Source organism: Rhodococcus sp. IEGM 1318, assembly GCF_033142465.1.
Lineage (GTDB): Bacteria > Actinomycetota > Actinomycetes > Mycobacteriales > Mycobacteriaceae > Rhodococcus_F > Rhodococcus_F qingshengii_B.
In genome coordinates this window covers 1-56,586 of the sequence record NZ_JAWLSC010000018.1, presented here as the reverse complement: position 1 = coordinate 56,586, position 56,586 = coordinate 1, and the positions used below count along the sequence as shown (strand labels likewise).

Annotated in this window: 56 protein-coding genes and 7 pseudogenes (1 of these 63 only partly in view); 32 read left to right on the top strand and 31 right to left on the bottom strand. The window is 61.7% G+C overall.

Translation table 11 applies throughout. The annotated features are described in order from the left end of the window. Together R4P65_RS29705 and R4P65_RS29700 are read left to right on the top strand one after the other, a co-directional pair. Positions 1–242, top strand: partial view of a type II toxin-antitoxin system Phd/YefM family antitoxin gene (locus tag R4P65_RS29705; protein ID WP_317829160.1) — the 3' portion only. Its footprint begins 40 nt before the window's first position; only the last 242 of its 282 coding nucleotides appear in the window; its start codon lies beyond the left edge, outside the window; its stop codon occupies positions 240–242. Beyond that, the gene (locus R4P65_RS29700) at positions 239–520 is read left to right on the top strand and encodes a type II toxin-antitoxin system RelE/ParE family toxin (protein WP_317829159.1); all 282 of its coding nucleotides are present in this window, start codon (positions 239–241) and stop codon (positions 518–520) included. The genes R4P65_RS29705 and R4P65_RS29700 overlap by 4 nt, the downstream gene beginning before the upstream one ends. A gap of 55 nt (positions 521–575) precedes the next feature. Here R4P65_RS29700 and R4P65_RS29695 read toward each other — a convergent pair whose 3' ends face one another. Together R4P65_RS29695 and R4P65_RS29690 are read right to left on the bottom strand one after the other, a co-directional pair. Beyond that, positions 576–1,127 carry a hypothetical protein gene (locus R4P65_RS29695; protein WP_317829158.1) on the bottom strand — a complete coding sequence of 184 codons (552 nt, stop codon included), beginning with the start codon at positions 1,125–1,127 and terminating at the stop codon, positions 576–578. Positions 1,128–1,332: 205 nt separating this feature from the next. Beyond that, entirely contained in the window at positions 1,333–1,593 is a 261-nt protein-coding gene (locus R4P65_RS29690; protein WP_317829157.1) for a hypothetical protein, read from the bottom strand. Positions 1,594–1,670: 77 nt separating this feature from the next. On the opposite strand from R4P65_RS29690, the gene R4P65_RS29685 reads away from it, so the two are divergent. The 3 genes from R4P65_RS29685 (at position 1,671) to R4P65_RS29675 (ending at position 5,130) form a co-directional block, all read left to right on the top strand. Further along, on the top strand, positions 1,671–3,215 hold the full coding sequence (locus R4P65_RS29685; protein ID WP_317829176.1) for an ISL3 family transposase: 1,545 nt from the start codon (positions 1,671–1,673) through the stop codon (positions 3,213–3,215). 118 nt (positions 3,216–3,333) lie between these two features. Next, positions 3,334–4,146, top strand: a complete 813-nt coding sequence (locus R4P65_RS29680; RefSeq protein WP_317829156.1) for a hypothetical protein — start codon at positions 3,334–3,336, stop codon at positions 4,144–4,146. 12 nt (positions 4,147–4,158) lie between these two features. Beyond that, entirely contained in the window at positions 4,159–5,130 is a 972-nt protein-coding gene (locus tag R4P65_RS29675) for a site-specific integrase (RefSeq protein WP_317829175.1), read from the top strand. A gap of 203 nt (positions 5,131–5,333) precedes the next feature. Here the strand turns inward: R4P65_RS29675 and R4P65_RS29670 are convergent, their stop codons facing one another. Continuing rightward, complete coding sequence (locus R4P65_RS29670; protein WP_317829155.1) at positions 5,334–5,675, bottom strand: DUF6968 family protein; 342 nt, start codon at positions 5,673–5,675, stop codon at positions 5,334–5,336. A gap of 10 nt (positions 5,676–5,685) precedes the next feature. Beyond that, positions 5,686–5,952, bottom strand: coding sequence for a hypothetical protein (locus R4P65_RS29665; RefSeq protein ID WP_317829154.1), 267 nt, complete (start codon positions 5,950–5,952; stop codon positions 5,686–5,688). A 310-nt stretch (positions 5,953–6,262) separates the two neighbouring features. On the opposite strand from R4P65_RS29665, the gene R4P65_RS33245 reads away from it, so the two are divergent. Beyond that, positions 6,263–6,418, top strand: a complete 156-nt coding sequence (locus tag R4P65_RS33245; RefSeq protein WP_411742600.1) for a hypothetical protein — start codon at positions 6,263–6,265, stop codon at positions 6,416–6,418. A gap of 343 nt (positions 6,419–6,761) precedes the next feature. On the opposite strand, the gene R4P65_RS29655 is transcribed toward R4P65_RS33245, so the two are convergent. Further along, positions 6,762–7,388 carry a Clp protease N-terminal domain-containing protein gene (locus tag R4P65_RS29655; protein WP_317829153.1) on the bottom strand — a complete coding sequence of 209 codons (627 nt, stop codon included), beginning with the start codon at positions 7,386–7,388 and terminating at the stop codon, positions 6,762–6,764. Positions 7,389–7,530: 142 nt separating this feature from the next. On the opposite strand from R4P65_RS29655, the gene R4P65_RS29650 reads away from it, so the two are divergent. Together R4P65_RS29650 and R4P65_RS29645 are read left to right on the top strand one after the other, a co-directional pair. Next, positions 7,531–8,217 carry a hypothetical protein gene (locus tag R4P65_RS29650; protein ID WP_317829152.1) on the top strand — a complete coding sequence of 229 codons (687 nt, stop codon included), beginning with the start codon at positions 7,531–7,533 and terminating at the stop codon, positions 8,215–8,217. Positions 8,218–8,219: 2 nt separating this feature from the next. Then, positions 8,220–8,564, top strand: a complete 345-nt coding sequence (locus tag R4P65_RS29645) for a transcriptional regulator (protein WP_317829151.1) — start codon at positions 8,220–8,222, stop codon at positions 8,562–8,564. Between the two features lie 22 nt (positions 8,565–8,586). Here the strand turns inward: R4P65_RS29645 and R4P65_RS29640 are convergent, their stop codons facing one another. The 4 genes from R4P65_RS29640 to R4P65_RS29625 form a co-directional block, all read right to left on the bottom strand. Then, positions 8,587–8,976, bottom strand: coding sequence for a hypothetical protein (locus tag R4P65_RS29640; RefSeq protein WP_317829150.1), 390 nt, complete (start codon positions 8,974–8,976; stop codon positions 8,587–8,589). Between the two features lie 330 nt (positions 8,977–9,306). Next, entirely contained in the window at positions 9,307–10,821 is a 1,515-nt protein-coding gene (locus R4P65_RS29635; protein WP_317829149.1) for a tyrosine-type recombinase/integrase, read from the bottom strand. A gap of 54 nt (positions 10,822–10,875) precedes the next feature. Continuing rightward, positions 10,876–11,721: a hypothetical protein gene (locus R4P65_RS29630; RefSeq protein ID WP_317829148.1), complete on the bottom strand. Its 846-nt coding sequence runs from the start codon at positions 11,719–11,721 to the stop codon at positions 10,876–10,878. Next, a complete protein-coding gene (locus R4P65_RS29625) occupies positions 11,708–12,913 on the bottom strand; it encodes a tyrosine-type recombinase/integrase (protein WP_317829147.1) in 1,206 nt (401 codons plus the stop codon). The genes R4P65_RS29630 and R4P65_RS29625 overlap by 14 nt, the downstream gene beginning before the upstream one ends. A 235-nt stretch (positions 12,914–13,148) precedes the next feature. On the opposite strand from R4P65_RS29625, the gene R4P65_RS29620 reads away from it, so the two are divergent. Beyond that, positions 13,149–13,460, top strand: a complete 312-nt coding sequence (locus R4P65_RS29620) for a PadR family transcriptional regulator (protein WP_024488189.1) — start codon at positions 13,149–13,151, stop codon at positions 13,458–13,460. A 26-nt stretch (positions 13,461–13,486) separates the two neighbouring features. Here the strand turns inward: R4P65_RS29620 and R4P65_RS29615 are convergent, their stop codons facing one another. Continuing rightward, positions 13,487–14,641, bottom strand: coding sequence for an APC family permease (locus R4P65_RS29615; RefSeq protein ID WP_411742601.1), 1,155 nt, complete (start codon positions 14,639–14,641; stop codon positions 13,487–13,489). Positions 14,642–15,283: 642 nt separating this feature from the next. Between R4P65_RS29615 and R4P65_RS29610 the strand changes: the two are divergent. The 9 genes and pseudogenes from R4P65_RS29610 to R4P65_RS29570 all read left to right on the top strand — a co-directional run. After that, positions 15,284–16,240, top strand: a pseudogene (locus R4P65_RS29610) (heavy metal translocating P-type ATPase); the annotation flags it as partial. A 395-nt stretch (positions 16,241–16,635) separates the two neighbouring features. After that, positions 16,636–18,018 (top strand): MBL fold metallo-hydrolase, encoded by a 1,383-nt coding sequence (locus tag R4P65_RS29605; RefSeq protein WP_317829145.1) that lies wholly within the window; start codon positions 16,636–16,638, stop codon positions 18,016–18,018. Between the two features lie 59 nt (positions 18,019–18,077). Then, the gene (locus tag R4P65_RS29600) at positions 18,078–18,242 is read left to right on the top strand and encodes a hypothetical protein (RefSeq protein ID WP_317829144.1); all 165 of its coding nucleotides are present in this window, start codon (positions 18,078–18,080) and stop codon (positions 18,240–18,242) included. 66 nt (positions 18,243–18,308) lie between these two features. Beyond that, on the top strand, positions 18,309–20,462 hold the full coding sequence (locus tag R4P65_RS29595) for an MMPL family transporter (protein ID WP_317829143.1): 2,154 nt from the start codon (positions 18,309–18,311) through the stop codon (positions 20,460–20,462). A gap of 116 nt (positions 20,463–20,578) precedes the next feature. Beyond that, a complete protein-coding gene (locus R4P65_RS29590) occupies positions 20,579–20,848 on the top strand; it encodes a metal-sensitive transcriptional regulator (RefSeq protein ID WP_317829142.1) in 270 nt (89 codons plus the stop codon). A gap of 52 nt (positions 20,849–20,900) precedes the next feature. After that, positions 20,901–21,128, top strand: a complete 228-nt coding sequence (locus tag R4P65_RS29585; RefSeq protein ID WP_317829141.1) for a DUF2892 domain-containing protein — start codon at positions 20,901–20,903, stop codon at positions 21,126–21,128. Positions 21,129–21,170: 42 nt separating this feature from the next. Further along, positions 21,171–21,572 (top strand): DUF302 domain-containing protein, encoded by a 402-nt coding sequence (locus R4P65_RS29580; RefSeq protein ID WP_317829140.1) that lies wholly within the window; start codon positions 21,171–21,173, stop codon positions 21,570–21,572. Between the two features lie 57 nt (positions 21,573–21,629). Further along, positions 21,630–22,409 (top strand): sulfite exporter TauE/SafE family protein, encoded by a 780-nt coding sequence (locus R4P65_RS29575; protein WP_317829139.1) that lies wholly within the window; start codon positions 21,630–21,632, stop codon positions 22,407–22,409. A gap of 59 nt (positions 22,410–22,468) precedes the next feature. Further along, positions 22,469–23,463: pseudogene (locus R4P65_RS29570) on the top strand (APC family permease); the annotation flags it as partial. A 321-nt stretch (positions 23,464–23,784) separates the two neighbouring features. Here the strand turns inward: R4P65_RS29570 and R4P65_RS29565 are convergent. Next, positions 23,785–24,366, bottom strand: a complete 582-nt coding sequence (locus R4P65_RS29565) for a trehalose corynomycolyl transferase (protein WP_317829138.1) — start codon at positions 24,364–24,366, stop codon at positions 23,785–23,787. A gap of 225 nt (positions 24,367–24,591) precedes the next feature. Between R4P65_RS29565 and R4P65_RS29560 the strand changes: the two are divergent. Together R4P65_RS29560 and R4P65_RS29555 are read left to right on the top strand one after the other, a co-directional pair. Further along, positions 24,592–25,216: pseudogene (locus tag R4P65_RS29560) on the top strand (IS3 family transposase); the annotation flags it as partial. Positions 25,217–27,314: 2,098 nt separating this feature from the next. Then, on the top strand, positions 27,315–27,539 hold the full coding sequence (locus tag R4P65_RS29555; RefSeq protein WP_162793467.1) for a hypothetical protein: 225 nt from the start codon (positions 27,315–27,317) through the stop codon (positions 27,537–27,539). Positions 27,540–27,588: 49 nt separating this feature from the next. On the opposite strand, the gene R4P65_RS29550 is transcribed toward R4P65_RS29555, so the two are convergent. After that, positions 27,589–27,882, bottom strand: coding sequence for a hypothetical protein (locus R4P65_RS29550; RefSeq protein WP_317829137.1), 294 nt, complete (start codon positions 27,880–27,882; stop codon positions 27,589–27,591). Positions 27,883–28,431: 549 nt separating this feature from the next. On the opposite strand from R4P65_RS29550, the gene R4P65_RS29545 reads away from it, so the two are divergent. Continuing rightward, on the top strand, positions 28,432–28,587 hold the full coding sequence (locus R4P65_RS29545) for a hypothetical protein (RefSeq protein WP_195849652.1): 156 nt from the start codon (positions 28,432–28,434) through the stop codon (positions 28,585–28,587). 272 nt (positions 28,588–28,859) lie between these two features. Further along, complete coding sequence (locus tag R4P65_RS29540) at positions 28,860–29,414, top strand: hypothetical protein (protein WP_317829136.1); 555 nt, start codon at positions 28,860–28,862, stop codon at positions 29,412–29,414. A 395-nt stretch (positions 29,415–29,809) separates the two neighbouring features. On the opposite strand, the gene R4P65_RS29535 is transcribed toward R4P65_RS29540, so the two are convergent. From R4P65_RS29535 to R4P65_RS29505, 7 genes are all read right to left on the bottom strand, one after another. Next, positions 29,810–31,153: an acyl-CoA desaturase gene (locus tag R4P65_RS29535; protein ID WP_317829174.1), complete on the bottom strand. Its 1,344-nt coding sequence runs from the start codon at positions 31,151–31,153 to the stop codon at positions 29,810–29,812. 79 nt (positions 31,154–31,232) lie between these two features. Further along, the gene (locus R4P65_RS29530) at positions 31,233–31,388 is read right to left on the bottom strand and encodes a DUF6131 family protein (protein WP_317829135.1); all 156 of its coding nucleotides are present in this window, start codon (positions 31,386–31,388) and stop codon (positions 31,233–31,235) included. Between the two features lie 77 nt (positions 31,389–31,465). Beyond that, positions 31,466–31,591: a hypothetical protein gene (locus tag R4P65_RS29525; RefSeq protein ID WP_317829134.1), complete on the bottom strand. Its 126-nt coding sequence runs from the start codon at positions 31,589–31,591 to the stop codon at positions 31,466–31,468. A gap of 182 nt (positions 31,592–31,773) precedes the next feature. Next, positions 31,774–32,658, bottom strand: coding sequence for an SAM-dependent methyltransferase (locus tag R4P65_RS29520; protein WP_317829133.1), 885 nt, complete (start codon positions 32,656–32,658; stop codon positions 31,774–31,776). Between the two features lie 906 nt (positions 32,659–33,564). Next, positions 33,565–33,996, bottom strand: a complete 432-nt coding sequence (locus R4P65_RS29515; RefSeq protein ID WP_317829132.1) for a PRC-barrel domain-containing protein — start codon at positions 33,994–33,996, stop codon at positions 33,565–33,567. After that, complete coding sequence (locus R4P65_RS29510; protein ID WP_317829131.1) at positions 33,996–34,583, bottom strand: PRC-barrel domain-containing protein; 588 nt, start codon at positions 34,581–34,583, stop codon at positions 33,996–33,998. The genes R4P65_RS29515 and R4P65_RS29510 overlap by 1 nt, the downstream gene beginning before the upstream one ends. Then, entirely contained in the window at positions 34,580–34,741 is a 162-nt protein-coding gene (locus R4P65_RS29505) for a hypothetical protein (RefSeq protein WP_317829130.1), read from the bottom strand. The genes R4P65_RS29510 and R4P65_RS29505 overlap by 4 nt, the downstream gene beginning before the upstream one ends. 232 nt (positions 34,742–34,973) lie before the next feature. Between R4P65_RS29505 and R4P65_RS29500 the strand changes: the two genes are divergently transcribed. Continuing rightward, on the top strand, positions 34,974–35,324 hold the full coding sequence (locus R4P65_RS29500; protein ID WP_317829129.1) for an HPF/RaiA family ribosome-associated protein: 351 nt from the start codon (positions 34,974–34,976) through the stop codon (positions 35,322–35,324). A gap of 355 nt (positions 35,325–35,679) precedes the next feature. Beyond that, positions 35,680–35,859 carry a YegP family protein gene (locus R4P65_RS29495; RefSeq protein WP_113684417.1) on the top strand — a complete coding sequence of 60 codons (180 nt, stop codon included), beginning with the start codon at positions 35,680–35,682 and terminating at the stop codon, positions 35,857–35,859. A 135-nt stretch (positions 35,860–35,994) separates the two neighbouring features. On the opposite strand, the gene R4P65_RS29490 is transcribed toward R4P65_RS29495, so the two are convergent. Both R4P65_RS29490 and R4P65_RS33240 read right to left on the bottom strand, forming a co-directional pair. Then, the gene (locus R4P65_RS29490) at positions 35,995–36,897 is read right to left on the bottom strand and encodes a DUF2254 domain-containing protein (RefSeq protein ID WP_411742599.1); all 903 of its coding nucleotides are present in this window, start codon (positions 36,895–36,897) and stop codon (positions 35,995–35,997) included. Positions 36,898–36,985: 88 nt separating this feature from the next. Next, a pseudogene (locus tag R4P65_RS33240) lies at positions 36,986–37,366 on the bottom strand (DUF2254 family protein); the annotation flags it as partial. 801 nt (positions 37,367–38,167) lie between these two features. Here R4P65_RS33240 and R4P65_RS29485 point away from each other — a divergent pair. Further along, entirely contained in the window at positions 38,168–39,136 is a 969-nt protein-coding gene (locus R4P65_RS29485) for a YihY/virulence factor BrkB family protein (protein WP_317829128.1), read from the top strand. 271 nt (positions 39,137–39,407) lie between these two features. On the opposite strand, the gene R4P65_RS29480 is transcribed toward R4P65_RS29485, so the two are convergent. Beyond that, entirely contained in the window at positions 39,408–40,364 is a 957-nt protein-coding gene (locus tag R4P65_RS29480) for an ROK family protein (RefSeq protein ID WP_317829127.1), read from the bottom strand. Positions 40,365–40,549: 185 nt separating this feature from the next. Here R4P65_RS29480 and R4P65_RS29475 point away from each other — a divergent pair. From R4P65_RS29475 to R4P65_RS29465, 3 genes and pseudogenes are all read left to right on the top strand, one after another. Continuing rightward, positions 40,550–41,248, top strand: a pseudogene (locus tag R4P65_RS29475) (IS6 family transposase). Between the two features lie 468 nt (positions 41,249–41,716). Further along, the gene (locus R4P65_RS29470) at positions 41,717–42,058 is read left to right on the top strand and encodes a hypothetical protein (RefSeq protein ID WP_317829126.1); all 342 of its coding nucleotides are present in this window, start codon (positions 41,717–41,719) and stop codon (positions 42,056–42,058) included. Between the two features lie 187 nt (positions 42,059–42,245). Continuing rightward, entirely contained in the window at positions 42,246–43,334 is a 1,089-nt protein-coding gene (locus tag R4P65_RS29465; RefSeq protein WP_317829125.1) for an IS30 family transposase, read from the top strand. Here R4P65_RS29465 and R4P65_RS29460 read toward each other — a convergent pair. From R4P65_RS29460 to R4P65_RS29420, 9 genes and pseudogenes are all read right to left on the bottom strand, one after another. After that, positions 43,286–43,504: an IS3 family transposase gene (locus R4P65_RS29460; RefSeq protein ID WP_193604703.1), complete on the bottom strand. Its 219-nt coding sequence runs from the start codon at positions 43,502–43,504 to the stop codon at positions 43,286–43,288. The genes R4P65_RS29465 and R4P65_RS29460 overlap by 49 nt on opposite strands. A gap of 82 nt (positions 43,505–43,586) precedes the next feature. Beyond that, positions 43,587–44,279 (bottom strand): annotated as a pseudogene (locus R4P65_RS29455) (transposase); the annotation flags it as partial. 299 nt (positions 44,280–44,578) lie between these two features. Then, positions 44,579–44,866, bottom strand: a complete 288-nt coding sequence (locus R4P65_RS29450) for a hypothetical protein (protein ID WP_317829124.1) — start codon at positions 44,864–44,866, stop codon at positions 44,579–44,581. 183 nt (positions 44,867–45,049) lie between these two features. Continuing rightward, positions 45,050–45,883, bottom strand: coding sequence for a mycofactocin-coupled SDR family oxidoreductase (locus R4P65_RS29445; protein ID WP_317829123.1), 834 nt, complete (start codon positions 45,881–45,883; stop codon positions 45,050–45,052). A gap of 52 nt (positions 45,884–45,935) precedes the next feature. Continuing rightward, positions 45,936–46,784 carry a mycofactocin-coupled SDR family oxidoreductase gene (locus R4P65_RS29440; protein ID WP_317829122.1) on the bottom strand — a complete coding sequence of 283 codons (849 nt, stop codon included), beginning with the start codon at positions 46,782–46,784 and terminating at the stop codon, positions 45,936–45,938. A 22-nt stretch (positions 46,785–46,806) separates the two neighbouring features. Next, positions 46,807–47,820, bottom strand: a complete 1,014-nt coding sequence (locus R4P65_RS29435) for an ABC transporter permease (protein WP_052683274.1) — start codon at positions 47,818–47,820, stop codon at positions 46,807–46,809. Positions 47,821–47,828: 8 nt separating this feature from the next. Next, the gene (locus tag R4P65_RS29430) at positions 47,829–49,358 is read right to left on the bottom strand and encodes a sugar ABC transporter ATP-binding protein (protein WP_317829121.1); all 1,530 of its coding nucleotides are present in this window, start codon (positions 49,356–49,358) and stop codon (positions 47,829–47,831) included. Between the two features lie 2 nt (positions 49,359–49,360). Further along, positions 49,361–50,659 carry a sugar ABC transporter substrate-binding protein gene (locus R4P65_RS29425; RefSeq protein WP_317829120.1) on the bottom strand — a complete coding sequence of 433 codons (1,299 nt, stop codon included), beginning with the start codon at positions 50,657–50,659 and terminating at the stop codon, positions 49,361–49,363. Between the two features lie 57 nt (positions 50,660–50,716). After that, positions 50,717–51,634, bottom strand: coding sequence for an alpha/beta hydrolase (locus R4P65_RS29420; RefSeq protein WP_317829119.1), 918 nt, complete (start codon positions 51,632–51,634; stop codon positions 50,717–50,719). Positions 51,635–51,912: 278 nt separating this feature from the next. Here R4P65_RS29420 and R4P65_RS29415 point away from each other — a divergent pair, with 278 nt between their 5' ends. The 4 genes and pseudogenes from R4P65_RS29415 to R4P65_RS29400 form a co-directional block, all read left to right on the top strand. Next, positions 51,913–53,874: a dehydrogenase E1 component subunit alpha/beta gene (locus R4P65_RS29415; protein ID WP_317829118.1), complete on the top strand. Its 1,962-nt coding sequence runs from the start codon at positions 51,913–51,915 to the stop codon at positions 53,872–53,874. Positions 53,875–53,894: 20 nt separating this feature from the next. Next, positions 53,895–55,490 (top strand): AMP-binding protein, encoded by a 1,596-nt coding sequence (locus R4P65_RS29410; protein ID WP_317829116.1) that lies wholly within the window; start codon positions 53,895–53,897, stop codon positions 55,488–55,490. Further along, on the top strand, positions 55,459–56,220 hold the full coding sequence (locus R4P65_RS29405; RefSeq protein WP_317829115.1) for an XRE family transcriptional regulator: 762 nt from the start codon (positions 55,459–55,461) through the stop codon (positions 56,218–56,220). The genes R4P65_RS29410 and R4P65_RS29405 overlap by 32 nt, the downstream gene beginning before the upstream one ends. Before the next feature lie 71 nt (positions 56,221–56,291). Continuing rightward, positions 56,292–56,486 (top strand): annotated as a pseudogene (locus tag R4P65_RS29400) (hypothetical protein); the annotation flags it as partial. Positions 56,487–56,586 lie beyond the last annotated feature (100 nt).

Sequence of the window (56,586 nt, the reverse complement as noted above, 5' to 3'; positions counted from 1 at the left end):
AACTCTCTCGTCTTGTCGACGAGGCCGAGCGCACGCACGAACGGTTCGAGATCACCCGCAACGGGCATCGTGCCGCCGTGCTGCTCGGCGCCGATGACTATGACGCGTTGCGCGAGACGATCGCCGTGCTGGCTGATGAATCGCTACTGGCCGGGCATCTGGCGGGAGTGGCTGAGGCTCGGGCCGGAGACACTCTCGATGCGGCCGATTTGGCCGCGTTCCTGGGCAAGAGCGAGGAGTGAGCGGCCTGGATGAGCCGTATGTCCTGGCTGTGGCGCGTTCGGCGGCTCGATCGCTCAAAGCGGGCCTGCCCGAGAAGGTTGCGGTAGCGATCTACGAATTCATCACCGGTCCATCGCTCGAGAATCCTCACAGGGTCGGTAAGCGGCTCGATCCGCCGCTTGCGCCGGCGTATTCGGCGCGTCGCGGTACGTATCGGGTGCTGTACTTGATTGACGATGATGCCCGCCGCGTCACGGTCACTGCGATCGCGCACCGCTCCGACGCTTACCGCACCTGAAAGCACGATTCGGTGGCAGTTCAGATCTACCCGATCATGGTGCTGTTCGATGGCATCACTTCTTCTCGATCGTTGCAGTGAGCTTTTGGATCGCGGAAGTGACGCCGGAGAGGTTTCCGGGGGCGTACCGAGCGTTGAGGCGATATTTCTCTAGGTCGATTCGGTAGTTGTAGGGCGTGATGGGGCCGTAGGGACCCTCGGCGGAGATGGTGATGTCGAACTGTTTGGCGGTCTCGGCCTGCATGATGTCGACCGCGGTTCCTAGCACCCATAGCATCCTCCTGCCGGGAGGCAATGACGCAAAGTGTTGTTGGTGTGGGCCGTCGCCTCCGGTTGCATACCAGCTTTCCGGTAGTGGTGGGTCTATGACGGCATGCACGTTTTGGGCGACGGTGGGTCCTTCGTTGTGCAGTACGAGATGAAAGAAGGAGGCGGTTCGGTCGTCGAGGCGGATGTCGAGCCAGATGTATGGCTGAGCAGCGTCTTCGAGTGCACGTTGTTGCAGGATCGTTTGCTGCTGGGCGTGTTTGGCTTGTTTGAGCGCGACCCACATAGAGCCGAGAGGTATTGCTGCAGCGACAATCGCGATGACAGTTTCGGTGTTCATGAGCGGGCTCCCAGTGTGGTTTCCCGGATTTGGTGTGTGCTTCGGGCCGTCACGAGACGTCATCGCAATTGGTAGCTGATTCCTCCAGGAAATCGGGGGATCGGGCCGCGCCGAGGTCGGTGAGGTAGATCGCCAGAGCATCGGCGACTTCGCGCTGGACCTCTTCGGGGGAGCGGTTTTGTGGCGCGAAGGTCTGCCATTGGTCTCAGCTGACCTTGAGTGTTTGCGTTGCGAAGTCTTTCAGAATGCTCTCGCGTCGGAGGCCGAAATCCGTTCCGGTGACGGGGTCGGTGTTGCTGAGTAGAACGCGGGCATCACCGAAGTTGTAGATGACGATGTCGCGGGCCAGGACCCGGGGATCGAGGGAGTTGTCCGAGAGTGTCGGGCGGAGTCGTCCGTATCGTTTCAGCTCGTCTGTCGACGACGGCTTAAGAATGGTTCTGGCCCACTTTCCGTGACGGGGCAACCGGGGGCCGTGTCGTTCCGGCAGGACAGGGATGTGGTGAGTGATGATCGTTCTGGTGTCCTGAGAACTGTTGTGACCTGCGCGTACTTCTTCCGCATCTGGCGAGTATCGACATCGATTCGGTCGATGCGACCGCAGGCGGAGTCCGTATTCGTGCGTCGTCGTTGTCGACTTCGGCGAGCTGCCCAACGTGTGGTGTTTCTTCGAAACGAGTGCACAGTCGGTACGAACGCATGCTCGCCGATACGGCCATCGCTGGGCGGCCGAGTTACGTTGTTTTGCAGGTGCGGCGGTTTCTGTGCTCGAACACCGGCTGTGACCGACGCACATTTGTCGAGCAGATCGACGGGCTAACCAAGGCTTACGCACGGACCACTCCGCTGCTACGCGAAATCCTCGAGAAGATCGCGCTCGCCTTGGCCGGACGAGCCGGATCGAGGTTGGCCTCCACGCTAGGAGTTTCCGTCGGACGCTCTACCTTGTTACGGCTGGTCCGAGCGTTGCCCGACCCTCCAGTCGGTGTGGTGACGGTGCTTGGCATCGACGACTTCGCTCTCCGTCGGCGGCATCGTTACGGCACAGTCTTAGTCGATATGGACACTCACCGACCCGTCGATGTTCTCGCCGACCGGAAAGCCGAAACAGTCACCAAATGGCTCACCGAACATCCGGGAACACAGGTGATCTGCCGTGATCGTGCCGGCGCGTATGCCGAAGCCGCCCGTGTTGGGGCACCAGAGGCGATGGAAGTCGCCGACCGCTGGCACCTATGGCACAACCTTGCCGAGGCAGTGGAGAAAACCGTTGCGGCCCATCACCATTGCCTGAAGAAGGAACCTGAGTTGGAGCCTGAACCTTCGATCGATCGCACCGCGTCGGAGCAACTGAGGATGGCCGCCGAACAGGTACACGCGACTCGTCAGGAGAGTTCGATACTCGCTGTCCGGACGAAGAATCGCTTCGAGGCGGTCACAACTCTCAAGAACGAAGGCATGGGAATCAGAGCGATCGTCCGCCAGCTCGGACTGGCAAGTGAAACCGTCCGCCGTTTCTACTACGCGAGCAGTGTGGACGAGTTGTTGGGGGCACCGCGGGCCGGTCGGCCCAGCCTGCTCGACGAGTTCGCCGAATACCTGCACGAGCGTTTCAACGACGGACACACCTCCGCTTCCTCACTCTACGAAGAACTTCGAGCATTGGGATATCGCGGCAGCTACAGCTCAGTCCGGGATTACCTTCGTCCGTTTCGCAGAATAGGGGCAGCACCACCGTCCACACCGAAAGTGCCGAAGGTGCGGCGGATCACCTCCTGGATGTTGCGTCACCCCGACAACCTCACCGACGATGAGCAGATCGGACTCAAACAGATCCTCGCCAGCTGCCCACACCTCGAAGCAACTGCAGGCCATGTCAAGTCGTTTGCGGAGATGCTCACCGAACGCCTTGGCAAACAATTGAACTCGTGGATGTCGGCCGTTTCGGCAGATGATCTGCCGCACTTGCATCGCTTCGTCCGAGGCCTCGACACCGACCATGCAGCCGTCCGAAACGGGCTGACTCTGCCGTACAGTTCCGGCGCGGTCGAAGGGCACGTGAACCGGATCAAGATGCTCAAACGGTAGATGTATGGGCGCGCTGGATTCGACTTGCTTCGCAAACGAATACTCCTCAGCGGCTGAAACTTTCAAGATTGATCACGGAAAGTGGGCCAGAACCACTTTTCATCCGACGTTGACAATAGTGAACGGCCGCCCGACCTCGAGCAGTGCGCAACTCGCCTGGGCTGCCTTGGTCGACATCGCGGATTTCGGAGGTGTCGCGACGTTCACTGAGGCTATCCGCCGCGGTCAGCGGCCGACTGTTGATCTCGTCGACGGCTACCGCCTTCAGAGTGCCGCCGTGCGAGATGTTTTCGTTCGATACCTCGACGAGCGGCGACCTGCCATGGATTACAACAGTTTCACCAGCCTGGCCGGAGTACTCATCGGGAACTTCTGGGCGGACATCGAACTTCATCACCCGGGAATCGATTCCTTGGACCTGCCCGCTGATGTCGCCGACGCATGGAAACAGCGACTGCGTGTTGTGGTCACCAGCGACGGCGATACCCGCCTGCGGCTGACGAATTTGAGCATCATGGCAACAGTGCGAGCGTTTTACCGCGACATTCAGGAATGGGCGACCGAGGACCCGTCTTGGGTTGAATGGAGCGTCCCTAACCCCATACGTAAGAAGGACATCCAAGGTTTCGCCAAGGCGCGCGCCCGCTCGGTGGCAGTGATCCACCAGCGTATTCGCGAGCGGCTTCCACACTTGCCCACACTCGTCGAGGTCGCCGAAAACCGCCGGACCACCGCAGCGGCATTACTGGCAGCAACGACAGCAGTCCCGATCGGTGCGCAATTCGACCACGAAGGGACAACCTACCGGCGCATGATCGCCAAGTCATTCGCCAAGACGAGTCACCGGCATGAATCTCCACCGGTGCAGGTCGAGCGACTCGACACCGGCGAGATCGTGTACATCGAGAAGGACGAGCATGATGCATTCTGATCCTGGGCTGTCATCGAGACGTTGCGGCACACGGGGGTTCGCATCGAGGAGCTCCTGGAAATCACCCACCTGGGTGTGGTGTCATACAAACTTCCCTCCACTGGTGAGGTCGTCCCGATGCTCCAGATCGTCCCGTCGAAGAGCAACGAAGAACGGCTTTTGTTGGTCAGCCCGGAGCTGGCTCACGTGTTGGCTACTATCATCGCGCGCCTGCGTTCGAACAGCAGCGGTGCAGTGCCGATCACGTCCCGCTACGATCGTTACGAACGAGTGATGAGCCCGCCGCTTCCCCACTTGTTCCAACACCGTCAAGGTTGGAAATGGGCGGTGCCAGGAAATTCAGTGATCCAGAAGTGGCTTACCCAGACTCTCACGGCAACCGGAATTGTCGATGCCGCGGGTAAGCCTCTGCACTGCACACCACACGACTTCCGCAGAATGTTCGCCACCGAATCCGTCGGCAGCGGCCTCCCCGTACACATCGTCTCTAAATTGCTAGGGCACAAACACATCTCGACTACGCAGGTCTACACCGCGGTGTTCGACGAACAACTGGTCCGCGCCTACCGCACATTCCTCGACGCACGCCGCGCCCAGCGGCCCGACGACGAGTACCGCGAACCCACCGACGCCGAGTGGAACGACTTTCAACAGCACTTCGAGCAACGCAAACTCGAACTCGGCACCTGCGGCCGGCCCTACGGAACGCCATGCAAACACGAGCACGCCTGTATCCGGTGCCCAAGCCTGCACATCGATCCGCGCTCGCGTGACAGGCTCGCAGAAATAGCGGCGAACCTACGCGACCGCATCGACGAGGCCCGCGGCAATGGATGGACCGGTGAAGTCGAGGGTCTCACCGTCAGCCTCAATGCCGCCGCGGTCAAAATCGCGAGCCTCGACCGAATACGTAACCGCACCAACACTGCATCTCGGTCGATCACCGACCTCGGAATTCCCGTCGTCGAAGACTCACGCCAATGATCGGACGGAATTCATCCAGAATGTAGGCTGCCAGATCCGCGCAGGTGGCTTGTGCCTTCGCAAGAGTGCGGGCATCGTCTCTCGGACACGAAATTGATGAATCGGGTGGATAATCTCTCGCTATGGTGGCCATGGTTGTGCGTAAACCATGGCCACCATAGCGCGGCAACGATATCGAAGCCGTGCCGATCGTGTCAGTGCCCTTAGAATGCTGTCGGGTAGTTGACGGCGGCCTGCCAGATGTCGCTGCTCGTCGATTCTGTACGAAGCAGCCCTAGATGGGGAGTGTCGACGAAACGGAAGTTCTCGTCTTTTTCCGATTCCACCAGATCGCCGATCGCGGCCAACGCGAAGATCAATGCTTGAAGGGAATCGACTCCTGCGGTGAAGCTTTCGATGTCGCCATCAGCGAGACCGGAGACGCGCCACGGGCAAAACCAGTCCGGTCCGTCAGTGTCCTGTACCGGTTTTCCCAGTTCGAGTGTGATGTCACCTGACTTTCCTGTGAGCGTGCGAGATGCGACCGACTCGGTAAACGGATACATACTTGTTCTCCTATCCTGCGAGACATGCTGCGTACGTTGCGGCTGCTGCGGCGTAGCAGGCAGCACGCGCTGGCGGGAGCGGAACCCACTTGCATTTTCCTGCAACTCTCGCATAGAGCTTGGCGCATGAGGCCGCCGATCCCTTCTGCATAGGCCCAGCAATGCTGCTCTGCTGCACCGGAACGAGCACCGGCGCAGCGCTGGCCGCGCCGGACGCACCAAATGTGATCCCTAGTGCAAGTGCCCCGGCACCGATCGCAATTCCCAGTCTCTTCATGCCCCACGCTTTCGATGTCCGTAAACAAACCAACCAGGCTTGTCGTATTAGTGTCACCTAACGAGACACTTTTCGCTTGATGGATGAAACTTCAACTTAAATCCGAAGGTCTCGAGACGGAGCAGTAGAACCCGGGTTGTTTATTCAATCCAATTGCTTATAGGCGGGATCGACGGTGCGCCCAGACTTGGTCCGGTAAAGAAGTAAGGGATCGCTGTTGATCGTCACAGAAGGGCAATGGGACGGCCCGGATCTGCGGATCTCGTCGCGAGTGTCCGGATATACAGGTCTGTCAGCGGGGAGAGGGCGTGTGACAGGCGTTCGGCTCGACGTCGCGGCCGTCGGCAAAGGATTTCGACAACGCACAGGCAGCCTGGAGATCCGCGACGAGAGCGGGCAGCTTCGCTGGGCGACCGTCGACGACAGCGCCGTCGCAGCGACACCGCCGCTCCGGGCGGCACAGTGATCAATTCCGACCATTGGACCGAACGCTGGCCCGATCACCCCGTCATTAGGACATTCGACCCCCCGAGGGCCGTGAAAGTAGACATCGGGAGGGCGCTCCCTTTCGGACGCGGAGGAGCATCACGCGCCGATCATGTGAGCATGCGGGTGAAAACATCCGCGCTCTATATGTCCGGGTATCTCGATGCAACCCAACAGTTTTGGGTGAAAATACATTCTCTGCACTAGTCAAGGTGCGACAGGTGTCTGGTCTGCTTTGTTCTCTCGTATGGCGCGTTCGCGAGGGACCGCCCGGGACTTGCGAGGGGCTCGTTGATTCATTCTCTTCCTTGGGCATTTCTTCACTACTCGGGCGGTGTTCCGTTGTCCTTCCCGAGAGCGTCGCGGCGCGTGCGTGCGGCGGTGAGAATCGTGTTGCGGATCCAGACCTCGATGGGTTCGCCGGCTTCGGCGGCGGCGACCGTGCACAACGCGTGTTCAGCTTCGTTCAGGCTGATGGTGAGGTGTTTCGGTCCCGTTGCCTCTGGAGTCCGGCGATGCTCGGCAACTTGCCACAGGGTCTGCTGCCGTAGCTGGGTGAAGTCCACAGAGATCGTCTCTGCCAGTAGTCGAGCACCGGTCGATTCAGGGTCGGTGAGAAGAGCGAGTAGGAGATGCTCGGTGCCGATATGGTCGTGGCCCAGCAGGGAAGTCTCGCGCAGGCTCTGTGCGAGTATCTTTTTGGCGCTCGGGGTGAACGGGATGTCTCCGGACTGCGGATGCTGACTACGACCGGTGGCAGGCAACCGGTAGTCGAGAGCATCGACAGAGACGGCTAACGACTTCAATGTTTGTGCCGCGACCCCGTCGTTTTCGTCGATCAAGCCCAGCAGGATGTGCTCGGTGCCGACATATTCGCAACTGCGGGTGCGCGCCGCGCCGGTGGCCAGGACGAGAACGCGGCGAGCACTGTCGGTGAACCTCTCGAACATCGCCGCTCCCATCGGTTTACGCCGGGCATGCAATCCCTCGACACCCTTTGATGTGTGTGGGTTGCCCTATTCGGCGTCCGCGTATGTTAGGTTTGTAGTGCAAACCAGTCTACATAGGAAACTAAATTGATTGGGGATCCCCGTGACTACCGACGGCGAATCGCGAAATCTTCTCGATGCCGCCGAGGCGGCCAGGACTGCTGCGCGACAAGCTCGACCGCGCGTATGGCTGCCGGTGATGATTCTCGGAGTGATCGTCGCGTTGGCGATGCCGCTCTACATCCGACTGCCCTTTGGCCAGTGGGCTCGGTTCCAGCAACCACCTGGCGTCTTGCAAGGATTCAGTCAGCTGGAGCATCCTGCTTGGGCAGTGAGCTATTGGCTGATCGCGCTCCCGTTGGCTTATGCCGCGATCGCCTGGTATCTGGTCTCACGTAGCAATCGTCGGGGGGTGCGTATCAATACGTCCGGGATCGTGGGTGCGGGAGCCGTTCTGTTTCTGCTGCTTGTCACGGTGACGATGATTGTGCCCCAGGTATTCCGGCAGATCTTACCGGGCAATCTGACAGGGCGTGGGCTACTCCCACTGCTCGTCATCTCTGTCGGCTTACTGATCTGGGCAGTGATGCTCCGTCGGCTCAGTTTGGCGATCGTAGGGGTCGCTGCTCTGACTGCGAGCTTGATCTCGAACCTGTACAACCTCGACAACCCGCTGCGGGCCGCCGGACTGCCAATGTCGAGCGAATACGGACTCGTGGTCAATGTAGCGCTTACGGCCGTCGTTCTCCTTGCTGGCGCCGCCGTTCTGGCTGTCTCGGAACGGAACTGACGATGGGACATCCTTCGTCCGGATTGGACGATATCGCTCACCAGAAAACCCGTCTCGGAATTCTCGCGAGCCTCAGCGAAGCCGATGCAGTGGAATTTCGGTTCTTGCAGGAAGCGCTTGGCGCGACCGCAGGCAACCTCTCACGGCATCTGAGCATCCTGACTGACGCGGGCCTGGTCGAGATGAAAAAGGGATACTCCGGTAAACGGCCTCGAACGTGGATTTCGCTTACCAGCGCCGGACATTCGGCGCTGGTAAGCGAAATCAGATCACTGAAGGCCATCGTGGCCGGACTCGGCCCGGGATTCGCCGATGCCAGGGACAGCTCCGGGCCAGGTACGAGCTAGACGACGTCACCGTGGAGCCCGTCTAGTAGACGTTGGCACATGCGTTACCCCACGATACGTATCCACTGGAGGGGGTTTCTTTGATCCATAGATTGGCGCAAACCTGGCCTACGCCAGTGCCGGAAGTGGTGGCTTGCGGACTGTACGTATCGGCCGTGTTGTAATTCTTGCCGTTCGGACCGGTTATCTGGAAGTGGCCTCTGTAGTAATTGACATTTCCCGGAATGCTGTTCGTCGCAGCGGCATGCCACAGGCTCGGATATCCCGACAGGTACATGTTCGACCACCAGTTGGATACCTGAGCATCACGTGCTCCGACATCAGGTTGGGCCGATGCTGCTGACGGAGCGGCGATCGCCATAGCAATGGCGGCGACAATCGGTGCGATCATCATTCGTTTTTTAACGCGCATGAACATTTCCTCTCGTGACATGACCGGGGGAACAGCATGAAAGCAGCAGCCCAAGAGCCCTAACGCCTTGGACGAGTAGGGATTTGACGACAACCACACCGGAGAGAGTTAGCTCCCAAAAAAATGGAACCGGTTGGTATGCCATTGCGATCATGGTAGATGCACGCCAAAGGTTCGGGGGTGCTTTCGCCAAGATTCCATGCAGGAATCGGTTGGAAGCCACCAGAGGCAGAGTGTCAGAGTCTAATTCGGATGATTTCTTGTCTGTTCTAGTCGACGTTGGATCCCCGTCGTGCAGTTAGCGTGCCGGCTCTTCGAGGAAGGTGGGCGTCATTCGTCGTTTCCTCTCTTCACCCTTGGCAGTCCGATGTCGACTTTGTGACGGATCTGTCGGCGGACTTGATCGCGCTTGGCGTGGAGGTAGGTGAGTGTGAGGTCGATTCCTTCGATTTCGCCTTGCCAGCCTTCGGTTTCGGCGCGTTCACGGCGGGCGATGAGGTCGGTTTCGATGTCGGTCAGGCGTGGGATCATTTTCGGGTCGACGTGCAGCATCGGGCAGCGGATGCAGGCGTGTTCGTGGGCGCAGGGTGTGGCGTAGGGCCGTCCGCAGGCGCCGAGTTCGACTTTCCGTTTGTCGAAGTGTGCTTCGAATTCTGCCCATTCTTCTGCGGTGACGGGGCGGTATTCCTCGGCGGGGCGTGTCGCTCTTCGGCGTTGGAGGTGGGCTTGGTAGTGGCGGGTGACGTCTTCGTCGAAGACGGCGACGTAGCCGCGGGTGGTTTCCAGGTTCAGGTGTCCGAGCAGTGCGGCGCCGATGTGAATCGGTAGGCCGTTGTTGACGAGGTCGGTGACGAACAGGTGGCGGAAATGGTGGGCGCGGAAGTGAATTCCGGTGAAGCGTGGGTCCGTTGCGGCGATTTCTTCGCAGATGGCTCGTAGTCTCGTTCCGATCGCCCCCGTGGTCATGACTTCGACGCGTTGACCGATGTGGCGTTGGAACAGGAACGGTTGCGGGTCGCTGGTGATTCGTTGGTAGTCGTCGTAGCGGGTGGCGAGCGGCACTGATGTCTTGCCTGCGGTGATTCGGCGGATAACGAGGGCGATCACGTGAAACAGTTCCGCTGACATGGGGATGACGCGTTCACGGTCGGACTTGGACGGAGCTACCACGAGCAGTGCGATCACTTCACCGTTCGGTCGCTGGTATTGGCGCACGCTCAGATGGGAGAGTTCGGTGAGTTCTTCGATTCGTAATCCGCTGTGCCGGAGGGTCTCCACGATTGCCCAGGACCAGAATGCTGCGTCTTCCTTGAGGGTGACGTCCATTCGTTTGCCTGTGTTTTCATCGCGGACGTGCACTCGTGGTCTTTCGCCGCGGCGTGCGAGGTTGGTGTCTTCGCGGGAGTAGATCCGGGTGTAGGTCTGGTCGCGGATGGTGAACTGTTCGTCCGGTCCGGCGTCGGTGGCGTGTTCGATCAACTCTCGTAGATGTTCGTATCGTGACTCGACATGCTCGACCAAGACCGGCAGCAAGGGTTGCAAGGTTCGGATCGTGGCGTGAGTGCGTTCGCGTGCCCGCCGCTGGTCTTTGGCGAGGGCGCGCATTTCACTGCGAGGGATCGGGCAGGGCACGGACCACTGCGCCCAGCGCTCCGGCTCGTGCACTGCCCATGCCTGGATGTCGTAGTACATTGCGCGGATCGCCATGAGAACACTGACTTGGCGCAGTCGAGGGCTACCGTCGTCGAGAACGGTAAGGGCAGAACGCCATTCGAGGTAGACAGCTTCCGAGATTCGTAGGTCCGCCTGCTCGGGGTTGATGCGTTCGATTCCTTTCCAGAACAACCGGACCAGCATGCAGGCTTGACGGGAAAGCCCTGAATACGTCACTTCCGCGCATCACCGGTCGAGGTAGTCGATGAGCAGTTGCCGAACGGCCGGATTTGCGACCTGGTACTGATCGACCATCTGTGTGGTCGTCAATTGCGGAGCACGAAGAGCGCCCCGCAGAGTGCTCGGCGCCGAGGCCGGGAACTGGCCGATCGCATGCAGGACCTGCCAGGCGGAGTGGCCTGCGTACTTCCCGTAGTGGACGCCCGTACGCTTCATGGATTGGCGGGTTTGCACCGCGTAGTGCATGAACGCCTCTGGCGTCAGATCCGCCAACGGTATGCCCTGCGTGGTCAGGGCCGCGCAGATGTCGAAGACCGCCCAGCGTCTGTAAACCTCGCTCAGCGGCGACGCACGGACCGCCGATACGAAAGCGTCCAACAGCGGATCGTGTTCTGCTTCGATGAATTGTGTCGTGTAGTTGACGAACTTGTTGACTCGGAACGTGGTGAGTGTCGGGCGGATGATCCGCAGCGCGAACACTGCTTGGGCGGCTTGCGTGAACTCCGAACGGATGGCTCTCCCGTCGCCTACGACGTCGCCGATGGTCATCGTGGCCAGTGGGCTGGCGTCCCAGCGTTCCTGCCAGCTGTTGCCGGGATACCGGGTCAGGTAATCGGCCATTTTGCGTAGTCCCCGATCGCGGATGCGCCGACGGTTGACTGGCGTCGACCACACCTGTGCAGCGATCGTGCAGATGGTCACGATCGGCGCGTCGGCGAGATCGCCGTAGCGGTGCAGGGAACGAGGCTCGGGCGGGGCGGCGATGACGGCAGGTCGTGTGAACTTCGGCGCCGGCAGTCGATACTGATGATCCTGCGGACGCACCACACGTTCTCTCTCAGTTGCCGGCACCGAACACCGCCTCGATGTCCTCGTCGCGGTAGCCCGCGGCGTACGAGAGTTGCGGGCGTGGGCGAGTGAAATGCTCGCGCAGTTTGTCGTGTAGTTCTTCGATGCGCGGCTGCAAGTAGCCTTCGGTCGTCGACAGATGCTGATGCCGGAGAATCGTTTGAACTTCCGGCAACGTCAGCTGCGGGTCGTTCGCCATGCGTACCGCGGCAGTATGCCGAAGATCGTGCAGAGTCCAGTTGGTTCCGAGGATCTCGTTGGCGCGCTGCATGATCCGGCGAAAGGCCCAATAGGTCAGTGGCCTCGTATCACCGCGTAGGGTGCGCCAGATCGGTTCGGCCGGCCCTGGGGTTCCGCATCTGTCGAAGTATCTGGCCAAATAGTCGAAGGCCGCCGGAGACCCGGGAACTGCAGACAGTTCACGTGTTCCTTTCGAGACCACCCAGATCCGCTGCGAGCCCCAATCCACACGGTCACCGGTTACTCCGAGCAGTTCGTTTGCGCGTGCTCCGGACGAGACTGCGAAGGACAGCAGGGCGCGGTCCCGGTCGTGTTTCATCGCGGCGAACAGTTCGTCCCACATCCGATCCGGAAGCGATCGAGGCGCTCTCTGGGACTTCTTCTGTCGAAGCGGAGGACGGCGAAGACGAGGTGCAGGCTCGAGCGGGTTGCGGTGCCCCACCAATCGGCGGCGACCAGGCGAGGTCGGGACAGGGTTCAGCAACGGACCGCGCCCGTAAAGGAGGTGGAACTCGTAGAACTCGGAGATCACCGTCAGCGTATGGTTGATCGTCGAGGCAGAGTAGCCGGCAACGAGCAGCGGCTTGCCGGTTCGCACGTTGACCGAACCTGCCTGCGGCGCTGAAAGATCGGCGCGTCGACGCTGCGGATTGACCGCGCAGCGGAGCCACCCGACCAACAATTCGACTTCAGCTCGCGACGCCTGATGCCATGCCACGTCCACCGCAGCGAGTACCTTCCACCAGCGAAGGAGATCGTGAGCATACGACTTGATGGTCAGTGGACTCATGTCGGAAAGAACGAGATCGGTCAGGTATGCCGTGATCGGCTCTACGTCCGTACCGTTGACGACCACGGAGAACGGCGCACCTGTGGATGGATCCGCTCGCCGGACCTCCCCGACCCGTGGCAGCTCTATCCGTCCCTCGAGAACCTGCCGCCGAATCTCGTCCATCGCCTGCTCCCCGCTGTTGGGATGGCATACCCGCTTTTAGTGCAGTTAACAGACACGATGGGCAATGGTTGGCTTGTAGACAGAGTTCGTGATTGACCATTGACCACATCGCAAAGTACTTCGGAAACGCACTGCCAGTGGTTCGCTGGAGTCGACGACGCCGATTTCAAATCTCGACGTTGCCCCCACGGGTAACATCGAGATCCGATATCGATATCCGACAGTCGGTGAGGTGATGAAAGAATTCCAGCGGGCCGCTGTGCGACTTCACATTCTTCATCACGCTGCGCAGGAACCGATTTACGGGGCGTGGATGTCGGAAGAACTCGCTCATCACGGTTACAAGATCAGCCCGGGCACCTTGTATCCGACGCTGCACCGTCTTGAAGTCGACGGGCTTCTCGAATCGGAATCGATTGTCTCCGAAGGACGCAATCGCAGGGTGTACCGCGCCACGCAAGCCGGAGAGGCAGCTCTGGCCGAGGACCGTGCGTCCTTGGCGGAACTGGCACGTGAAGTGCTCGGCCCATCCTGGGCTGAGAACTGATCTCACCGAACAGGTTTCGTGGTCCTCTAACGTGCCGCGTAGAAGAGCGCGCCGATCGCGAGTACACCGATGCCAGCGGCGACTGATGCGGCTGGCAAGAATGCTGCCAGCACTATGCACCCGATTCCTCCGAGCGCCGGCACCACACGAGTGCGAGCGTGCGGTGACAACGTCCACGCGGACGCATTCGCGATCAGGTAGTACGCCAGTACTGCGAATGAGGAGAACCCGATCACCTCACGGACATCGACGGTGGCCGCGATGACGGCGACGACCACGCCGACGACCAACTCGGCGCGGTGGGGCACTCCGAACCGCGGATGAACCTGGGCCAGAGCGTGTGGCAGATACCCGTCTCGCGCCATCGCGAACGATGTTCGTGAGACCCCCAGCACCAGCGAGAGCAGTGAGCCGAGTGCTGCGATGACAGCGCCGACCCGCACGATCACCTCGAACTGGCCGAATCCCGCCGCCCGCACTGCCTGTGCCAGTGGATCGGTCGCCGCAGCGAGTCCTTCTGTGCCTAGTGCGCTCAAAACCGCGATCGCCACCACCGCGTACACGATTAGCGTGATGGTCAAGGCGATCGGGATGGCGCGCGGGATGGTGCGTTTCGGGTCGCGAACTTCCTCGCCGAGGGTGGCGATCCGTGCGTAGCCGGCGAACGCAAAGAAGAGCAGGCCGGCAGCCTGCATTACTCCGATGAAGGTCGCCGAATCATCTGTCGTGAACGGTGAGCGTGCGGTGGAAGCGCCGGTCAGAGACACGATCACCACGAGTGCGAGGACCGCCAGAACCACGGTCACGATGATTCGAGCCAGCATCGCCGACTTCTGCACACCCACGTAGTTCACACCGGTGATCACCAGCACTGCGGCGACTGCAACCGCATGCTCGTGGCCGGACCACGCATATGTGCCCACGGTCAACGCCATGGCCGCGCACGAGGCTGTCTTGCCGACGACGAATCCCCATCCTGCTAGATATCCCCAGAAGGGACCCAAGCGTTCGCGGCCGTAGACGTAGGTGCCGCCGGATTCCGGATACAGCGCAGCCAACCGTGCGGAGGACATCGCATTGCAATAGGCGATCACTGCTGCGGTGGCCAATGCGATCAGCAAACCACCGCGAGCTGCTGCGGCTGCTGGTCCGAGGGCTGCGAAGATTCCGGCGCCGATCATCGCGCCCAGCCCGATGATAACCGAATCGGTGACCCCGAGCCGACGTTGCAACGTCGGTGAATCACCTGCACGTGCAGACGACGGCGGCTTCTCGCTTTGCGATGACGTCACAACATCCACTTCTGTTGACCCTTATATCGTTTTCCGATATCGAGACTCGATAATAGTGGTGAAGGCGGCAGACTGGGCGGTTGGGAGATGTCCGGCTGGTGAACGATTGCTCCTCTGAACACGTCACTGTTACAGAGGAGTTTGGCGCGGGATCGGATTGCGCACTGCTCTCTTGTAACTCAGCTGAGCCGGTTCGCATCTACTGCGGTCAATGACCGCCAGTACACAAGCTCGGGTGCGTGCGAGTTCCTGCCGAAACCGGCGATGGAAGAACGGGTCTCGATCTCTGGCTATGGGTGACGGCCGACGCCGTCCACCTGCGTCCGGCGAATTGACACGTGGAAGACGGAACTCGCAGTAGGCGCTAACGCGCAGCTCGGGCTCCTGTCGTGGAGACGACGCGGCAACTGCCGTACGGGTGAGCGTCGGCGCATGTGGCGTTCGATCGCCGAATGCGCTCCCACTTCTGTAACCGTTCCGTAACCAGATTGGGAAGGGTGTGCTGTCGCGTTCCTGTCTTGGGAATCTGGGGTGGCCACCGTGCTGGGCTTGGACGAGGTGTACGCCAATCAGAGCCCCGCCGACAAGGTCGCTGCCGTGCGGGCCGAACGGGAACGCGCCGTGACCGTGATGGTCGGCGACGGCGTCAATGATGCCCCTGCTCTGGCTGCGGCCACGGGCGGCGTCGCGATGGGCGCCCGCGGTGCAACGGCCTCCTCCGAGGCCGCCGACATCGTGTTGACGACCGACCGTTTGGACAGGCTGGCCGACGCGATGGACATCGCACGTTGGTCACGGCGCATTGCGGTCCAAAGCGCGGTGGCGGGGATGGTGTTGTCCCTGCTGGCGATGGGTGTTGCCGCGGTCGGACTACTGCCGCCGGCGGCGGGGGCGTTTCTGCAGGAAGGCATCGATGTCGCGGTGATCCTCAATGCCCTGCGTGCGCTGCGAGGCAACCCTGCCGCCGGGATTGAGTTACCGGATGGCACCGAAGCGATGCTGCGCCGCTTTTCCGGCGAGCACGACCAACTACGCGACGCACTGACGCTGCTGCGTGATGCCGCCGACAATGTTTCTGCCGGGTCTGGCAAACCTGCGATCGATGCCTTGACCCGAGCGCAGAACTTTCTCACCGAACGACTATTGCCGCACGAGGACGCCGAACAGACCGAGCTGTATCCGGCGTTGGCGATGCCGCTGGGCAGCGCCGAGGCAACGGCCACAATGAGTCGAACCCACGCCGAGATCCACCGGCTGACCGACCGCATCGGCAACCACCTGCAACTGGCTCACGAGGCCGGCGGCATCCAACCCAGCCAGGTCGACGATCTGCGGGCCTGCCTCTACGGGCTGCATGCATTGCTGCACCTGCACTTCCTGCAAGAAGAAGAGAACTACTTCACTCTCGCCGACACCGAACTCCCCGAAGGGCGAAAGACAGCACTGACCGGGCGCGCCCCGTCGATATCTGGAGAAGGGTGCACGTGACATCGAAGAACGGGTTCCCTCAGTCCTCAGCCGACTGGAGTGTTCCCGATTTGATGGGCACGCTCAATTCCGGTAGCGCTGTTTGCGGTGCCCGGACCTCTGAGGCGGGAATTCCGTCCTGAGCTCCGGTGTTTGGCGGTGTTTCATGAACTATGTGCTCGCTTGGGTAGCGCCGTCGCAGACCAACCATCCGGTGACCCCAACGAGGTGTGGGATTGCATCGAAACTTGATGCTCTCGTCCGACTCGTTTCCGCTTTTCATGCAGTTGTTCCGATCTCTCCTTCTCGGTGTTCCTGGCCTGCACCCGGTATACCCCCTGGGGTACTTGACATACCCTGGGGGGTATATGGCAACCTGTAGTCAGCGCACTCCACAGGACAGGGAAGGTTGTTCGATGATCCTCGAGCAGTACTACATCGAGTGCCTCTCGCATGCGTCGTACATGATCGGTGACGAGAGCACCGGCCGTGCCATCGTGGTCGACCCGCGCCGCGACATCGCCGAATACCTCGAGGACGCAGCCCGCTACGGAATGACCATCGAGGGTGTCGTCAACACGCACTTTCATGCGGACTTCGTCTCCGGCCACCTCGAGTTGCTCGAGGCGACCGGTGCGTGGATCGGCTTCGGTGAAACCGCGGACACCGACTACCCGATTCGCCGACTGCGTCACGGCGAGCACCTGACGCTGGGGGAGGTGGACATCGAGATCCTCTCCACCCCAGGTCACACATGGGAGTCGATCAGTCTGCTGGTGCGGGAGAATTCAAATGCCGCGCCTTCCGCTGTGCTGACCGGGGACTCTCTGTTCATCGGCGACGTCGGTCGCCCCGACCTTGCAAACCTCGGCGACGGCACCAACACCGACCTGGCTCGGGCGATGTACCGCACAGTCCACGAGACGCTGCTGACCTTGCCCGATGAGGTGACCGTCATGCCGGCCCACGGCGCAGGATCGTCCTGCGGCAAGAACCTCTCGACCGAGTTGACCTCCACCATCGGCGAGCAACGCCGCACGAACCCGTCGGTGCAGCCGATGAGCGAAGACGCGTTCGTCGCTCTGGTCACCGACGGCCAGCCTGCGGTGCCGGAGTATTTCTCCACCGATGTCGCCCTGAACAAGTCGAATCGCGCACTCCTCGAACAAGACCGGCGTATTCCCGAACTCTCGCCGGGAGAGCTCCGGAGTGAAATGGACAGTGGAACACGTGTTCTCGATGCCCGCACCCCCGAGGACTTCGCGGCCGGGCATCTGCGGGGTTCGGTCAATGTCGGTTTCGACGGTAGATTCGCCGAAACCGGCGGCATGGTCGCCGATATCGGCGAGCGCATCGTACTCATCGCCAATCCGGGTGAGGAACAGGATGCGGCGATGCGTTTGGCGCGCATCGGATCCGACAACGCAGCCGGGTACCTCACCGTCGACGCCGACGGCACTTTCCCAGGCGCGCTCGCCGACCTTGTCCGCCCTGCGCTGCGCACCACGGTGTCCGAGCTCGAAGAGCTGCTGGACATGGATGCTGTCACGTTGATCGACATCCGTAACCCCGGCGAGCGCGACTTCGGTGTCATCGACGGCGCACAGTCGATTCCCCTCGCCCAGTTGCGTTCCCAACTCGCGGACCTGCCACGAAACAAGCCGATCGTCGTTCACTGCGCCGGCGGCTGGCGCTCGTCCGTCGCGGCATCACTGTTGCGGGCCGACGGCATCGAGAACGTCAGCGACCTGGTCGGCGGATACACGGCTTGGGCCGAACGCGCTGCCGAGTCCAACTGATTGACAACAACTTTCGTGCCCAGAACAGGGCACCGCACCCCTGACGAGGAGTTCCCACCATGTGTTACACCACGACATGTTCCTCCTGCTCCAAGACCACCTGGGCAGGATGCGGCCAGCACGCCGACCACGTCATGGCCGGCGTCCCGAAAGCGCAGCGCTGCACCTGCGCCCCTGCCGCAGCCGCTCCGCCCGGCTTCTTCCGCTCCCTCTTCGGACGCTGACCCGCCGCACCGGATGACCCGGCGCTCGCTCACGCTCGAACCCTTCACATCTTCAGGAGTCAACCAATGTCCAGTAACACCAAGGTCGGGGACGGCGTTTCGCCGATCTCACACGCGTCCGGCGGGGTACTCGGCCGCATGGGCGCATCGATGGCCGGCAACGCACAATGGGTGCTCGGCGTCTGGCTGATCGTGCTCATCGCACTCGGTGCCGCCGCACCGTCGGTGTTCAGTTCCCTCGCCGGCGCCGGATGGCAGGCCAACGGATCCGAATCCGTCCAGGTCCGCGAACTCGCGCAGGAACACTTCGGCGGCAACTCTTCCGCCGCGGTCCAGGTTGTCGTGCATTCCGACGACCGCACCGTCGACAGCCCCGACATGCAGCACACCCTCACCGAGGTCACCGATGTCTTCGCCGGGGACCCTCGCTTCGGTGCGATCGTCGCGCCCCAGCCGGGAATGTCCATCAGCCCCGACGGGCACACCGGAATTCTCATCGCCGGCGCCAACGCAAGCTCCGACGAGATGGTCAAGGCCGTCGACGATCTCAAGGGGGAGTTGACTGCCCTGTCCGGTGACGGCATCGAGGTCTATCCCACCGGTACTTCGGCACTGTGGAGTGATTTCAACAAAGCGAACCACGATGCGATGATTCAGGCCGAACTGTTCTCCTGGCCGGTCACCCTCGCGATCATGGTGCTCGCGTTCGGGTCCCTCGTCGCCGCAGGGCTCCCGTTGCTGTTGACTCTGGCCGGGCTCGTCGCCTCCGCAGGTGGCCTGGTCCTGCTCAACCAGGTCACTCCGATCTCGGTGTGGGCGATGAACTTTGCGATGATGTTCGCTCTCGCCCTCGGTATCGACTACGCCTTGTTCATCGTCTCCCGCTTCCGCGACGCGATACGCCATGCATCGTCGCCGCGGGCGGCGGTCGCGGAAACCATGGACACCGCGGGCAAGGCCGTCGTCCTGTCCGGAATCACGGTGCTCGTGAGCCTCTCTGCGGTCCTGCTGGTTCCGGCACCGGCCGTGCGGACGATGGCTATCGGCATCATGCTCGCCGTGTTCTTCGTCCTGCTCGCCTCGATGACTCTGTTGCCTGCCGTTCTCGGGAAACTCGGCACCAAGGTCAATGCTGGATCCCTGCCCTACGCCAAGCGTCAGGAACACCGCTCCCCGAAGTTCGCCGCCTGGGGCGAGCTGCTGCACAAGCACCCGTGGCCGTTCGCCATCGGTTCGCTCCTGGTACTGATCGCACTGTCGATCCCGGTGCTCGGGCTCAAGGTGGCGATGCCCTCCATCGCGGTTGTCCCCGCCGACGCCCCGGTCCGCCAGGGCTACGAACTCGTCCAAGCTCAGATGGGTGAGGGGGCGCCGGGCATGTTGCAGATCATCGCCCCCGCCGCGGAGGGCGCGCAGACAGCGCAGGCTGCTTCCGGAGTCGACGGCATCGCCATGGTGACGCCGCCGCAACCCGCACTCGATGGCAGCGACTTTGTGATGTTGCAGGCCATGCCTACCGTCGACCCGTCCGACGCACAGATGGGCACCATCCTCGACACCTTGCGTGCGGACCTTCCCTCGGGCGCTCTGGTGGGCGGCGCACCGGCGGAGAACCTCGATCTGCAGCAAGCGCTGAACGACTACCTCCCGCTGATCGTCGGCATCATCCTGGTTCTCGGGTTCCTGCTGCTCCTGGTGGCGCTGCAGGCGCCGTTGATCGCCATCCTCGGTACCGTGGTCAGCTTGCTCTCCACCGCCGCCGCATTCGGGGTCGCGAAGTTGATCTTCCAGGACGGGCACGGCGCGTCGTTGCTCGGTTTCACCCCGCAGGGGTTCCTCGACGGGTGGGGGCCGGTGTTCTTCTTCGCGATGATCTTTGCGATCGCGATGGACTACACCGTGTTCTTGTTGGCCACGGCGAAGGAGCATTACGAGCGCTCAGGTGATCCCAAGGTCGCGCACGTCGACGGCCTGGCTCATTCGGGGCGGGTGATCCTCGCCGCTGCCGCGGTGATGGTGGCCGTGTTCTTCACCTTCGCGCTCGCTGATCCGTTGCCGCCGAAGGAGATGGGCATCATTCTCGGTGTCGCTGTACTGCTCGACGCGGTCCTGATTCGGCTGATCCTGTTGCCGGTGCTCCTGCGGTTGACCGGGCATGCCGCGTGGTGGTCCCCGGCGTGGTTGCGAAAGGTATTGCCCAACATCAGTTTCTCGCACTGACAGGTTCGGATGGCGTGGTTCGGCCACTGTGACGCACAGATCTGCCGAACCACCCACCCGGATATACCCGTAGGGGTATATTTGAGGTTACTGATTCATCTTCGGAAGGAACTCCCATGGTCGGCGACGAGGACAGCATCGCATTGGTACTCAACCGGCTCCGCCGCGCGCACGGCCAGCTCGCCGGAGTGATCTCGATGATCGAACAGGGCCGGGACTGCAAGGACGTCGTCACTCAACTCGCTGCGGTCTCGCGGGCCCTGGACCGGGCCGGCTTCAAGATCGTCGCTACCGGGCTGCGTGAATGCATGACCGGCGGTACCGAGAACGGTAAGGAACCGATGACCGAAGCCGAACTCGAAAAGCTTTTCCTCGCGCTCGCCTGAGCCCGAGGCGGCGACCGCGGAACAACGAACGGAAAGGACGGCACCGACGGTTATGGCAGCTCTGCCACGGCACCACGGCTGGACCATCGAACGGATCGTTCCACTATTGGGCGGGATGGTCGTCCTGCTCAGTGTGGCGCTGACGCTCGCCTTCTCCATGTGGTGGCTGCTTCTCACCGTATTCGTCGCTGCGAATCTGCTGCTCTACAGCGCAGTGGGCTGGTGCCCGATGAGCCTGATACTCCAACGCCTCGGCATCCCGCGGCTCGGCACCCGCTGACCGATCCCAGACCCCCAATCCCCTGGAAAAAGGACGTAGATCATGCAACTCGCACTCACGGCCACCCTGAACACCACCTTCGACGACGCTGTCGAACGCACCCGTACAGCATTGTCCGAGCAAGGTTTCGGGATACTCACCGAGATCGACATGAAAGCGACCCTCAAAGCCAAGCTCGACGAGGACATGGAGGATTACCTCATCCTCGGCGCCTGCAACCCGCCGTTGGCACATCGAGCCGTCGGAGTCATGCGGCAGATCGGATTGCTACTGCCCTGCAACGTCGTCGTGCGCGCCGATCCCTCCGCCGAGAACACCGTCATCATCGATGCGATGAACCCCGCCCTCATGGCCGAGGTGACCGGCGAACCAGCACTGCAGTCCGTCGCCGACGAGGCGACCACCAGGCTGCAGGCAGCTCTCGATTCGCTTACCGCGCAGTAGAACCGAGCTCGAACAACTACCGGAGATCTCGAACACCGGTGAGCAGAAAGGGCGTCGATGACTCTCGCAATCGCACTCGCAGCCGGTGCAGTCATCGGTGTCCTGCTCGGACTCCTCGGCGGCGGCGGATCCATCCTCGCCGTACCGGTCCTGGTATTCGCACTGGGCCTCGACATCGACCAAGCAATCCCGATCTCACTGATCGTGGTCGGCGCCGCCTCGGCGGTGGGCGCGATCCCCAAAGTCCGCGCCCACCTCGTGCAGTGGCGACTGGCGGCGGTGTTCGCAGCCGCCGGCATCCCCGCAACCTTCCTCGGCAGCGCCCTGGGGCGAGTGCTCCCGCAGTCCGCCGTGATGATCGGGTTCGCCGCGGTCATGATCATCGCCGGTGCTCGTATGCTCGCCGACCGCGGCGATACCGGGACTGCCTGCAGCGTAGGGGATTCCGGCATCAACTGGCGCCGCTGCGCACCTCGCGCGATCCCCGCCGGCTTCGCGGTCGGTGTTCTGACGGGGCTCTTCGGTGTCGGCGGCGGATTCCTCATCATCCCCGCGTTGGTGCTCATGCTGGGCATCGATATGCAGATCGCGATCGGAACGTCGCTTCTGATCATCGTCGCGAACTCCGCCGCCGGCTTGATCTCACATCTCGGTAGCGGAGTCACCATCGACCTTGCCATCACGATCGGTTTTTCCGGCGCCGCGATCGTCGCGTCCTTGGTCGCAGGTCGGTTCGGTAACCGTGTCGATACCGGAAAACTTCAACACTGGTTCGCGTACCTGGTATTCGTTGTCGCCGCCTACATTCTGCTCGATACACTCGTGTTGAACCTCTGACCTCTCCACCCGAGAGAATCCTGGCCGTTTCAGGCTCCGGTGTTTCGTTGACACGATCGATGCACAGAAATCCGCCGTCCTGCTGTGCGCTGCGGCGGATAGACTTTGGTGATGCCCCGACCCGCGCGTGCGGTTCACATCCGATCGGGTTGTGGGGCGTTGTCGCTATCGGTGTCGGAGGAATGGTCGGTGGCGGGATTTTCGCTGTCCTTGGGCTGGCGGTACAAATAGCCCAAGGCGCCGCGCCGCTCGCGTTCCTCCTGGCAGGGCTGATCGCATTGCTGACCGCGAGATCGTATGCGCTGCTCTCGAAGTCGTACCCGAGCGGCGGCACGGTCACGTTCGTCAACCGCGCATTCGGCACCGGATTGTTCTCCGGCGGGATCAACGTGTTGCTGTGGCTGAGCTACATCGTCATGTTGGCCCTGTACTCTCAGGCGTTCGGAAGCTACGCCTCCACCTTTCTGCCACTGGACTATCGCAGCATCGGTAAACATATCTTTCTCACCGCGGCGGTCGTCCTCATCACCGTCCTCAACATCGCCGGCGCATCTGCGATCGCTGGCACCGAACGCTATGTCGTGGCTTTCAAGATCGCGATCTTGGTGTTGTTCGTCGCGGTCGGGCTGGCCGGTGTGTCCGCGTCGCGGGCGCCGCCGAGGACGTCGATGATCCCGGCCGCACCCTCACGAGGGCCTACTACATTTCGGTGTTGTTCGTGATCGTGCTGTACGTGCTCGTCGCTGTCGTCTCGGTGGGGGCAGTGCCGCTGGCGACCCTGATAGACGCGCGTGACTACGCGCTGGCCGAGGCCGCCCGTCCCGCACTCGGAGCAGTCGGATTCACGATGATCGCCGTCGCGGCGATGCTCTCGACCGTATCGGCGATCAACGCCACCCTGTACGGATCAGCTCGGATGATCTATGTCATCGCCAAATCGAGAGAACTACCTGCCCAACTCGAACGGCCCATCTGGAATCGTCCGATCGAAGGGTTGCTGATCACCTCCGGATCGACCGTCGTGCTCGCAAACGCGCTGGACCTCAACAGCATCTCCACCATGGGCAGCTCAGGTTTTCTCATCATCTTCGCCGTAGTGAACGCCGCTGAAGCTCGCACAGCGCGGTGGCGTGGATCGGCGCCGTGGATCTCCATCGCGGCGGCGACGGCATGTGCCGGCGCATTTGGCAGCTCTTCTCGCCGAGAGCGCTCTCGGCGCTGCGACCGTCCTTGCGGTCATGGTGGCGATGTCTTTCGGCATCGAAGCACTCTTCCGGCACGTCCGCGGTCCAACACCCCAACTCTGATTGTCGAGGTTCGGTTCGACTATCGCTGTTCGGCGATGGAAGTACGTGCGGTTGTGGATTCGGGTTTGTTAGGAGGTGAGGACCTGGTCGGTAGCGGTGATCCAGCGAATCCAGCCGCCCTGAAAGTTGGTTTGCCGGCCGTCGGGGACCTCGAGTTCGTCGGAGGTGGGGAGCCCGAATCGGCCACTCTCGAAGCCTTGGCGTCCCCATTCGTCGAAGATCGCCCCGTAGACGGGGTGAGTGCCGGCCTCTGAGAAGTAAATGTTGCCGTGTTCGAACCGGTTAAAGCGTCCCGAATCATCCGGCGTGCTCATCTCGCCGCTGGTAGGCCAGCCGACTCCGGAGGTCGGCCCACCGACCGCGGCGTACTTGTCACCGATTTGCCCGTACACTTCCCAGGCCCCGGTGACCTCCGTCCAATAGATGGCGCCGTCGGTGAAGCTCTGGGCTTGTCCACCGTCGCGTTCCTCTTCGCCGCCGATGCACCGGCCGAGCGGACTCTCTTCCCCGCCGATCGCAATATAGCGAGCGCCGATTGCCCCGTGGGGCAGACAACAGCTCGACCCATCGTCGGAGAACCATGAGCAGCCGCCCACCCCGATCAGCAGCGCCAGCACCGCCGTCGCCCGGATTCCGCGAATGATCACCATGGCGCATCGCCCCATTTATCGGTTGTCATTCGAGCATCCCACACCAGTTGGCGCTGGCACCAGGCTGAGGTGGAGGCGTGAGGCTTTCGTTGAGCGATTTAGCCGTGCGTAACCTCATCGTCAGATATATCCTGAAGGGTGGGCGAAGGGCGAGTTCACCCTCTGCTCCGGTAGATCCGGAGAGCAAGGAGAGCGCCGGCAAACCGATCACCACCGCCGCCAAACGAGCTCGGCTTCAGCGCCGCCGCGCTCCACAAGTGGGTTCGCCAAGATCAAGTCGGCCGGGCGAACGGCCAGGTATCACGACAACAGAATCGGCGCAGTTGTCGAAGGCAAACAAGCGCATTCGTCCAGCTCGAAGTAGAAGCGGACATCCTCCACACCGCTGCGACGCTGTTCGGGGAGAACCACCCGGCCCCAAAAGGATTCACCCGGTGATCGACACGCTCGTCGACGCCGGGCATCCGGTAAAGGTCTGTTGCAGGCTTCTCGGCGTCAGCAGCCCTGGCTACTACATGTACAAGATCCCCGACCGATGTCACCGACACGGATGCGCCTCCAGTGGCTCACAGGGCTTATCCGCGAAGTCCACGCAGCTTCGCGACAAACCTACGGGTCTCGACGTGTGCATGCGGAGCTCACACGCGGTACGGACATCGTGGTCAGCGAAAACCTCGTGGCCGAACTCATGAGGCTCGCCGGCATCGTCGGCTTGCCTGGTCCGGCGACGGTCAAACGGTTGAAGTTCGCGACAGCCGACGAACTCGTGTACCGGAAGTTTCATCGTCTCTCACAAAATGAGTTGTGGGTCAACGACATTACCGAACATCCAAGGGGCCGTGAGGGAAAACCACTAGCGGTCAACACGTACACCACATATCAGGGTTCAGGTTTTCGCGTTGGCCGAGGAGGTTGCAGTGCTTCGGTGTAGCGCTCGCGAAGTAGCATTGACAGTGTGTCCACCTTTGCCGGTTCGGACGCACGGCCCGCCGGGAACTGCCACACAGAAATCGGTGGGCCACCTGTGGACTGCACGCTTCGCCTGCCAGGCACAGTGCGCACCCATTCCGCCCGGTTGCTACTGACGAGCAACCGGGCGGACCACATCAATTCACGAACTGGCTGCCCTGGTGCCGTCACCCGCAGTCGAATAGGTGCTACCGAAAGCGTCCGTCAGCCGATAGAGATGAATAGCATTACCGCAGCGGCAATTCTGAGTGGTCAGTTCGGTCGCACAAGCCCACACCCGCCAGTCCGCTGGCGGGTGTGGGCACCCGCGTATCGTCGATGTTGAGGCCAGTTGTCGGACGGTATTGAGAGGGATGACTCGCCTCCAATCCCCGCCGACCTGCCCCTCCCGGGCCGACGGGCCCACATCCGCACAGTGCCTCCCCAGCAATGCATCGGGACTTCTGATGATCCGGGGAGCGTGTGTGCTGAACGCGTTGATCAAACAGCCAAGTGCCCGTTACCGGGCGACGACTGGTACCGGAAACCAGCTCTCCGTATATTTTCGGTGGCGGCATCACCCGGTCCCCAAACTTCGGGTATGGCGACGTCCCGCTGGCGCGATCTCCCCAGATCGTCGCTGGGGCACCACGAACGATGCGCCGCTTCCGCCTCGGTTCTCGGCGCACCCAGGGTTCACCGGCGTGCCGATCACACACTCGTCGGTGAACCCTGCACGCCGCCCGCATCGGCGCCGGATCGGGCTGTTAGTCCTTTATTTACCTTGTCGAACGCAACCCGCTAGACCAAACCTCTTGTGCTGTTTTAGGTTCGGTAGGTGGGGTTGGACATGAGGGGTCTGCTCGACACGGCAGGTGGGTCGTTGTGTGCTGTGTGCTCAGCGTCGACGGCGTTCGAGGAACCCCGGTCGATAAATATTGTCGGCCGGGGTTTCGATTCCGCTGCCCCCGGCTACCCATCTGGTGCGGCAAGGTAGTCATTCGAGTTCGGGGATGTCGCACACGACCTGCCTGCTGGCTGTCACTCGCCGGGGGTGGGTCGCCCCTCGTTGTGACCACGGGTGCCCGGGCTCGCGACTTCGTCCGCTCGCACGCAGCTTGCGTCGTTACGCTGACGTTCGTGATGCGTCGGCTGAAATTCATGGTGCCTGCAACTGTGGTGGTGTCCGCGACCGCCGTCGTTGTCTGGGCTGTGCGGGTGAGGCATCCGTCCGGTGCGCCGCGAGGGCACGGAAAAGTTCGGTGAACGTCGAAAGTCCTTGACCGGCAGCAATAAACACAACTCCGTTTTCCGGGTGCATCGAGTCGTTTCTTTACCTATCCCGTGATGGCGGCGGCGCGTTAGGCTCTCATATTGTCCGTCGTTGGGCAGAACCCCCCTACGAGTTCTGCCCAACGGCGGACCTTCCGACCTGCGTGTCCGTCTCCCCAGACTGCGGCGCGCAGACGCTCACTCGGCGTCCCCGACGGCACGCCGAGTGGGCACCCCCTGAATGCCTGCCTCTCTCGGCATCGGTCGGTATCAGGTCCGGCGGGTCACCTCGTCCTTCGGTAAAGTCGGCTGCGCTTTCCGATTGTCCATCGGGATGCACGCCTCACTCGTGCGCGGTCACACGTAGGCGGGCGAGGCACCCGACCGGCGTGCCGTCTCATTTGGTCTGCTGCGGCGCGCACGGACCGCCGAAGTGCGACTGGAATCGCCTCGGCGGTCCACCTGAACGATGCGCCCTTCCTTTGCAGGCTCAGACGCACGCCCCCGTGTGGGGGGTGCTCCCATCTGCAGTTCCACTTCGCTCACACGTGGCTGGCTGACTTCGATTCCGGCAGGGCGTTGCCTTGGTCCGCTCGATCGATAGTGGCCAGCGACTGGGCAGGCCACCGATGTTTGCACGTGAATAGTTGGGCCACCTTTCGTCAACTTCACCTCGGTTGGCAGACTTGAGAGCTGTGAAGCACCGAAATCCCGACCACAATCCGGAAATGACCGAGGCAGTCTTCCAATACGGCGCGGACGGCTACGAGCTGCCTGTCGACGAGGTAAAGCGCCTGATGTTGGATGTCGCGACCATCATGAACGGTCGGGGCACAGGTCTGGTTCGGGCGACGATAGAAGGATCTGAGAAAGTTTTCCTCATCTCGGCCGGAGCGCTTGTCACCTTCCATGTCCCGATCGGAACGGAGTACGAATACCAACACACGTCGTAGGCATTGTCGCCCCGTATTTTCCTGAGCGGCCGGGAGCACACAGGGAACGTCAGCGCGGCCGGGCGCGTGAAATGCAAAATGCCCCCGACCTCGATACCTGAGTTGCGGGAGTTGCCGCTGCCTCTCCTGCCGGGTCGCTCTTGCGGTAGCCGAGGTGCTCGTCCATCTCGCCTTCGAGCGCGCACTCCACGACCAGCCTGGTCAGTTTCGCCGGCAACCCGCCATCGCCGGTCAATGGCAGCCCTTCGGCTCGCGCCTGCTCGACCAGCTCTTTGATCCGCGCATCGCTGACGCCCGGCTGAACCGAGTTCGTCTGTGCCGCATGATCAATCACATCAGTCACAGTGGCGAATCGTCTTTCAGAGTTACACCGTTTGTTCTTGCAGTCCCCAAAACTCCGCAAGTTCTTTTGGGGCACCGGATTTGATGCGTGTGAGTGCCTCGAACATCGCCAAGTTCCCCACCCGAGGGCTCGGGTCTGCGTAGGCGGCGACAAGTCACTGATATATGTGTTCGGTGACCTCGACATCGTTGTGCTGCTCGTCCGCGAATACAGACTCGGTTCTTACTCTTTGTTTGTCGGTGCGCAACGTCTCGCGCGTCAGCGGATGCCGTACAACGGATCACCCCTGCGACCGCGGTGTCCGAGTGTGACCTTTGCGCGGCGCTTCGGTTCGCGGGATGCCGGCACGCGCTGTTTCCTCGACCGTGCGGATGGGTAGGACCATGGGTATGAAGCGGTGCACGCCGACGGTGTGTTGGAGGGCTGTCGGGCCAGGTGCCTGCGGTTAAGCAGTCAGCCGTAGGCGCCGCTCGTCATTCGGGTCTGCTTCTGCCATTTTGTGAGAAGTAGATGGTCGAATGCCAACTGTCGGGGTGGAAGGAGTCGGGCATGATCATCGTCGGGATTGTCGTGTTGATCGTCGGCTACTTGGCTGGAATTCCGATCCTGTGGACGTTCGGCATTGTTCTCGTGATTGTCGGAGCCATCCTTTTCGCCCTCGGTGCGGCTGGACGCGGGGTCGGTGGCAGGCGGCACTACTACTGAAGCCGTCGCGACGTTTGCTCCACCTTCCCTCGCAACCCTGTCCGATCTGATATCAGGTAAAGAGGTGCCGACGCCTCCACGATTGATGGTGGGTATCGCTTCGCCGCGGCGTTGCCGGCATGCCAAAGGGCGAGTCACTTCCGCCGCCAGAGACTTCGTCATCTGACACCAGACACTCGCGGCTGAGGAGCGGAACATGTTTGATCAGAACGCATCTCGAAAAAAATAGCAACGACGCTCGGGTCGGCGACGCCGGGGATCGAGGACACGCGGTGGGAACGGATCAGGATTCGAGACCGTCCGGTCGGATGTGGGTGCCGCGCAGTCGCGGCGCTGTCAGTGGAATTTTGCTGATTTTGCTCGGTCTCTGGGGAGCGCTCATTCCTTTTGTGGGGCAGTACTTCTCGTTTGCTTTCGTGCCGGATCAAGCATGGACGTGGACCTCCGGTAGGGGGTGGCTCGAGGTACTCCCGGGTGTGGTGACGGTGATCGGCGGGATTTTGCTGTTGTTCAGTGCGAATCGCGCTGTCGCCAGCCTCGGGGCGTGGATGGCGGTCGTCGGTGGCGCGTGGTTCGTCGTGGGCCCGGTACTGGCTCCGGTGCTGCATCTCGGGGAGCCCGGAACGCCCTCGGCGGCCGAAGTTGCGATCAAAACGGTGCAGCAGTTGGCATTTTTCGAGGGCCTCGGTGTCGTGATCCTGTTTCTCGGATCCTCTGCGGTCGGGCGGATGTCTCTGCGCAGCCACCGCGATGTACTACGCGCACAACGGCAGGTAGAGAACGAAAACGGATCTCCGGGGCCCGCGAGAACGGCGCCCACCTCGTGATCCCCACTATCGCCACCCTGCGCGAATGTCAGGATCGCAAGTCTCCGGCCGTGCTGGAGGCTGCCCTCGACCGTCGAGCGGGCACTAGGTTTCAACCTGATGTGGGTGCGAGCGATGATCGCGGGACTGTCAGATCCGTCTCTGCGGAACTCGTCGACCGAGTGGTGTGCCACGACACGCGTGATTCGCACCTACATCGGAGGACTCCGCTTTTGGAGTTTTGGACAAACCGGGACCAGAATAGTTTGGCGGCAGAGCAATTGAGTTCGACGACCATCGGTGGTTGACGGATTTCTTCGGTGACGCTGACTTCATCGTCGTCGCGGACGGTGGTGTCGCCGGGTTCGACTCTGAGGGCGCTTTCGCTTGCCATGTGAGGGATTTCTCTACATATTTCAGGTGTCGTGGGACAACACGCGGCGAAGGACGAGTCGGCGGAGACCCGGAAGAGTTGGCGGAGGAGTCCGGGAAAGGCGGGTGTCAACCATGGTGGTCGCCTCGTTTCGGTGGCGGTGGAATCCGGCGGCGGCGGTGACGGTCGACCTGCCGGCCCGCAGCGCGGTCCGGAGCCCTACTCGATGGCCGGGGGCCATCGTCACCGGTCGGGGTGCGGGTGAGCGGAATTTCAGTTCGGAGGCTGTCTCCGGGGCGTCATCGCACGTCGCGCGCAGAAACCGGTCCGGCAGTGCGAGCTTGTGGATCGTGCGCAGCGTCAGCAGGTACTGCCGCACGAGGGAACCGGTGGTGTAGGGCAGGTCGTACTTCTCGCAGAGCGCGCGGATCGTGGTGGAGATTTCCGCGTAGCGGTTGCTGGGTAGGTCTGGGAACAGGTGATGCTCGATCTGGTAGCACAGGTTTCCGCTCAGGAACGCCATCACCGGGCCGGCCCGAAAGTTCGCGGTGCCGAGCATCTGTCGCAGATACCATTCCGAGGGTGTCTCGTTCTCGAGTTCGGCGAGGGTGAATTTCTCGGCGCCGTCGGGGAAGTGCCCGCAGAAGATCACCACATACGTCCACACGTTCCGCAGCAGGTTCGCGGTCAGGTTCGCCGTCAGTGTTCGCCGCCAGCGCCGTCCACTGAGGGCGGGAAAGAGCAGGTAGTCCTTGCCCGTCTGGCGGACGATCTTCCCGATCAGCGCTCGACGGTGGAAGGATTTCTCGGCGGCGGTGCCGGGCCGGGATCGTTCGGAATACAGGTCGTGGAGGGCGATGCCCCATTCGAAGGTGGCCGCCAGCAACAGGTTCCGCAGCGGTTGCAGTAGGTGTTCCGGTTTCCACGGTTGGTCGCGGGTGATCCGGAGGACGCCGTAGCCGAGGTCCTCGTCCATTCCGACGACATTGCTGAACACGTGGTGGCGGTAGTTGTGGGAGTACCGCCACTGCGATGACAGGCCGACCATGTCCCATTCCCAGGTGCTCGAGTGGATCTCGGGGTCATTCATCCAGTCCCACTGCCCGTGGGAGACGTTGTGCCCGATCTCCATGTTCTCGATGCTCTTGGCCACGCCCAGTACCGTCGTCGCGACGACCACGCCCGCAGGCGTCCGGCTGCAGTGGATCAGCAACCGGGCGACGGCATCGAGTGTCCGTTGGAATGCGATAGTGCGGCAGATGTATGACGCGTCTCTCTCACCGAGCGAGTTCGTGACGTCGCGGCGGAGCGCGTCGAGTTCGAATCCGAGCGCCTCGACATCCTGCTCGGTGAGGTGCGCGTATTCCTTGATGTCGGAAATCGCCATGTTCGCCCGGTTTCCGGACGTGCGGGCTCTCCACACGTCCTGAGTGGATGCTGAATGTCCGGTGCGGCCTGCGGCCGGATCAGTAGTAGTGGCGCCGACCAGCTACCGCGTGACCGGTCATGCCCAGGAGTTCGAGTGCCGCTCCGAGGATGATGAGCGCGATCCCGAAATACAACAGGGCGGAGATGCTGACGACCACACCGATGATGGCGAAGATGATTCCGAGAATGATCATGAGGGCGACCTGATTTCGAGTTGAGTTGCGTGTGTGTGGGCGCCGTGTCGTAGGGGGCTGCGCACGGCGCATCGGCTTCAGATGGGGAGCTGATACTTGAAGGCGTCCGCGTCCTCGGCGCCGAACTGCTCGAGGTTGCCCCTGACCTGGTCGGGCCGGCCCTCGGCCTCGAGGCTGCGGTTGCAGGTGGCGCGCGCGAACACCTCTTCGCCGAGTCCTCGGCCGAATGGGGCATCTTCTTACCCGTCATCATGGCGGTGGCCTTCTTCCTCTGATTGTTTCGCCGGCGCGAACGCGCCGATCCTGGATGAATCGGTGCCGGGCCGTCGGTCAGTGGGTGACGCATTTTCAATTGCGTTGCCGGGCAAGTTGATTAGATTACTATTCAGCGTATTGCCACGGTGCATGTCGATTGGCGCGAAAATGCGGCGAGTTCGTCCGGGAGCACCGGGGGCGGACGATTGTAGATTGACGCTAGTTCGTCCGTGGAGAACTGCCGCACAGCCCAGGTGTGCTCGGTCAGCCAGTGGGCTGGATCTACGCGGGCGTCGGTGTGGATAAGTTCGGTGATGTCGCCCTCGCCGAATGGGGATACATCGGAATATTTCGACCGGATTGCTGCGAGGGCGGCAGGGTCGGCACCCGTCGGCATGGTGTTGAAGGCAAGATGGCTGCCCGGTTGGGAGAGCTGATCGATGCGCACGAGCAGTTCGTCGTGGTCGCGGCCAGGGAGATAGGTGAGGAGCCCTTCGGCGGACCACGCTGCGGGGGTGTGCGGGTCGAATCCTGCTTCGACGAGCGCCTCGGGCCAGTCGCCGCGTAGGTCGACGGCCACGACACGTCGATGCGCCTTCGCTCGTGCGTCATGTTCGGCGAGGACATGCTCTTTGAATTCGAGAACCGCGGGCATGTCGATCTCGAACACGGTCATTCCCGGCGGCCATTCGAGACGGTAGGTTCGTGCGTCCAATCCTGCTCCGAGGATGACGGACTGGCGTATACCGGTGTGTGCGGCGGTGAGGAAGAAGTCGTCGAAGAATGTCGTTCGCAGCCCCATGCACTGGCCGAAGGGCATGTCCTCGACCAGTGTGGGGTCGCGCAGAAGCGAGGTGAAGCGTGGGTCGTGGGCGGCGTCGACGAACCATGCCGCGTAACGGTCCTCGATCAGGGCGTCAGGCCGTAGGGTTTCCAGTGCTCGGTGAGTTGCAGCCCTCAGCGCCGTTACTCCGACCCCGCTGGCTATGTCCCAGCTCTCTCCATCGATGCGCATGTTTCGAGGTCCCTTCGAGTGCACGACAAAGCCTGCACGTCCGGCTCAACCCCGAAAAAGTGGACACCGAAGCGGGCAGTCTCCGGTGATCGCTTCGTGTCACTCGGAGCCGTGCTGTGCAGGTCACGGTCACCTTCGACTCTACGCTCGAATGGTCGAAACCGCTGCGAGTGGCCGGTAACGGTTCCGGATGCGAAAATTGATCTAAAAAGATTTGTTTCCAACGTATTTGGCAGATAGTTCAGGCTCTCGATTGAAGGTTCGGGCGAGCTCGTGGGTGCTCTCCGACGTGTGCATGGCGTCACGAGCACCCTTGTTCTCCTGGTTGATGTTTCGATTCTCACGTCGGTTAGTGGCAGGGAAGGGCCGTTTTCTTTCGTGATTGCCGCGCTGTACCCGGTGTTCCGGAACGAAACCGCTCTCGACCGGTTCGCATCGGAGAACTTCACCGGCGCAGCACTGTTGAGTGTCAGCGGGTCGCTGACACCGGAATTGGGATGTCTCGATCGCGGTGATGTTGTGGTGGGTCGCTGTTGCGGCATCCAGCCGACTCGACGTCGAGTGATTCGCTGAGGCGGAGTCCGTCTGCGATCGGTGTAACTGATCCTGAATTCAGCCGTTCTGGAGGCAGCCACTGTGCGTACCAGTCGAAACCGGTCATTCCGCCACCGGGGACCCCTGTACACGGAGGGGTCGAGAGGGAGGAAATCAACCGAGGCTCCCAACGGGGCTGCGACATCACAGGAGTTCTGTGCACCGCACCCACGGCAATCGCACCGATCACAATCAGTTGGAACCTTTTCAGGTTTTCGACGTCAGCTAGGTCGGTGACTGGCCTTCGCCACGGTGCGAGCGTGGGTGCGCGGCGGCACACAATCTGTGGTTGTCTGTGGCCGGGGATTGAGGTCAGTGGGTGTCGACGACAACGGCGTAGGATCCGACTCCGACAAGGCGGTGCCCAGGCACGTCCCCGGTATCGAGGATCAGTGATGTGATTGCCCCGGACTGGGGGTCGAAGTCCACGTCGTCGATCGTGCCGATGTCGTTTCCCGCTGAGGTCAGTACGTGCTTACCGAGCAGGTTGTGGGACTTTCCTTCCAAGGCTGCGGTTTCGTCGTCGGGGTCGGTGATTGCTTGCGATGTTGCGACGATGACCGCGTCGTCGCCGAATGCGCCGATTTTCGACCACGGCAGTACCGAGCCTGATTCGGCCTTTTTCACGTGCACGGCGAGTATCCGGCGGGTGGTGGGGTCGACGACTAGTCCGGCGACTTCGCCGATGGTGTCGGCCGCACCGGATCCGACGATCTGGCGACCTGATACTGCGGAGAAGAGCATCAGTGGTGGCCTTTCAGTTGTTGTCGGAACGCGTCGACGGCTGCGCCGAAGCCTGCAAGGTCGTCGCGCACGAACGCTGTAGCGTCTGCTGGCACCAGCAGATGGTCGCCGGAGGCGGAGAGTGTGTCGGGTAGCGGAATGAGGACCTTGGTTCCTTTGTGGCCCAATGCTTCCGAGGAGACGATTTCGTATCCGACGACGTCGCAGCATCGGTTCTCGGTGTCGACTTCGACGATCACGTCGACCACGTCGCCGAGGGCGGTGCCGGTGTCGGTGAGAACTTCGGCGCCGAGGACGTCGCGGCCGGATCCTTGGCGTGATGACGTGGTTCCGAGTAAGTCTTCGATGGGGGTCAATGCGTCTTCGTCGGCGATCATGATCGCGTCGGCGCCGAGCGCCGCGACCGAATTCCACATCACACTGCGGTCGAGGGGTCCGGCCAGCATTCCTCTGCCGGCGAGGGTGAAGCCGGCAACTTCTCCGCCGTCTGCGCCGTAGACGACGTCCTTGACTTGAGCGATGTCCTCGCCGGCCATCGTGACGACGGGCCGTTTGGTGATCTCGCTGCACCGCATCAACACGCTCATCGGGGGCTTCCGTTCTCCTCGTCGCCGCCGTGTGTGGATGTGTCGGGATCGGAGATGATGACTCCGCCGGTCCTTCGGTGAGCTTGTATCGCAATGAACGCACCGACGGCTAGGGCGGCGATGACGATGACAATGATCAGCCAGGTCCACCACTGCATTTGGCAACCTCTTTTCCGAGTTGCTCCATGGGCGCTTCGAGGTCCCCTCGACCCGCTCCGCTGACTCGGGGAGACCTGGCCCCTACGTGCCACAATACTCCCAATGCATTGTCCGATGAGCGACTTTCTCTAGCTCGGTGTTTCAGCGCCAGACGCCGAGTGAATGCTCAGCGAGGGCGGTGTCGTGAGGACCCGTCGTTCACGAGCGATCCACCTCAGGCAAGGAGAAGTCATGCAGGTCATTATCAACTCGGACCACAATATTGAGGTCACGGAAGCGACAGAGACTGAGATGGGTTCTATTGTCGGCGCGGCCCTGGCCCGATTCGAGAGCAGGCTGACACGAGTCGAGGTGCACCTGCGCGATGAGAGCGGCGGCAGAAGCACCGGCGACGACATCGAGTGTTTGGTGGAAGCACGCCAGGAAGGACAGCAACCGGTGTCGGCTGCTGGCGCGGCAGCTACCCCCGAGGATGCCCTCCGGGCTGCGGTTCAGAAAATGGTTCACCGGCTGGAGACGGTGTTCGGGAAGCTCGATCACCGGAAGGGCTCGACTCCCATGGGCGGCGAGTCGACAGCATGACAGATCGTCGTGGGCCCGCCGCGCCCTCGGTCGCTCAACTCGCACGATTTGCTCTCGCCGGTTTCCCGCAACGGCAGCGGTGCTCGGTTCACGCACGATCCCTTGCAGATACCACAAAACACCGTCGAGGCCTGTCAACTCTTCGCTATTCCGCTCAGTGGATCTATTTAAGTTCTGACGCCGTGTGCGCAGTTTCGGTAGGCATGTGGTCGGCATCTGTTCACGCTGTTGGTGCGTCGACGCCGGCCCGGTCTTGCTTCGGTGGTTTGTCACCGGCATTCGTCAACCGATCAAGTACGCACCGATTAGCATCCCGTATGTCCAGGTTTCACCCGTACAGCCGGAGAGGTGTCCCATGGCGGGCAAGTTCGAGATCTACAAGGACAAGGCTGAAAAGTTCCGTTTTCGTCTGAAGGCTGGCAACGGCGAGATTATCGCAGTGGGCGAGGCGTACGAGTCCAAGGCTGGTGCCAAGAACGGCATCGAGTCGATCAAGAAGAACGCGGCTGCGGCGGAGGTTGTCGATCTCACCTAAGACGTGGGATCAGCCGCACCGGCGAGTCCGGAGACTTCGATGTACCCCGAGTTCTGCGGAGTCGTCATATTCGACTTTCGAACATCGTGCAGCCCATCGGCGCAGGCGGGTCGATGGACTGTGAGTGTGTGGGGATCACGGGATGTTCTGATCAGGTTGGTGTGTGATGGCGTGCTCAACCTGTGCCCCGGCGCGTTCCAGTTGCGTCAGTTCGGTGTCGTCGAAGTCCGACCGCGCAACGGTGGCTCGTAGTCGTGCGAGCTGCCCACGTACGGTCGATTCGTCAGCCGCGTGCCAGGCAAGTTCTTCCAGTAGCCGGAACAATCGTTCCATGACCTGCGGGTCTGACGCTCCGTAACGGCGCGGCTGGGTGACGGCGACGTCGACCGTCTCAGCGAAGCTGGGCCGGTGTAACACCACCCGAACCTCGTCATCGTCGCCACGTAGGACGATGGAACGGAGATCGCGGTTGGCGAGCTGGCAGAGGATCGCGGAAATGTGCCCTAGTGCGTGGACCGCTGTCGTGGGGTCGTTGATTCCCGGCGATACCGCTTTGTTCACGACGTCGGTGAGTTGGCGTAGTCCGTAGCCGATGTCCTGAGCCGCGGTTCGCTCGTAGCCCACCTTGATTGACTTGTGGACTGCGTGTTGAAGCCGATCCAACGCCTCGTCCGGTCGGTCGGCTGCCGTCCACGCGGCTCCGATCGGGACACCCTCGATGAGGGAGCTACCAGGGTGGCAATCGATGATCAGATAGCCATCTGCTTGTATTGCCGCAGCGCGTAATTCGGCTTCGTCGATGCTGGTCAAGAAGCCCGATGACGGCGCAGTGATTTGAAGTGCGTGGGGAGGAGGCGTCAGCATCGTCGGCTGCGGTCGGGCATCCTTGAGAGGGTTCGTCGCGAGACGTACGGTCGCAATGATTTCCTCGTGGACGTCGCGCAGCAGCGTCTCGACGCGGATCTGACGGGCGAGGTGGGCCAGGAACAACACCAGGGCCAGGACACTGGCGATGCTGAGCGCGAAGGCGACCGTCACCGATATCTGCGGGACGAATGCGCCCCCCCTGGTCTCCGCTGCGCACAGCTCGCAGGACGGTGAGGGCGAAGGTGAACGTGGATAGGAAGATCGCCAGTGTCGTCTGTACGAAGATGTCGCTGGTGAACGTGCGGAGCAGCCGGGGCGAGAATTGACTGCTCGCCAGCTGGAGGGTGACGACGGTGAGGGAGAACGTCAGCGCGGTGACCGTGATTAGCGAGCTGGCGATGGCGGCCAGTAAGGTGCGCGCAGCGCCGGCGTCGCCGCCGAAAGTGATTGCGGTCGACCAGGACGGCAACCCCGCGTCCACATAAGCGTCCAGATAGGGAAGCGTTACCCCCGCCGCCACCGCGAGCAGGACGCCAACCACCGGTAGCGGCCACAACTGGGTTCGCGTGGCATCGCGTGCGGAGGCGAAGTACCGATTCAACTGGCAACCCGTCCTGCTGATGTCGCCCTGGCCATCCATACTGACCACGTGAGGTGTCCCCAACCGTTGGGGAAGGTAACTCATACTTCTCCGCCCGTACAGTTTTAGGCAAGTACATGGCTCAGCGCGGGTTCGTCGCGAAGCAGGTCGAGTCACATCACCCGAGCACCGCGTGACGCGCTCATCGAAGACCTGTCGCAGATCAGAGGCCGCTTCGGAAGAACCCTGAATGGCCGGGCAGCCTGCGATTTCTAGATTCTCAAGAAGCTCCAGTCTGTTCAGTCTCCTCGGGGTCCGACGACGACGTCGAATATGGGCAACGGAAGATCCGTCGCGTGGAGTGCGTCTTCGAGCGACCCCTCCACTGGGTCTCAACTGCAGAAGTCTCGATAGCGATCGGCACCTCTGCTGTTCGAGGCCCGGCGGGCGTTGCGGCGCACATGCGCGATGGGTCCCCGAGTCGCCCCGAGGTGGGCGTGCAGAAAGCAACCCTCCTGGTACACCGACGGGCCTTCCACTGCACCATCCGATCGTGAACCGGACGCGAGGGACGATCAGCACCGTCAAACGCGGCTACGGTTGGGACCACCCGCCCTGGGACACCCTGCAAGGAGCGAAAACCTGAACCGGGGCAAGGGTCTTCACCCACAACCTAACCACGATCACCGCCCTGAACGCTGAAACCGAGACCACGGAAAACTCACGACTGTCACCGTGCGACGGTCCTGCCACCTCAGCAGCCCCCGACAGGACGATCCGACTTCCTATTCGAACCAGCGAGGATAATTCGTGGCGAATCGAAACCCCACAACGAATGCGCAACCACACGAAGAGCACTCGATGAGCATCGCCAAGCGTGTGGACACCCTGCAGCAGCGCCATCCCGCAGTAAGTTTCCCCATCGCGGTTGTCTACAAATTTTCCAACGACCAAGGCGTCTACCTTGCCGCGCTGATCGCGTACTACGGTTTAGTCGCGATATTTCCACTGCTGCTGTTGCTGGCCACTGTGCTGGGGCTGGTGCTGGTTGGACATCCAGACCTACAGCAACGCATCATCGATTCCGCGGTCGGCCAATTCCCGGCCATCGGACAGGAATTGGGCGCCCCACACCAGATCGGCGGCGGCCCGATAGGACTGGTGATCGGCACCCTCGGCGCTCTCTACGGCGGTCTCGGTGTCACGCTGGCCTGCCAGAACGCCATGAATACCGCTTGGTCGGTACCACGCTATCTCCGCCCAGATCCGATCCGCGCCCGCCTGACGGGACTGCTACTGCTCGGCACGATTGGGATCGCCGTGCTGGGGAGCGCCGCAATTGCAGGCATCGGAGCAGTTGCGCACCTTTCGGGCCCGTTGAAGGCACTTCTGATCGCCGGCTCAGTGGCATTGAACTGCGTCATATTCATCGTTACATTCCGGCTCACCACCGCGCGTCCGGTGAGCACAAGCGATGTTGCCCCCGGAGCAGTCGGTGCCGCGTTTGTGTGGCAGCTGCTCCAGTCGTTCGGCGCGCTGCTGGTGCGCAAGGTCGCGCACGCTTCCTCAACCACCAACGGTGTCTTCGCGATCGTGCTTGGTCTACTGGCCTTCGTGTTCCTCGCCGCCGCCGCCGTCGTGCTGTGCGCGGAGGTCAACGTGGTCCGGGTCGACAAGCTGTACCCGCGGGCAATGCTGGCGCCGTTCACCGACGACGTCGAGTTACTGGCCGGTGACAGAAGGACGTTCACCGACCGGGCCCAGGCCCAGCAAGCCACCACTGGACAGAACATTGAGGTCAACTACGAAACTCCGCACGATCCCAGCTGACATGCGAACCTGCCGTCGCAGCCTACGAGGTCATCGGAAACGTATTGACAGACAAGACGAATGATATCGAATCTTGTTGGATCGCCGCACGGACCAATCGCCTGCCCGATCCGCCCTCTACCACTGGCCCGCCAATACCTGCTCACCCTGTGCACAATCGTCAAACGGACATTCCCCGATCAGTACCTCACGGCCACCGCCGACGACGCCCGCCGGGTGACCGGTGGGGGCTACCTTCGTCCGTCAGCGCCGGAGGGGGGCGGCACGCGGCTCAGCCGGAGATCAGGGCGGCCCTGCCCAGCGATGCCGCGCCGACGAGTCCGGAGTCATCTCCCAGTGCTGCGGCGACGAAACTCAACTTCGGGTTGGGCTGCAGCATCCACGGTGTGCTGGCCGCAGCGATCCGGTCGGCGAGGTCCTGGCCGAGTTTCTCGGCCATGCCACCGCCGACCACGACCATTTCCACGTCGAGGAGGTTGACCGCCGAGCCGATCCCGGCCCCAAGCGTCTCGATGGCCATGTCGAACAACTCGGTGGCGAGATCGTCGTCCTCAGATAGTGCCCGCGCCCATACCTTCGAGGTCAGCTTCTCTTTGCCTTCGTCCTCGCGGATGTCGTTGAGCGACGTGGGTCGGCCCGCGTCGACCATGGCCGATACGACACCGGCCATGGACCGCCTGCCTGCATAGGCTTCGACGCAGCCGCGCCGGCCACACGTACACAGGGCACCGCCGCGCTGAACGATCATGTGGCCGACCTCCCCGGCGGCTCCGTGTGACCCGTGGAACGGGCGGCCGTCGAGGATGAGGCCGCCGCCGACGCCGGTACCCAGCCAGATCCCCAACACATTGCGGACGCCCAGGGCAGCGCCGGCCAGCCACTCGCCGAGCAATCCGACGTTGGCGTCGTTGCCCAGCGCCACGGGAACGCCCAACCGCCGTTGTAGCGTGTCGGCGATGTCGACCCTCTGGTGCCAGTTCATCAGGTTGGGGACGGTGAGCACCTCGCCCTCGCGTACGACTCCGGGAATTCCGACGCCGACAGCGTCGACGCGTCCGTCCAGCGAACCCACCAGTTCGGCGATGGCGTCCATTACGGCGTCGGGTCCGCCTGTGGGTGTGGGGATTTTGCCCCGGTCGAGCACCTGGTGCTCGTCACCTATCAGGCCGGCTCCGATGTTTGTGCCGCCGACGTCGATGCCGGCCACTGTCATCGTATTCTTGCTCATGTCATTGATCCTTCGGCATCATTCGATCCTTGGGTCCTTCTCGTCGTGCTCAGATGCTTGTCACGGAGCAGCTCAGTATCCACTTTTGCGGCTCTGACGTTGAGCGTTTCCGGACCTCGCCGTTGGCGCGGCACTGTCACGTTGTTGAACGCGGGAAACTGGGAGAATGTGGCGTGAGCACCCCGATGCTGTCGTACAAAGGCCACCGCTACCCGGTCGAGATCATCAACCACTGCGTGTGGTTGTATTTCCGGATCCCGCTCTGCTTCCGTGACGTCGAGGAACTCATGCTCGAACGCGGTGTCGTGGTGAGTTACGAAACGATCCGCCGGTGGTGCGCCAAGTTCGGGCAGGCCTACGCCAACCAGCTGCGTCGACGGCGGTCCCGGCCCGGCGATAGGTGATACCTCGACGAGGTCTTCATCCGAATCAACGGCTGGCAACATCATCTGTGGCGGGCGGTCGACCAGCACGGCAACGTGCTTGATGTGCTGGTCCAGTCCCGCCGAAATGGAAACGCCGCCAAGCGATTCTTCCGTACGCTGCTCAAGGGTTTGGGGTATGTGCCGCGGGTGATCGTCACCGACAAGCTGGGTAGCTACCAGGTGGCGCACCGCGAACTGCTGGCCTCGGTCGAGCATCGCCAGTCGAAGTATTTGAACAATCGCGCCGAGAACTCGCATCAACCGACCCGACAGCGAGAACGGGCGATGAAACGGTTCACATCACCTGGGCACGCGCAACGATTCCTCTCCGCTTTCTCGGGCATCTCACCGCATTTCCGGCCCAACCGGCACAGAATCTCGGCGCCCGAATGGCGTATCGAGATGACCGACCGCTTCGCGGTCTGGCAGGAAGTCACCGCGGCCGACGCCGCTGCCTGAAAGTGAACTTTCCGGCGGTGTCCCGTAGTCGACTGCCCTAAACTAGCTGTGCCGATGCACTTTTCGATTAACGTGACAGTGCCGTTCCATCTTCCAGCTCGAGCTCCTCCCCGTAGGAAATCACTCGGCGACCGCCGGTGGCGATCGTTGCGGCGTAACCTTCATGTCCGTCGTAGTCCCAGGACATCTCAGCCCTCCAGTCAGGTGATCAACGAACGTCAGTGTTCCCTGACATCAGTCGAGCCTGTCAGGAAACCCTGACATGGGCAAGGGGTCCAGCCGTTTGCCGCTCAGGTGGCGTGTCCGTCAATCGATCGATTCTCCGACACAATTCTGAAGGCTGTATACCGTGGCTGTATGAGACGAAGGACTGGACAGATCGCGGTAGCCACAGCGGTCTCTGTTGGCTCGCTGGCCCTGACTAGCTGTGTAACCAACACCGACGTGCCAACCACTTTCGCCGCTACCATGACAGTCACTGGCCAGGCGGACCAAGCGTCAGCGGAATCCGGCGAATGCATCATCGGCGGGAATCGTGTCGCGCCCAACGACCAAATTAATATCTTCGGAGACCGTGGCGGTGGATCCGCCCGATCAATACTCGAAACCAAGACCATCGACCAAAATCCAGACGGAACCGGAACCTGCACGTACACATCGCACTTCGATGCTATCCCTGCGAACCAGCGAAGCTACAACATCTTCATGGACAACGGCTTTGCGCAGCAGTCCTTCACTTCCGACGAACTCAAGAACGGTGCTACCTACGTCCTGCACAGCTCTACTCCCGACAGGGGTACAGGCAACTGACGTGCAGGACTTTGAAACTCGCTAAAGGCTCTCGAAACAGGATTAGGGGAAGAATTCTGTACCCGACCGACCGCCACCACTCGTTTGCATAGTTATGCGCTTGCTCTGGTCGTCTCTCATTCGTTCTTGGTCTCAACAGGTCAACGCATCACTACTGATGAGATGATGCGCGATCGTGGAGGCATGGATGGGCAGCAAGGCACTCGGATTCACCGTGGAACAGGAGAACCTGATCTGGGATCTCCACCGCCGTGGAGAATCGATACGAGAAATCGAGCGCGTCCTCGGAGAAACAATGCCTCGAATTCGTCGTTTCCTACGGGAGTCCGGCGGTATCCGACCGGTCCCACGAGCACGGCGGGCCGGCCACATCACCGCAGTCGAACGAGAAGAAGTTTCGCGAGGAATCGCCGCCGGCGACAGTGCTCGGACGATCGCCGAGAAACTCGGAAGATCACCGTCCACGATTGCACGCGAGATCGCCCGCAACGGCGGGCGCGAGAACTACCGGGCGGTCGAGGCCGATACCGCCGCTTATGTCCGCGCTCGCCGACCCAAAATGTCGATCCTGTGCGCTCGGGCGATTCTACGGACCGTCATCACGGACAGACTCCATGAGCAGTGGTCACCGCAACAGATCTCCGTCTGGCTTCGGCGCGAGCACCCAGGAGATCCACAGATGTGGGTCTCACACGAAACGATCTACCGATGCCTCTACATACCGTCACGGAAAGTGTTCGACAGCACTGCATTTCACGAACTGCGTACCGATCGGCCGATACGTCGACCTCGCGGGAAGAAACGCTCCCACGGCCGTGGGCGGATACGAAATATGGTCTCGATCGATCTTCGAGGAGCTGAGGCAAACGATCGTAGCGAGCCCGGGCACCTGGAGGGTGATCTCGTATTCGGAATCCGCCCGTCAGCAGTCGCGACGCTGGTAGACCGGCAATCACGCGTCACTCATGTGGTGGCATTGCCGGACGGCTACCGAGCCGAGACGGTCGCAGACGCGGTCATCGCTTATCTATCGCAGTTGCCTGCGCATCTGCGTCGTTCGCTGACCTGGGATCGAGGTCGAGAAATGGCCGAACACGAGCGCATCACCGAAGCCCTCGACATGCCGGTCTACTTTTGCGCCCCGCACCATCCGTGGCAACGCGGGACGAACGAAAACACGAACGGGCTGCTGGAGTGGACCCCGAAAGTTGGACTCTTAATGGAACCTTATGCGATGGCGGGTGTTTGGGCGCGGTACTCGTCGGGGCTGAGGTAGCCGAGTCGCTGTTGAATGCGGGTGGTGTTCCACCATCGCAGGTAGTCGGTGAGTCCCGTGTGAAACTCGTCGAGAGTTCCGGGTTTCTGGATGCGGAACCATTCCTCCTTGAGGTGGCTGAAGAATCCCTCCATGACAGCGTTGTCGAGGCACGTGCCTTTGCGGGACATTGACTGGGTTAGCCCTTCTTCGCGCAACGTGTCCCGCCAGAGGGTATGGCGGTACTGAAATCCTTGGATGCTCTCCTGAGAGTCAAGCTGCTTTTCGATGGTGTCGGGTGTTCGGGGTGATGGTCTGCTGTCCGGGGTTGAGGAGGTAGTAGATTTCGCGAGCCAGGTAGCGCTTCAGGCACCGAATAGTTTCCAGTTTCGAGTGTCCTTCGCTGGCTTTCTTCTCGATGTAGGCCTGGGTTTTCGGGTCGAGTCGGATGCGGTTGATGACGGCCAGGTGCAAGGCTCGGTTGGCTTGTCTGTCGCCGCCGCGATTGAGGCGGTGGCGTTGGGTCATGCCAGAAGATGCGGGTAGCGGTGCAACACCGCAGAGCATCGCAAACGCAGCCTCGGATTTCATCCTGTCGGAATTGTCGCCGGCGGTGACAAGCATCTGTCCGGCGACTTCGATGCCGATCCCGACCCGTTCGAGCAGTTGAGGTGCGAGTGCTTTCACGATCGGGTTGATCAGTTCGTCGAGATCGACGATCTCGTCGGTCAATTCGAGGTAGCGGCGGGCCAAGGACTTCAACGAAACCCGGTAGGCGGTCACAGGATCGGTTGCGTTCGCGACATCGGGCCGCCACGCTGCGAGGAGGCGGATCAGTTGCATCCGCGTCAGATCGCGGACCTGAGCGCGCAACTCGTCGGGGGCGGAGATGATCGTCATCCGCAATAGTTGCAGCGCACTGCGCCTCTCTCGCACTGCGTGCGCGCGGGTCACCCTCAACACCCTCGCTGAACGTTTTGCGTGCCGGCGAGTCGGAGATGCCGACGGCCGGGTGAGGAAGCTGCGCATCCGGGCGGCCAAACTTGTGAGGCTGCTCTCGGTGCGAGATAAAAGTAACTCACATCACCGGTGCTGTCTAGTATTACTTTACGTACAGTATTACTTCGCACTGCGGGTGCGGGGCGCTCACGGAAGGCATGATGCGTGCGGCGACGATCTCCAACCACGAAGTAGCGCAGTGAGATCGAGTCGTCGGATGGGGAGGAGCGGCAATCGGAGGAGGTGGCAGGAGGGGCGGCAATGGACTACCGGTGCCGGAGCAGATTGGCTTTCATGGTCGAGCACAGACCACTCGCGGCCGCCCCGTCGAGTACCTGGCTCAGACGGCCGTAGTACGCGCGCCGTGTGAGGCCGAACGTGACGAAGATGTCCTCCGCGCTGGGGCCGTGCCAGTGACTCCAGGTGATCGCGAAGTCGAGCAGTTCGTCGGAGTACGTTCGACGTCGGCCACTGGCCCGTTGCCGATGGACGCGTAGGCACACGTGATCATCGAGGCACTGACTGGCAGGTCGGGTGAGCGGGGGAGTGTTCACGGTGAACTCCTCGGAGAATGGTGTCCCGGGTTCCCGGCACGACCTGTTGGCACGGCTCTCGATACGGTGTTCGGTACGACGAGAAGGGCGGTTGGTCACAGGCTTTCGCAAACCCTGGAACCAACCGCCCTTCTCGACGACTTCAGCTGACTGCCTGTAACTTTCGGCATCAGCAATCGGTGCTTACATGACCAGCGTGCCACCGTCGACGGGCAATGCGACACCGGTGATGTAGCGAGCCTCGTCGGATGCCAGGAACTTGACGGCGTTGGTGACATCGTCGTTCTCGACCCAATCGATCGGGTAGAGAATCATGCTGTTCGACGCTGCGGCGAAGTCGCTCTTGCCCGGGTTGTCCTTGCCGGGTACGAACTGGTTGTACATCGCCTGGTTCTGGACCATCGGGGTGTCGACCTGGGTGGGGTTGACGGTGTTGACCCGGATGCGGTGCGGAGCGAGCTCCTGCGCGAGGGTCTTCATCAGCCCCACGACGCCGTGCTTGGCCGAAACATAATGTCCGACACCGGTGTATGCGCGAAGTCCGGCAACGGAGGCGGTGAGGATGATCGCGCCGCCGGTACCCTGCTCGATCATGTGGGGGATGGCTGCCTTGACGGTGCGCCAGACGCCGCTGAGGTTGACGTCGATCATCTCGCCCCACTTCTCCTCGTCGAGTTCGTGGGTGTCGCCGAAGGAGAGGATACCGGCGTTGGCGATCACGATGTCGACGTGTCCGAACCGGTCGATGCCGGCTTCGAGAGCCAACTTCACCGAGTCGAAGTCGCGGACGTCGGCGTGCGAGAAGACGATCTGTCCGCCGGCTTCCTCGACGAGGCGAACGGTCTCCTGGAGGTCGTCTTCGGTGGCCAGTGCATACGGGACGGTGTCGTTGTCCTTGACCGAATCGAGGGCGATGATGTGCGCGCCCTCCTGGGCGAGACGCAGGGCGTGATTGCGGCCCTGCCCACGTGCTGCACCGGTGATAAAGGCGACTTTGCCTTCGAATCTTCCTGTCATGACCATCCTCCTGTTGTGCTGAACTCGGTATGTAGGTGAAGCCGGGAATGCCTTACTTGACGAGTACGCCTGCGTCGACGGGCAGAGCAACCCCGGTGATGTATCTGGCCTCTTCGGACGCCAGGAACAGCACTGCATTGCTGACATCGACGGACTCCACCCACGGGATGGGCAGCGCGTTCATCGCCTGCGAGAGTGGTGCGAAATCCTCGCGAGTGGGGTTGTCGAGGCCGGGGCAGAACAGCCGGTACATGGCGTCGTTCATGATCATCGGGGTGTCGACCTGGGTGGGGTTGACGGTGTTGACCCGGACGCGATGCGGGGCAAGTTCCTGGGCGAGCGTCTTCATCAGCCCGTTCACGCCGTGCTTGGCCGCCGTGTAATGCGCGATGTTGCCGTACCCCTTCAGCCCGGCAGCGGAACTGGTGAGGATGATCGCTCCGCCGGTGCCCTGCTCGATCAGATAGGGGATAGCGGCCTTGGCAGTGCGCCAGACTCCGCTCAGATCGACGTCGATCACAGTGCCCCAATGTGATTCGGTGAGCTCATGTGTGGGTGCCGGGATGTTGATTCCGACGTTCGCACAGACGATGTCGAGGTGGCCGAACTTCTCGACACCGCGAGCCAGGACACCGGCGAGGGAGTCGAAATTGCGGACGTCGGCAACCTCGGCGTGGATGCGGCCACCGGCCGCCTCGACCGTACTCACGGTCTCGGCCAGATCGTCTTCGCCTGCAAGGGAATACGGCATACCGTCGATGTCGGCGCAGAGGTCGAGCGCGATGATGTCCGCGCCTTCCTCGGCCAGACGGATGGCGTGCGCTCGGCCCTGTCCACGGGCGGCGCCCGTGATGAAAGCGACCTTGCCGGCGATCCTGCCGGTGCGTGCTGCTGTGTTCATATCTCGACTCCGTCTGCTGCACTCACTTGATGACTCCGTATCGGCGACGGTCGATGGTCAGTGCCACTGCGGCGATGACGACGATGCCCTTGATGACAAGTTGTGTGTACGGATCGACCGAGGTCAAATCCATACCAGCGCTGAGCAATACGATCACCAGTGCGCCGAGGATGGTGCGGTGCGGTCCGCCCACGCCACCGGAGAGCGCGGTACCGCCGACTACCACTGCGGCGATCGAGTTGAGCAGGCTGGGTCCGGCACCCATCGGGACACCGGTGCTTGCCTGTCCGGTGAAAATGATTCCGGCGACGGCTGCGACTGCTCCGGCGACCGCGAACACGGCCAGCTTGGTGCGCTGCACCCGGACGCCGACGAGGGAGGCAGCTCGCTCGTTGCCGCCGACTGCGTACATGTGGCGGCCGAACGAGGTGCCGAATGCCAGCACGGTAGCGCCGATGGTCAGGAGGATCGCGATCAGCGCGCCGTTGGGCACGTTGGGAATCATCGACTCGTTGACCAAACTTTGCAACAGGTTCGAATTGTACGAGACCGGGCCACCTTTGGAGACGGTATTGGAGATTCCATCGAGCACCGACATCATGCCCAAGGTCACCAGGAACGACGGCACTTTGAGCATCGTCGTGATCAAGCCGTTGACGAGGCCCACCAGAGCACCCGCGCCGATCACCAGGACTATGGCCAACGGCCCACCGAACTTGTCGATCCAGGTTGCGATCAGAATGCCTGCGAGAGTGGCTGTGGCAGCGACCGAGAGATCGATACCGCCGATCAGGATGACAAAAGTACCTGCCAGCGCCAGAACGGTGAGGAACGCCATCTGGTTGAGAATGTTGTGGGCTGACGAGGCGGTGATGAAACTTTCGGTACGCCACTGGAAATAGATGATCAGGACCAGCACGGCAACCGTCGGAACAACGATGTTGCGGTGCTGATCGAGTCGACTCAGTAGACCGCGCGCGCCTGACGGCGGTACGGCATCGCTGGCCGGCGATTGCTTCGAGAGTGTCTGGGTCACTGCATTCCTCACATCATGTGCTTGATCACGTCGACTTCGGCGGGTTTGTTGTCTGCAGGAGCAGCCAGCTCTGCGCTGATCACCCCGTCCTTCATGACCACGATGCGGTCGGACATACCGATCACCTCTTCGAGGGATTCGGCACACAGCAGCACCCCGACGCCGGAAGCCGCCATCGTGCGAACCAGGGTGTAGATCTCCTCGCGGGTACCGACGTCGATACCGCGGGTGGGATCACTGAGAACCAGTACTTTGCATTCGCGTCCCTGCCAGCGCGCGAAGATTGCCTTCTGTTGGTTTCCGCCACTGAGCTCACCGATCGGTGTCGACAGTGACGGAGCCTTGACCTGCAGGGTCCGGGCGAGCGTGGTGGTGCGCTCGCGTTCGGTGCGCAGCGCGAGCAACCGCGTCCAGCGGTGCCTGAGCAGATCGAGGAAACCGATGGAGATGTTGTTGCGGATGGACGCACTGCGGAACAGCGAGTCCTGGGCGCGCTCCGGCGGAATGTAGAGCACTCCGCTGGTTACGGCTGCAGGAACCGACCAGTGCGTACGGTCCTGTCCGGCAACGTGAATGGAACCCGTCGACAGCGTTTCCGCACCGGCGACTGCGGCCGCGACCGACGCCTTACCCGAACCGATGACACCGGCCAGGCCGACCACTTCGCCCGGACGGATCACCAGGTCGACACCGTCGAACTCGCCGACGCACGATGCGCCGCGCAGTTCGACCAACGCCACCTCCGATGTCGCCCCGGTCTGGTCGCCTTCACGGTAGTAGTCGACACTGCGTTCGCTGCCGACCATCAACTCGTGCAGGCGTTCCGCGGTGACACCCTCTGCGGACAGGGTTTCGATGGAGCGCCCGTCGCGCAGAACAAGCAGCCGGGTACTGATCCGGAGCACGTCCTGCAGGATGTGGGAGACGAAGATGAAGCACACCCGATCACGCCATCCCTCGATGAGCGCGAATAGGATCTCCACCTCCGTCTCGGTCAGAGCGCTGGTCGGCTCGTCCAGCAGGATCACCGGAGCCGCCGACTCTTCGGTGATCCTCGAGAATGCTCGCGCAATCTCGACCAATTGCCTTTGTGGATAGGTTAATTCGGCTACGACCGCATCGGCCCGCAAGCCGTCGATACCGAGCTCGTCAAGCAGTTTCTGCGCCGCATTGCGTAGCTTGCGTCGCCGACCAGGTCCGATTCCACCGATCTCGCCCTCACATCCGAGATAGATGTTCTCGTACACGCGTAGCGCGTCGACGAGAGCCTGTTCCTGTACGACCACCGAGATGCCGAGTTCCCGCAGTGTCCGCGAATGGCCCAGTTCGACCGATTCACCGTTCACGTGCAACTCTCCCGCGTCGGGCCGAACAGTGCCGGTCAGAACGCCGATCAACGTCGACTTTCCGGCACCGTTCTCGCCGATCAAACCGAGCACCTCACCGCGACTGACGTCGAGTGAGACGTTCTGCAAAGCGTGGACGGGTCCGTAACTCTTCGAGACACCGCGCAGGCTGATTGTTGCTGTTTCGCTCATCGTCAGGCCACGAGTTGGTCTTTGTACTGCAACAACGGACCGGAGGCGAACGCGCCCGCGTACTTGGTGCGGACGCCGGCGATGTCGGCCGAGTTCCAGGCGCTGTTGAGCTTGTACTGGTCCTGCGGGACACCGGCGTAGTACTCACTGGGGTCGATCGGGTTGAGCACGGTCTGCGGATCCCAGTCGTCCGGGTGCAGCGCCTTGCTCATCTTCGCCCAGTCGAACGGCAGCGTCGACGCGTAGACCGTCTCGAGGACGTCGTCGGCGATGTCCGGGGTGACCAGCAGCGCGCCCTGGGACAGGAATCGTTCGGGCAGTGAGAGGTCGACTCCGTTGAGCTGATCGAAGATGGTGACGCCGAGAATGCCTGCCGTCAGGCCACCGACCGTCGAACTGGTCAGGTACTGCTTGCCCTGCGCGATGTACTCGACGTTCTGCTTGTTGCCGTCGAAACCCACGACGATCTTGCCGGTGATCTTCGCCGCGTCCAGTGCGGCGATGACGCCCGCAGCCTGACTGTCGTTCTGGGCGAACACACCCACGAAGTCCGGCACCGAGGGAAGGATGTTCGTGAACGCCTTACGGGAGTCCTCGGACGTCCAGTTGCCCGGAGACGAGGTGACGACCTTGATGCCCGGGTAGCTCTCGAGTGCCTTGTTCAGACCTGCCGTGCGCTGATCGTCCGCAGACGAACCCTTCTGTCCCGGAACGTGAATGATGGTTCCGGTGCCGCCGACCTTGTCGAAGAGGGCTTTCGCGGTTGCGACGGCGATCTTCGTGGACGGCGGGGTGATGAAGCGGACCCACTTGTCGGCGTCGGCGGGGGTGTACCAGGCGGGGGCGGTGTACGAGCTGGCATACAGAATGCCCGCTGCCTGGCAAGCCTTGGTGACGGCGGCTGCCTGGGCTTCGGTGGCCGGCGTGCCGAAGACGGATTTTCCACCGGAGGCCTTGACGTTGCCTACCTGGCCGAGGGCGGTGTTGACGTTGCCCTGGTCCTCGACCGAGGAGATGCCCACGCCGAGCGCGTCCATCGCCTGCTTGCCGCCGTCCGAGAACGCGACGAAGTAGTCGTTGGACAGTGTGGTCACCTGGCAGAGGGTCTTTTCCTGGACCTTGCCGGCACCGGCGCCGCTACCTGATGCAGAACTGGTGGAACTGCCGCCTGTACCGCAGGCCACTGCGCCGAGTGTGATGCCTGCTGCGCCCATAGCGGCGAAGAAGGAACGTCGGGTCAATGGATGAGAGAACGTCGCGTTACGAGCAACGTCGACGATCTTCGATTCGATCGAAGGCATGATCACATCCTTGTGTTCACGAGGTGTTTCTCGAGTGTGGGTGAAACGGGAGGTCCGCTACTTCGTCAGCAGATGTTGGGTGAACCAACGGGAAGCGTGCTCGGCGGCAACGGCGAGCTTGGACTGATCGCTGTAGAGAGTCATGTGCGACGTGTGTGGTAGCACGACCAGTTCCTTTTTCGGGGTGGGTATATCGTTGAAACTCTCAATTTCCAAGTCCCACAACGTAAGGTCATCGCCTTCGGCGACGATCATCATCGACGGAGTGTCGAGGATGCGCGGTACGAAGTAGTTCACGTCGTAGTCGAGCAGGAGATCGACCGACTCCATGGTGGAGCTGTTCTGGTAGAGCGGAGCCTCTGTCACCTGCAGCGCCGCGAAGGTCGTCTTGGTCTCCGGGAACGGCCAGGACGACAGTTCCTCTTCGGGGTTCTCGCTCGCGTGGGGGATGTGCAGACGCTGCTCCGGATCGTCGTAGCGCAGCTTGCGGTCTTCGAGGATCGCGTCCCAGAGCTTGCGGTAGCCCATGGTGCCGTGGATGCGGCGCATGTTGCGGTATCCGTCGATCACCGGGATCTGGGATACGATCGCCTTCACCCGGGGATCGGTCGCGGCCAGGATCATGACGTGGCCACCGGAGTAGGAGATACCCCAGGCGCCCAGACGGTCGTTGTCGATTCCGTCGGTGCGCTCGAGGAAGCTCAGTGCGTTCTGGTAGTCGCGGATCTGCTGCTTCGGGTCCAGGTGCTGACGGGGTGTGCCGTCGGAAACTCCCAGGTTGCGGTAGTCGAAGACCAGGGCAGCCATGCCGGCGTTGACGAACGCCTCGGCGTAGTAGGGCATGACCAGCTCACGGACGTAGCACCAGCCACCGGCCAGTACGACGGCCGGAACGTCCTCGTCAGTATCGGGGCGGTACAGCCAACCGCGGACGGTGACTCCGTCGCTGGAAAATTCGACATCTTCACGGCGCATTGCGTGACTCCTCATGTAACGAGCGAAAGCTGAACGGAAGAAAGTACAAAGAAGAACGAGCGGTCTTGTCGCCGTGCTTATTACGGCATCGGCGGGGTGTACTCGCGCTGACTGTCCGAGTGGATCGTCGCGGATTCGAAGTACTCGATAATCGTGAGTCACCTCACAGCCTTTGTCAAGTGTCACTGGACAGTGGGGAATTTTCGTCGGTATAGTCCAACTCACTTACTGCGCATGTATTCGTAACGAGCGCAGCATTATTGGAGGTGTCCTCGATCGTGAACGGCGAAGAAGTTCTGCATGCCTACGAAAAGATGTTGTTGATCCGTCTGATGGAAGAGCGCATCTCGGTGCTCTACAAGGGCGACACCATCCCCGGATTCGTACATACCTCGATCGGTCAGGAAGCATGTGCCGTCGGAGCGCTGACTCATGCGCGGGTCAGTGACGTGATCACCTCGACGCATCGCGGACACGGACACGTTCTCGCGAAAGGCCTCGAGCCGGACCGGATGATGGCCGAACTGATGGGCAAGGCGACTGGAGCCAACAACGGTCGAGGTGGCTCGATGCACGTCGCTGATCCCCGACTCGGCATCTTCGGCGCTAACGGCATAGTCGGTGCGGGTCTCCCGATCGCGGTGGGCGCGGCATTCGCTGCGAAGGAACGGGGCGACGGGGATCTTGTCATCGCGTTCTTCGGTGACGGTGCGATTGCCACCGGCGCTTTCCACGAGGCGATGAACTTGGCCGCCCTGTGGAAACTGCCGATCATCTTCCTGTGTGAGAACAACGGATTCTCCGAGTTCTCGGCGACCGCCGATCAGCATCCGGTCCCGATCTCCGCCCGAGCCGCCGGATACGGAATGGTATCGATTACGTTGCCGGGCAACGATATCGAAGCTGTATCCGATGGAATTGCGCCGGTCTTCGAGCAGGTTCGAGCGGGAAACGGTCCGGTGTTCGTCGAGGTCGAGACTATTCGGGTCCACGGGCACTACGAGGGTGATCCTCAGGTGTACCGAGACAAGGAGGAGATGGCGCGTGACGTACACGCAGCGGATCCGCTGACATTGACACGCGGGCGGTTGGTCGAGCGCGGAATCTCCTCCGATGCCATCGAAGCGGTCGAGAAGCGGGTCAAGGCGGTGGTCGACAATGCCGAGCAATTCGCGAGAGCGTCTCCGCAGCCTGAGCGATCGACAGTCATGGACTACATCTATTCGCCGCGCAGAATTGTCGACTCGCGTGTTGTCGCAGACCCGGACGGCGCAGTCATCTCCCAGTCGAAGATCATCAAACAAGCGCTCGACGACGCCCTCGCGGCCGACCCGGATGTCTTCCTCGCCGGAATCGATGTTGCAGGCGGCAATGTCTTCGGCCTGACCAGGGGGCTGGCGGCTCGATACCCGGGTCGTGTGCTCGATACTCCGATTTCCGAATCGGCGATTATGGGACTCGCCATCGGAGCGGCCATGGCCGGGCGTCGTCCGGTGGTCGAACTGATGTACCTGGATTTTCTCGGTGTGTGTCTCGACCAGTTGATGAATCAGGCCGCAAAACTCCGGTTCATGACAGGCGGCGCAGTAAGTCTGCCACTCGTCGTTCGGACACAGTTCGGCTCCGGGCGGTCTTCCGGAGGGCAGCATTCGCAGAGCCTCGAGGCACTCTTGGCGCATATCCCCGGGTTGACCGTTGTCATGCCGAGTTCCGGCGCTGACGCGTACGGGCTGCTCCGGGCGGCAATCGAGGACGACAACCCGGTGATGTTCATCGAGCATCGATTGTTGTACGAGAAGAAATCCGCCATCCCGGGTGAGGGTTTTCGAGTCCCGATCGGTAAGGCTGCGGTGACCAGGCCGGGTAAGGACGTCACCATCGTTTCGTGGTCGCGGATGGCAATGCACGCATTGGCCGCGGCCGAGGAATTGGCGGCGGAGGGTATCGATGCGGAGGTGATCGACCTGAGGACCATCGCTCCGCTCGATCGTGAGACGATTCTCGAATCCTTCCAGCGGACCAACCGGATGGTCATCGCTCAAGAGGCGGTCCTGGACTTCGGCGTCGGCGCCGAAATCGCAGCCATGGCAGTGGATTCCGGGTTCTGGTCGTTGGACGCGCCCATCGTTCGAGTCGGTGCACGATATTCGCCTGCCCCGTATGCCCCTGTGCTGGAACGTGAATGGGAAGCAGGACCCGAAGATATCGTCGCTGCCGTGCGCCGGGTGATGTCGTGCTGACCGCAACGAGGCCCAGTGCGATGACGGGTAGGGGACCGACGCTGCCCGAACTGTTCTTACAGGCGGAGCGACAATCGCCCAACTCCCTCGCGCTGGTCGACGAGAATACGCGGCAGACGTATCGCGACCTGATGAGTGCGGCGACGAGTTTCGCAGGGGCTCTGCGTAAATCGGGATTTGAACCCGGAGAGGTCGTTCTGGTTCAGCTGCCGAACTGGTGGGAGTCGATCGTCGTCTCCTGGGGTACGTGGCTGGCCGGCGGAATTCTCCTGCCTGTGGTGCCGATCTACCGCGCACATGAACTCTCGTTCATCATCGAACAGACGTCGCCATCGGTAATCGTTGCGCCGCAAGAATACCGGGGATACCGGCATGCGGACCATCTCGAGAAAATGATGCGCACAAGCGGGCGAGAGATTCTGCTCGTCGAGGTTCGAGGTGACGGAGGGGCGCGCCGTACAACCTTCCCGGACTTGATCGAATTCGGTCATGGCTCGGATATTGGTGAACACCAAGTGGATTCGGATGACATCGCGCTGGTTCTCTATACGTCGGGCACCACGTCTGCGCCCAAGGGTGTGCTGCACAGTCATCGGACGTTGATCGCGGAAAGTGCGAGCATGATCGCGCATTGCGGTGTGGATTCGCAGGACCGAATTTTCATGCCCTCGCCGTTGGCACACATCACGGGAATTTCCTACGCTGTAGTCTTACCCGTGGCTGCGGCGTGCTCGACGGTTCTGATGCAACGATGGGACCCCGAGGCGGCCGTTGCGTTGATCGAGCGTGAACAATGCACGTTCACCGTGAGTGCCACTCCGTTTCTCCGTGGTTTGGCCGATGCATACGAGGGCAGTGCTTTTCGGCGATCGCAGCTGACCAGATTCGTGTGTGGTGGTGCCGGCATCCCCCCGGAGTTGGTGCGTCGTGCTCACCGCGTGATGGGGACGTCGATTGTTCGAACGTACGGATCCACGGAACTGCCGACCTTGGTGATGGGCGATCCCTTCGGAGACATCGAACTGCAAGCTGAGGACGAAGGAACGGTGATCGGTGGAAACGAACTCGAGATCGGTGAAGACAGCGAATTGTTGGTGCGTGGGCCGGAATTGTTCGTCGGATATGTCGACGGCGCATTGAACGACGATTCGTTTACCGAGAAGGGCTTCTTTCGGACCGGGGATGTCGCGACGGTGGACAACCAGGGACATGTACGGATTACCTCGCGGATCAAGGACATCATCAACCGCGGTGGAGAAAAGTTCAGCGCGGCCGAGATCGAGTGGGCGCTCGAAGCGCACCCGGCCGTCGCGGAGGTAGCAGTGGTCGGTTTTCCCGACGAGGTACTCGGTGAACGCGCCTGTGCGTTTGTGGTTCCCGAGGGGGCCCCGCCGAGCGTTCGGGACCTTCGTATCTTCCTGCTGTCCGAGGGGTTTGCTGTTCAGAAGGCCCCCGAGAGGGTGGAGATAGTCTGCTCACTGCCGCGCACGGAGAGTGGGAAAGTGCAGAAGTTTCTGCTTCGTGGGGCATTAGGCTTGGGCTCGGTACAGACGGTCCCCAAGACTGACGGAAGCGAGTTCGGACATGACGGCAACTGGCGCCGAGCCACCTCGTAAGGCGGCTGAGTCGACCGCGGTTGCGCCGAAGAAGTCGCTACCGCGCACGTCGGCTCCACGAAAGGCGACCACGAAGAAGGCGGCGGCCAAGAAGGCTGCCCCCCAAAAATCTGTGCAGCAGAATGCGTCGCCGAAGAGACAGGTTCGTAAAAAGAAGGAGGAGGAGAAGGGTTTGGGGACGTCTGTGGGAAAAACGGTGCGTGCCGAGCGCACCAGGCAGGGGATTCCGGTTCGGGAGCTGGCACGACGGTTGGGTGTTTCGCCGTCATTCCTGTCGCAGTTCGAACTCGGCCAGAGTCAGGCGGCAGTGAACACACTGTTCTCGATCGCGACGGAACTGAATCTCTCGTTGGACGTATTGCTCGGTAACAATGTCGAGCCTGAACGTGAGTCCGTATCGAAGGATCACGAGCCCCGGCTCTCCGACTGTCTGACCTTTCGTTCGGGTGTTCGCTGGCAGCGTCTGGCGAACACTCCGGAAAATCACCAAGTGCAGTTCCTTCACACCGAGTACGAGCCCGGGGCTGATTCCGCGCCGGGAGACGCACCGCAGACACACTCGGGTGATGACTACGGCTATGTGTTGGAGGGCACCTTGACCATCGACGTCGACGGTATGCGTCGCTTGCTGAACTCCGGTGAGGCCATTCATCTGGTCGGGAATGTTCCTCATCGGTTGCGGAACGAGACGGATCAGACAGTCAAGGCGATCTGGTTCGTGTTGGGCTGACGAGGGGCAGTAGACAACGGGCAGCATATGACGCCGGTCGCTATCTAACTGAGGCATCCTTTTCTTGGCTAATTCTAGAAAAGGCGCATACTTGGTGCCATACAAGACGACGGACAGGATTCGACCCCAGGGTGCAATTGCGCGCAGCCGGGCTGAGAATCACTGCGCCACGGCTTGCAGTCCTGAATGCGGTTGCAGCCAAATCGCATTCGGATGACGATTCCGTTTCCGCGCAAGTGCGGTTACAGCTGCGATCCGTATCTACCCCAGGACGTTTTACGACGTGCTGTGAACCGTGCCGGGTTTGATGCCGCATCCGTTTTTGTGAAGGATGCAGATCATGCCCAAGCGTTACCCACTCGAGCA

Coding starts and splice junctions, on each gene's coding strand:
- R4P65_RS29695 (WP_317829158.1), bottom strand. CDS start 1,127: ATGAACACCGAAACTGTCATCGCGATTGTCGCTGCAGCAATACCTCTC.
- R4P65_RS29670 (WP_317829155.1), bottom strand. CDS start 5,675: ATGTATCCGTTTACCGAGTCGGTCGCATCTCGCACGCTCACAGGAAAG.
- R4P65_RS29665 (WP_317829154.1), bottom strand. CDS start 5,952: ATGAAGAGACTGGGAATTGCGATCGGTGCCGGGGCACTTGCACTAGGG.
- R4P65_RS29655 (WP_317829153.1), bottom strand. CDS start 7,388: ATGTTCGAGAGGTTCACCGACAGTGCTCGCCGCGTTCTCGTCCTGGCC.
- R4P65_RS29645 (WP_317829151.1), top strand. CDS start 8,220: ATGGGACATCCTTCGTCCGGATTGGACGATATCGCTCACCAGAAAACC.
- R4P65_RS29640 (WP_317829150.1), bottom strand. CDS start 8,976: ATGCGCGTTAAAAAACGAATGATGATCGCACCGATTGTCGCCGCCATT.
- R4P65_RS29625 (WP_317829147.1), bottom strand. CDS start 12,913: ATGGACGAGATTCGGCGGCAGGTTCTCGAGGGACGGATAGAGCTGCCA.
- R4P65_RS29620 (WP_024488189.1), top strand. CDS start 13,149: ATGAAAGAATTCCAGCGGGCCGCTGTGCGACTTCACATTCTTCATCAC.
- R4P65_RS29615 (WP_411742601.1), bottom strand. CDS start 14,641: ATGATCGGCGCCGGAATCTTCGCAGCCCTCGGACCAGCAGCCGCAGCA.
- R4P65_RS29605 (WP_317829145.1), top strand. CDS start 16,636: ATGATCCTCGAGCAGTACTACATCGAGTGCCTCTCGCATGCGTCGTAC.
- R4P65_RS29600 (WP_317829144.1), top strand. CDS start 18,078: ATGTGTTACACCACGACATGTTCCTCCTGCTCCAAGACCACCTGGGCA.
- R4P65_RS29595 (WP_317829143.1), top strand. CDS start 18,309: ATGTCCAGTAACACCAAGGTCGGGGACGGCGTTTCGCCGATCTCACAC.
- R4P65_RS29590 (WP_317829142.1), top strand. CDS start 20,579: ATGGTCGGCGACGAGGACAGCATCGCATTGGTACTCAACCGGCTCCGC.
- R4P65_RS29585 (WP_317829141.1), top strand. CDS start 20,901: ATGGCAGCTCTGCCACGGCACCACGGCTGGACCATCGAACGGATCGTT.
- R4P65_RS29580 (WP_317829140.1), top strand. CDS start 21,171: ATGCAACTCGCACTCACGGCCACCCTGAACACCACCTTCGACGACGCT.
- R4P65_RS29575 (WP_317829139.1), top strand. CDS start 21,630: ATGACTCTCGCAATCGCACTCGCAGCCGGTGCAGTCATCGGTGTCCTG.
- R4P65_RS29565 (WP_317829138.1), bottom strand. CDS start 24,366: ATGGTGATCATTCGCGGAATCCGGGCGACGGCGGTGCTGGCGCTGCTG.
- R4P65_RS29555 (WP_162793467.1), top strand. CDS start 27,315: ATGACCGAGGCAGTCTTCCAATACGGCGCGGACGGCTACGAGCTGCCT.
- R4P65_RS29545 (WP_195849652.1), top strand. CDS start 28,432: ATGATCATCGTCGGGATTGTCGTGTTGATCGTCGGCTACTTGGCTGGA.
- R4P65_RS29535 (WP_317829174.1), bottom strand. CDS start 31,153: ATGGCGATTTCCGACATCAAGGAATACGCGCACCTCACCGAGCAGGAT.
- R4P65_RS29530 (WP_317829135.1), bottom strand. CDS start 31,388: ATGATCATTCTCGGAATCATCTTCGCCATCATCGGTGTGGTCGTCAGC.
- R4P65_RS29520 (WP_317829133.1), bottom strand. CDS start 32,658: ATGCGCATCGATGGAGAGAGCTGGGACATAGCCAGCGGGGTCGGAGTA.
- R4P65_RS29515 (WP_317829132.1), bottom strand. CDS start 33,996: ATGCTCTTCTCCGCAGTATCAGGTCGCCAGATCGTCGGATCCGGTGCG.
- R4P65_RS29510 (WP_317829131.1), bottom strand. CDS start 34,583: ATGAGCGTGTTGATGCGGTGCAGCGAGATCACCAAACGGCCCGTCGTC.
- R4P65_RS29505 (WP_317829130.1), bottom strand. CDS start 34,741: ATGCAGTGGTGGACCTGGCTGATCATTGTCATCGTCATCGCCGCCCTA.
- R4P65_RS29500 (WP_317829129.1), top strand. CDS start 34,974: ATGCAGGTCATTATCAACTCGGACCACAATATTGAGGTCACGGAAGCG.
- R4P65_RS29495 (WP_113684417.1), top strand. CDS start 35,680: ATGGCGGGCAAGTTCGAGATCTACAAGGACAAGGCTGAAAAGTTCCGT.
- R4P65_RS29485 (WP_317829128.1), top strand. CDS start 38,168: ATGAGCATCGCCAAGCGTGTGGACACCCTGCAGCAGCGCCATCCCGCA.
- R4P65_RS29480 (WP_317829127.1), bottom strand. CDS start 40,364: ATGAGCAAGAATACGATGACAGTGGCCGGCATCGACGTCGGCGGCACA.
- R4P65_RS29470 (WP_317829126.1), top strand. CDS start 41,717: ATGACAGTCACTGGCCAGGCGGACCAAGCGTCAGCGGAATCCGGCGAA.
- R4P65_RS29465 (WP_317829125.1), top strand. CDS start 42,246: ATGGGCAGCAAGGCACTCGGATTCACCGTGGAACAGGAGAACCTGATC.
- R4P65_RS29460 (WP_193604703.1), bottom strand. CDS start 43,504: ATGTCCCGCAAAGGCACGTGCCTCGACAACGCTGTCATGGAGGGATTC.
- R4P65_RS29445 (WP_317829123.1), bottom strand. CDS start 45,883: ATGACAGGAAGATTCGAAGGCAAAGTCGCCTTTATCACCGGTGCAGCA.
- R4P65_RS29440 (WP_317829122.1), bottom strand. CDS start 46,784: ATGAACACAGCAGCACGCACCGGCAGGATCGCCGGCAAGGTCGCTTTC.
- R4P65_RS29430 (WP_317829121.1), bottom strand. CDS start 49,358: ATGAGCGAAACAGCAACAATCAGCCTGCGCGGTGTCTCGAAGAGTTAC.
- R4P65_RS29425 (WP_317829120.1), bottom strand. CDS start 50,659: ATGCCTTCGATCGAATCGAAGATCGTCGACGTTGCTCGTAACGCGACG.
- R4P65_RS29420 (WP_317829119.1), bottom strand. CDS start 51,634: ATGCGCCGTGAAGATGTCGAATTTTCCAGCGACGGAGTCACCGTCCGC.
- R4P65_RS29410 (WP_317829116.1), top strand. CDS start 53,895: ATGACGGGTAGGGGACCGACGCTGCCCGAACTGTTCTTACAGGCGGAG.
- R4P65_RS29405 (WP_317829115.1), top strand. CDS start 55,459: ATGACGGCAACTGGCGCCGAGCCACCTCGTAAGGCGGCTGAGTCGACC.